Genomic DNA, 57,671 nt, shown 5'->3' with positions numbered 1-57,671 from the left:
ACATCGCCGACGCGACACTGATCGTCGGCCGCACGGAGGACGCCCGGACCGGCCGCCTCAAGCCCTGCCTGTTCATCGTCCCGCGCGACGCCCCCGGCTTCGGCCGCAGCGCCATACCGATGGAACTGGCGGCCCCGGAGAAGCAGTTCGAGCTGACCCTGGATCAGGTGCGGCTGCCCGCCGACGCCCTCGTCGGCGACGAGGACGCCGGACTCCTCCAGCTCTTCGCCGGGCTCAACCCCGAGCGCATCATGACCGCCGCGTTCGCCCTCGGCATGGGCCGCTACGCCCTGGACCGGGCCGTGGACTACGCCCGCACCCGACAGGTGTGGAAGGAGCCCATCGGCGCCCACCAGGCCATCGCCCACCCGCTCGCCCAGGCCCATATCGAACTGGAACTGGCCGGGCTGATGACGCGGAAGGCGGCGCACCTCTACGACGCGGGTGACGACATGGCCGCGGGGGAGGCCGCCAACATGGCCAAGTACGCGGCGGCCGAGGCCGCGGTGCACGCCGTCGACCAGGCCGTCCACACCCTCGGCGGCAACGGCCTCACCCAGGAGTACGGCCTCGCCTCGATGATCACCGCCGCCCGGGTCGCCAGGATCGCACCGGTCAGCCGCGAGATGATCCTCAACTTCGTCTCGCACCAGACCCTGGGCCTGCCCAAGTCGTACTGAGGCCCGCACAGACCGGCAGGCCGCCTGCCCGGCCGCCGCCCCACCCCTGAGCAGCGCCACCCCTCAAGGACGGCGAGTTGCCGGGCAGGCCACCCGTGCACGATCCTGCGGCGTGCACCGCGCGCCAGGGAAAGGAGCCCGAACCACCGATGACCGACGCACCCGCCACACCCCTGGTGGCGCGCTCCCACGAGCGCGGCATCACCACCCTCGCCCTGGACTCCCCGCACAACCGCAACGCGCTCTCCGCCCGGCTGATGGCCGAGCTGCACACGGCGCTGGCGGACGCCGCGGCCGACGACGCCACCCGCGCCGTCGTACTGACCCACACCGGGGGCACGTTCTGCGCCGGCGCCGATCTCACCGAGGCCACCTCGGGCGCGGCCACGGCGGGCCCGCTGGGCCTGGCCGCGCTGCTGCGCGCCATCGTGGAACTGCCCCGGCCCGTCGTCGCCCGCGTCACCGGACACGTGCGCGCCGGCGGCCTCGGGCTGCTCGGCGCCTGCGACATCGCCGCGGCGGGCCCGGACGCCACCTTCGCCTTCACCGAGGCCCGCCTCGGCCTCGCCCCCGCCGTGATCTCCCTGCCGCTGCTGCCGCGGCTCGACGCGCGCGCCGCGAGCCGCTACTACCTGACCGGCGAGAAGTTCGGCCCGGCGGAGGCGGCCAGGATCGGGCTGGTCACCCTCGCCGCCGAGGACGTCGACGCCGGGCTCGCCCCCGTACTGGAGGGCCTGCGCAAGGGCTCGCCCCAGGGCCTGGCCGAGTCGAAGAAGCTGGTCACCGCCGAGGTGCTCGGCGCCTTCGACCGCGACACCGAAGCGCTCGCCGAGCAGTCCGCGCGACTCTTCGGCTCCGCCGAGGCCCGCGAGGGCATGACCGCCTTCCTGGAGCGACGGGCCCCGTCATGGGCGCGCTGACCCCGGCCCGCGGCGCCCGCCCGCCCCAGCAGGAACGCAGCCGGGCGACCCGCCAGAAGCTGCTGGAGGCGGCCGTCTCCTGCCTGGCCGAGCGCGGCTGGAGCGGCAGCACGGTCTCGGTGGTCGCCGAGCGGGCGGGCGTCTCCCGGGGCGCCGCCCAGCACCACTTCCGCACCCGCGAGGACCTGTTCACGGCGGCCGTCGAGCATGTCGCGGAAAAGCGGCAGGGCGCCCTGAAGGCGGTCGCCCACAACCTGCCGCCCGCCGGGTCCGTCGCCCGCACCTGGATCATCGTCGAGGAGCTGGTCGGCCTGTACACGGGGCCGCTGTTCAAGGCCGCGCTGCACCTGTGGGTGGCCGCCTCCGACGAGGAGCAGCTGCGCGAACGGGTCACCGCCCTGGAGGCGCGGGTCGGCCGCGAGGCGCACCGCACGGCGGTGGCACTGCTGGACGCCGACGAGGCGGTGCCCGGCGTACGGGAGACCGTCCAGGGGCTGCTCGACATGGCCCGGGGCCTGGGCCTGGCCAACCTCCTGACGGACGACTCGGCCCGGCGCGACCGGGTCGTGGAGCAGTGGGCGAAAATCATCGACTCCGTACTGAACCCGCTGCGCTAGGCGCTGCGCTTTTCGCTGCGCTTTGCTGCTTCCCACGTTGTCGGCTGGCCCGCCGTGGGGGGGTCTCGCCGTTTCGCCTGCGGCGGGCTGGGTTCCGCTGCGCGGGGCGTTTACGGCAGCGGGTGCGGCCCTCCGGACTTCGTCCTGCGGTCCGCCCCCTCCCGTGGGTGGGGGAAAGGAGACCGGTGGGGCTGGACGTCAGCGTTCGTGTGCCGGTGGTCGACGGAGCAGGTCAGCCCCCACCGGCCCGTCTTCCCGCCCACTCACGGGAGGGGACAGACCGTAGGACGGAGTCCGTAGGGCTGTCACCGCACCCGACAAACCACCGCCCGCCGCAGGCGCAACGGCGACAAACCACCACGGCGGGACAGCCGACAATCAACCGCCCGCCGCGGGCGAAACGGCGAGAACCCCCACGGCGGGAAAGCCGAAAACGTGGGAAGCAAGCCAAGCGCAGCGGACCGGCGCACCGTGGAGCTCGGCGGCAGGCTCTGACCGCCGCCGCGCCCCACGGCCGGGCGGCTCAGCGTGCGATGTCGTCGTAGCCGGAGATCTCCTGCGGCCCGCGCGCGCCGGGGCCGACGTAGCGGGCGGAGGGGCGGACGAGCCGGCCGGTCCGCTTCTGCTCCAGGATGTGCGCGCTCCAGCCGGCCGTCCGCGCACAGGTGAACATGGAGGTGAACATGTGCGCCGGGACCTCGGCGAAGTCCAGGACGATGGCCGCCCAGAACTCGACGTTGGTGGCCAGCACCCGGTCCGGGCGGCGGTTGTGCAGCTCCTCCAGCGCGGCCTTCTCCAGCGCCTCGGCGACCTCGAAGCGGGGCGCGGCCAGTTCCCTGGCGGTGCGCCGCAGCACCCGCGCACGCGGGTCCTCCGCGCGGTAGACGCGGTGGCCGAAGCCCATCAGCCGCTCGCCCTTGTCCAGCGCCTTGCGGACGTAGGCGCCGGCGTCGCCGGTCCGCTCGATCTCCTCGATCATGCCCAGGACCCGCGAGGGCGCGCCGCCGTGCAGCGGACCGGACATCGCGCCGACCGCGCCGGAGAGCGCCGCCGCCACATCCGCTCCGGTGGAGGCGATGACCCGGGCGGTGAAGGTGGAGGCGTTCATGCCGTGTTCGGCGGCCGAGGTCCAGTAGGCGTCGACGGCCTTGACGTGCTTGGGGTCGGGCTCACCGCGCCAGCGCTTCATGAAGCGCTCCACGACGGTCTCCGCCTTGTCGATCTCCTTCTGCGGCACCATCGGCAGGCCCTGCCCGCGCGCCGACTGGGCGACGTAGGACAGCGCCATGACCGCCGCGCGGGCGAGGTTGTCGCGGGCGGTCGCCTCGTCGATGTCCAGCAGCGGTTTCAGGCCCCATACGGGCGCGAGCATGGCGAGCGCCGACTGCACGTCGACCCGGATGTCTCCGGAGTGCACCGGGATGGGGAACGGCTCGGCGGGCGGCAGACCGGGGTTGAACGCCCCGTCGACCAGCAGCCCCCAGACGTTCCCGAACGACACGTGCCCGACGAGGTCTTCGATGTCGACCCCGCGGTAGCGGAGCGCGCCGCCCTCCTTATCCGGTTCGGCGATCTCCGTCTCGAACGCGACGATTCCCTCGAGTCCGGGTACGAAGTCGGACATCAGGCGGCTCCTCAAGCTGGGGACGGCATACGGCCTGTGACCGGCTGCCGTGCGGTCGAGTCTGGTGTGCGGTGCCGACGCGGTTACGCGGTTGCGCGGGCAGCTCGCGGTCCGTACCGGTCACCCCGGTGATGCCCCGCCAGGGCGTGGGCCACGCGAGGGTCCTGCCCGCGGTGGGTCGGGGCCGCGGGCGGGCGGGGTCGGTGCGGTGCTCTTGCGGTCAGGCCGTGTGGTCAGGGCGCGTGGTGCGTCCCCTCGGGCCGGACGGAACACGATAGCTCCCCCTGTCCGGGGGCCACAGTGCGCCGAGCCATGATTTTGTCGGGTCCCCCACCTGCGGGGAAGCGTGAGATCCGGCACATCGGTCGATTGGTCGACGGGAGGGTTACGGCTGGTCGACGAGGGGCAGACTTCCGCCCCTCCCACCTGACCGCGCCCGCGGCGATGCTGCAAGATGAGGCCGTGCACCCAGCCGACGCGCCTCACGCCGAGACCCCCGATCCCTCCACCATGCGTGCGCACTACCGCGCCGAGGGACTCGCCGAGTCCGACCTCGCCGCCAGCCCTTACGACCAGTTCGCGCGCTGGTTCAAGGACGCGACGGTGGCCGGTCTGCACGAGCCGAACGCCATGGTCGTCTCGACGGCGGACGCCGCCGGCCGGCCGAGCTCGCGGACCGTGCTGCTCAAGGCGTTCGACGACCGCGGCTTTGTGTTCTTCACCAACTACCACAGCCGAAAAGGCCGTGAGCTGGCCGAAAACCCCCATATCTCCCTGGTGTTTCCCTGGCACCCGCTCTCCCGCCAGGTCGTGGTGACGGGCACCGCGGAGCGCATCGGCCGGGACGAGACCGCCGCCTACTTCCGCACCCGCCCGCACGGGTCCCAGCTGGGCGCCTGGGCCAGCGACCAGTCGGCCCCGGTCTCCTCGCGCGAGGAACTGGAGCGCGCCTACGAGGAATTGGCGGCCCGCTACCCCGAGGGTGAGCAGGTGCCCGCGCCGCCGCACTGGGGCGGCTACCGGATCGCCGCCGAAACGATCGAATTCTGGCAGGGCCGGCTGAACCGGCTCCACGACCGGCTCCGATACGTTCGCGAGACCGGGGCCGAGACCGAGGCCGGGGCGGACGCCGGAACCGAGGCCGGGGCGGACGCCGGAACCGAGGCCGGGGGCGAGACCTGGAGGGTCGAGCGCCTGGCGCCGTAAACGGGAGCCCGGAGTCGTGCGGGTCCCCGGCCCTTGAGCCGAACCCGAAATCGAACCCGAACCCGAAACCGCACCCGAAACCGGCCGCACACACGCGGGCGGCCCGCGCAAAACGCAGGCGACCCGCGGGCTGCTCCTCCGCGCTCGGTGGCGCGAAGGGCCGGTCGGACGAACCGACAGCCCGCGGGTCGGGTGACTGCTGGGAATTGGCCGGCTGCGCATCTGCAGTATGCGCTGGTCCGGCGCTGCACTTCGGTGAAGCGACGGGCCGCTAGCCCGCAGCCACCTCACGCGTCCGGTGCGAAATCATTGGCCGAACCACCTCCCTTCTCGTGTGCCCCACACATTAGGAAGCGCTCCGGCACCGCACAACCAAATTTTTCCGGGAGCAACGATTTCCGCGAATCGGCTGTGGGGTGTGTCACGTTCCAGTTGAATGTTCCCAGGTGGAGCACGTGCGGCCGCGTTCGTGAGGGGTGCCAGTGTCTGCATCGTCGGCTTCTTCCGGTCTGTCCGGATCCTCGGCCTCGGCGCGCTGCGCCGCCGACGAGACCGAGGACTCCGGCCTGCTCGCCGCGCTCCTGGACGGCATGGACGCCGCCCTGGTCGCCTTCTCGGCGGACGGCACGGTCACCCACTGGAACCACGAGGCCGAGCGCATCCTGGGCTGGGCCGCCGCGGAGGCCGTCGGCCGTACGGGTCTGACGGGCTGGGCCGTCCGCAAGGAGGACGCCGACGGCGTCGACGCCGCGCTCACGGCCGCGATGCGCTCCCCGGGCCGGCAGGTCCATGAGTTCGCCCTGCTGGCCAAGGACGGCCACCGCGTTCTGGTCCGCACCCAGTCCTCCGCCGTCCGCGGCCCCGGCGGCCGGGTCTCGGGCGCGTACTGCGCCTTCAGCGAGGTGCACACGCAGATCGACCTGGAGCGGTCCATCGCGCTCAGCGTGGCGCTCTTCGAGGACGCGTCGTGGGGTGTGGTGCTGGTCGACGCCGATCTGCGGCCCGCCGTCGTCAACGCGCACGCCGCCCGCATCCTGGGCGTGGGGCGGACGGCCCTGCTGGGGCGCCCGCTGGCCGAACTGCTGGCGCAGGGCGTCGAGGAACTGGAGTGCGCCCTGCAGCACGTCCTCGCCGAGGGCGCGCCGCCGGCCGCCGCCGAGCTGTGGGTGACGCTGCGCTCCGAGGAGGACGAACTGCCGCGCCGGTGCTGGCGCAGCGGCTTCGTCCGGCTGGCCTCGCCGCTGGCGGAGGAGCCGGTGCCGCTGGGCGTCGCCTGGCTCTTCCAGGACGTCACGGAGGCCAAGCGCACCGAACAGGAGAACTCCCTGCTGCGCTTCAGGGCCCATCAGCTCCACCGCGCCGGCCGGGCGGCCGCGGAGTGCCCGGACCCGGCCGAGGCCGCCGCGGTCCACCTCGACTTCGCGCTGGCGGGCTTCGCCGACCACGGCCTGGTCGACCTCGCCACGAAGCCCGCTCCGGCGCCGTACGGGGTGGTCTCCGGGGACGACACGTACGAGGCCCGTGAGGCGGACGACGGGGACGGCGGCTACGAGGGGGCGGGCGCGGCCTGCGCTCTGGTGCGGACGCTGTCCTCCCCGGCCGGTTCGCCCGGCCCCTCGGAGGCGTCCTCGGCGACCGGCATCCCCGTGCCGTATGTGCGGGGCCATCCGGCGTTCCAGGCGTACGAGCGCCGCGGCTCGGTGCGCAGCAGCGCCGGCTCCGCCCCGGCGGAGGGCTGGGCGGCGGCCCGTAACTGGCCGGACGGCACCGTGCACGGCCTGTGCGCGGTCCTGCGCAGCCGCGGCCGGACGCTCGGCGTCGTGACGTTCCTGCGCTCGCCCGCCCGCCGCCCCTTCGACCGCGCGGACGCGGACTACGCGGAAGAGGTAGCGGCCCGCATCGCCGCCTCCTTGGACCTGTCGGGCGCGTCGTCGACCTGACGGTCAGAGAGGGTGCCGCGCCGCCAGCGGCCACCTTGCCGGTGACGCGAGGGCTGCCGGTGACGCCGGGCCTGCCGGTCGCTCTGGGATCTACCGGTCGCTCTGGGGTTTGCCTGTGACGCTGGGGCCTGCCGGTCGCGCCGCACCCTGCCGGTCGCGCCGCACCCTGCCGGTCGCGCCGCACCCTGCCGGTGACGCGGAGGGCTGCCCGTCATGCTGGGGCCTGCCCGTCACGCCGGGGCCTGCCGGTCACCCTGCGGTCTGCCGGTCGCTCTGGGATCTACCGTTCGCGCCGGGGCCTGCCGGTCGCGCCGGAGCCTGCCGGTGACGCGGAGGCCTGCCCGTCACGCCGGCGCCCACCGGTCACCCTGTGGTCTGCCGGTCCGGACGGTCTGCCGGTCCCGCTGCGGGCCGCGGGGCGACCACCTGGCCTTGCGGGACCAGCACCCGTCTCCGCGGGAATGCCGCCCCGCCCTGCCACGTTATGGCCCCGCAGGGGGCCCTCGCGTCCCCTACGGGATGTGTTCGCCCACCCCCTAGGCGTCCCCCGCACCCCCACACCCGCCCCCGCACCCCCGCATCCCGACCCTCACTCCCGGTAGAAGATCCGGTCCGCGTACTCGCTCATCACCCGGGCGTTCCAGTCGTGCCCGCCGTCGACGTTGCCGGAGCGCAGCAGTGGCGGGTCGATGCCCCGCTCGGCGAGGGTGCCGGCGGCCGTCGCCACCACGGCCTGCATCATCGCGCTGGTGACCACCGTGGAGGCGGGGGCGAACGGCGCGTCGATGCCGGGCAGCGTCAGCTCCGCGTCGCCGACCGGGATCCGGCTGTCTAGGACGAGGTCGCAGTGGTCCTTGAGGAAGCTGCCGGAGGTGTGCCGCGACTTGGTCGCCTCCGCGTACGCCACCGACGTCACGCCGATGACCTTGATGCCCAGGGCCCGCGCGTTCATCGCCATCTCGACGGGCAGCGCGTTGCGCCCGGACAGCGAGATGATCACCAGTACGTCGCCCGGCCGCAGCGGGCTGGTGTCCAGGACGGCCGCGGCCAGCCCGTCGACCCGCTCCAGGGCGCTGCCGAGCGTCGCGGGCCGTACGTCGACACCGACGACGCCCGGCACGGACAACAGGTTCATGACCGCCAGACCGCCCGCGCGGTAGACCGTGTCCTGCGCGGGGAGCGAGGAGTGGCCGGCACCGAAGGAGAAGACGCGGCCGCCCGCCGCGACGGTGTCCGCGATCAGCCGCCCGGCGGCGGCGATCCGCCCGCCCTCCTCGTCACGGACCCGTTGCAGCAGGTCGATCGCGGCGTCGAAGTACTGTCCGGCCAGCCGGTCGCTCCGGTCGCTGTCAGCCATTGCCGCGGGCCCCTCTCGTCGGATCACGTCGGATCTCGTCGTATCTGATCAGTGGCGCGGATCACGTTGCGGTCTGGACCAGTGCCCTGTCAATACGGCCCGACGGGGGTCCGCTCCGCGGACGACGAGGCACCGTTGTCGGCGGGATGCGTCAGAATTGAGTCCAGGGCCACCGCACCACACATCAAGGGGCACGCATGTCCGGACTGATCGACACCACGGAGATGTATCTCCGCACCATCCTCGAGCTCGAAGAGGAAGGTGTGGTCCCCATGCGCGCCCGCATCGCGGAGCGGCTCGAACAGAGCGGCCCGACGGTGAGCCAGACGGTCGCGCGCATGGAGCGAGACGGGCTGCTGACGGTCGCGGGCGACCGGCATCTGGAGCTGACGGAGGAGGGCCGGCGGCTGGCGACCCGGGTGATGCGCAAGCACCGCCTCGCCGAGTGCCTGCTCGTCGACGTCATCGGGCTCGAATGGGAGCAGGTCCACGCCGAGGCGTGCCGCTGGGAGCATGTGATGAGCGAGGCGGTCGAGCGCCGCGTCGTGGAGCTGCTTCGGCATCCGACGGAGTCGCCCTACGGCAACCCCATCCCGGGCCTTGAGGAGCTGGGCGAGAAGGCCGAGGCCGATCCGTTCCTGGACGCGGGCATGGTGAGCCTGATGGATCTGGACGCCGGTGCCGACGGCAAGACGGCCGTGGTGCGCCGCATCGGTGAGCCGATCCAGGCGGACGCCCAGCTGATGTACACCCTCCGGCGGGCCGGCGTGCAGCCGGGCGCGGTGGTGAGCGTGACGGAGTCGCCGGCCGGTGTGCTGGTCGGCAGCAGCGGCGAGGCGGCCGAGCTGGACTCCGAGATCGCCTCGCACGTGTTCGTCGCCAAGCGCTGAGGCCGTGTGCTGACCGCGGCTTGCCGCGAGCGTTTTCTTTCTTTTCGCACTCTCTCCGAGTGCCCCTCATGAGCCCGCTGAGCTGCGCCGACGCGCCGCTGAGCGGGCTCGGTAAGTCCTTGCGCGTTGAACGGACTTGTGCGAATCCGTGCGATACGGCCGGTCTCGTGTCACGCTGACGCATGGCCATGCGTCGGCCTGTCCTTGCCAGGGAGGGGGCTCGGATGCATCCACTGAATCGGGAGACGGTCAGGGCCCCGGCGCTGCGAGCAGCCGGGGCCCTGCCTCCCCATGTCCCCCACCCAAGACCCGGAGCCCCGAGCTCTCAGGGTCTTCCCCCACGGGCCCCCTTCCCGGTAGGGCCCGCCTCCCGGCAGATGTCTCCCCGTGGTGAGCGCGGCCAATCCTTGAGCGAGGTCACTCGAACGAGGGGTGTTCTGCGCGGGAGCGGTGCGTTCGAATAGGGGTTCGATAGTGTGGAGCTGGCCAAGGGACGATTGGGGGTGCCAGGGCACATGGTGCGGCGCATCGATGTGACGGGGACCGGCGGCGTACGACTCGCCGCCTGGGAATTCACCGACCCGCCCAAGACCGGTGGCGGGCTGGAAGGCGGCGAGCACCGTCCGGGCGTGCTGCTGCTCCACGGCCTGATGGGGCGCGCCGCGCACTGGGCGGACACCGCCCGGCGGCTGAGTGCCCGTCACCGCCCGGTCGCCCTGGACCAGCGTGGCCACGGCCGCAGCGAGAAGCCCGCCGACGGGCCGTACGACCGTGAGGCGTATGTCGAGGACGCCATCGCGGCCGTCGAGCAGCTGGGGCTCGCCCCGGTCGCCCTGATCGGGCATGCCATGGGGGCCCTGACGGCGTGGCAGTTAGCGGCCCGGCGCCCGGATCTGGTCAGTGCACTGGTCATCTGCGACATGCGGGCGTCCGCGCTGGGGGCGGCCTCGCAGCGCGAGTGGACCGAGTGGTTCCGTTCCTGGCCGGTGCCGTTCGCCACGCTTGCGGACGTCCGCAAGTGGTTCGGTGAGGACGACCCGACCCTGGAGCGGCCGCGGCCGGCTCGTGGTGAGTTCTTCGCCGAGGTGATGGCCGAGCGTGCCGACGGGTGGCGGCCGGTCTTCTCCCGCCGGCAGATGCTCACCGCTCGTGAGACCTGGGTCCATGACGCCCATTGGGACGAGCTCGCCCAGGTGCCGTGCCCGGCCCTGGTCATCCGCGGCCTCGACGCCGAACTGGGCCGCGCCGAAGCCCAGGAGATGGTCCGTGTCCTCCCCAGGGGCGCCTACGCCGAAATCCCCGAGGCGGGCCATCTGCTTCCCTGGGAACAGCCCGACGCCTGGTGCGACGCCATCGAACCGTTCCTCCATACGGCGACGATGCCGAGCTGAGGGGTGCGGCGCGGGCGGCGCGGGGCGGGGGCGGTGCACGGCGGATGCCGGGCGCGCCCCGGGCCCTTCGACGGCTGCGGCACGGCGATATGACGACGAGTCGGCTGAGGTTGTTTCAGCCGACTGAGCGCTTCGCCCGCCTGAACGCTTCGGCTGCCCGAGCGGTTCGGTCGCCTGAACGCTTCGGTCGCCTGAGCGCTTCGGTCGCCCGGGTGGTTTGCTCGCCTGAGCGCTTCGGTCGCCCGGGTGGTTTGCTCGCCTGAGCGCTTCGGTCGCCCGGGTGGTTTGCTCGCCTGAGCGCCTGAGCGCCTGAGCGCCTGAGCGCCTGAGCGCCTGAGCGCCTGAGCCGCCTCGGCCGTCGCGGCCGGAGCCTTGGCCGTCAGTGCCGCGTGCGGCTGAAGTGCCCTTGGTCCTGCGTTCGGGTTAAGCCCTCAGTCCAGCGTGCGGGTGAAGTCGCCGCGCTGGACGCGGCCGGCGAGCGAGTCGTCCGCGCCGCTGAGCAGGGAGCCGTAGCCGGTGGCGGCCCAGAGGCTGTCCTCGGCGGGGACCTCGAAGTACGGGACGGGGCGGCCGTCCCGCCGGTCGGTGAGCACCTCCGGGGCGCGCCGGGCGCGTACGGCGCGCAGGCAGGTCTCGCAGGCGGCCACCCGCAGCTGCTCACGGCGGCCCAGGGGCCGCCAGGGTATGCGGCGGACGGCGGGCCCGTGCAGCGGGTGGAAGAAGCACAGCGGCAGCGTGACGGGGGCCTTGGAGAGCGCCGCGCGGCCCTCGGCGATCAGCGCGAATACCCCCGCCAGATCGACGGTTCCGCGCGCCCGGTCCAGGACCGTGCCGGCCGCGGCATAGGCGTCCAGGGCCCGTTCGAGGGCCGCCGGTTCCCCCTGCGCGGCCCGCGCCTCCTCGCCCAGCCGGACGACTTCCTCCGTCGCGCGGTCGCGCAGCCCGGCCTCGTCGGCCTTCCGCGCGGCGGCGAAGACCGAACGCGGCAGCGCGAACGGCGTCGAGAGGTCACGCAGCCGGGACCGCCGCCGCAGCAGCAGCCCCGCCGCGGCCAGCAGCAGCACCGGCCCGACGACGAGGGACAGGATCCGTAGGAGCGGGGACCCGTGCGCGCCCGACGGGGCTGCCTCCTTGTCCGCGCCGGCCGTCTTGTGCGGCGTGGGCGCCGAGGTGCCCAGGCTCTGGGCGGTGGCCTTCTCATACACCGCGTCGCCGTTGCCGGCCTTGATGATGCTGATCGCGCGGGCGATGCGCCGGGCCGGCCCCGCGCCCTTCATGTCGTCCTGGAAGAAGACCGCGGCGGCGGCGTGCGACGCCTGATGGGCGCCCTCGGGCCATTCGCGGGCGGAGATGTCGCCGGGAAGGTCCCCGAGCGTGATCAGGATCGACGGGCCGCCGCCCATCCGGTCGTGGACTACCTCGGCGAGCCGGTCCGGCTTGCCGCCCCAGCTGTCGCCCTCGACCAGCGGCACCAGCGCGACCCGGATCGGCAGGCCGGTCCGCTCGATCTGGTCGACCAGCTTGCGCTGCTGGTCGGCGTCGACGGCCGTGGAGAGGGACGGATCGACATGGACCGGCGAGCGGCGCAGCGCATCGGCGATCTTCTGCCCCGGGCTCTTTCCGCCCGGACCCTGGTCGGCGGCCGCACCGGGCGCCGCCGCGGCGAACAGCAGCGCCAAGGACGAGGCACCGAGGCCGAGTACGGTCCGCAGCCGGCGGGCCGCGGCGCGCCGGGGGCCGAGGCGGTGGGTGGGGTCAGTGCACACCGAAGTACTCCCGTACATCGCGGGTGAGTTGATCTATTCCGGCGCCGTCGCCGAGCGCGGCCAGCGGTCCGGGCAGAGTGGCGTACGGGGCGGACGACCCGCGTCCGGCACCGCCCGAGGAGCGCAGCCGCAGCACTGGGCCGGGCGTCGCCCGGCACGCCTCGCACACCGGCAGCGACCGGGCCCGGCCGCCTCCGTCCGACCGTATCTGTGCGCGCTTGGGGGCCGCGCCGTGCAGCGGGTTGCGATGGCAGGCGTGCTGTGCGGCGGACGGTTCCTCGATGGCGGTGCGGCCGGCGCGGGCCAGCACGACGGCGCAGGCGAGCGCGGTGGGGGTGGCGTCGGCGTCGATCCGGCTGTCGCTGTCGCCGTCGATCAGCAGGGCGGCGGCGTCCAGGCACTCCCATGCCCGGCGCCGGTCGTCCTCGGGCAGGGCGGCGGCCGGCTCCAGGGCGGCGGTGAGGGCGTCGAGTTCCTGCCGGGCGGTGCGCCGCAGCCACGACAGCGAGGGCTGGTGCGGTGCCTGGGCCGGGTCCTGGCCGCCGTTCGCCGCCCGCACCCGGCGGGCGGCCACGCGGACGGTGCCGCACCCCGCGGCCACCAGTCCGAAGAGCAGGCCGCCGGCGAAGGCGCCGACGAGCAGACCGGGTGCGAAGTCCCCGGCGAACAGGCCGGGCAGCGCCTGCTCCTCGGCGGGGTCGGCGGCCGACGGCGGGACATAGGGGGCGTTGCCCTTGCTGTCCTTGGGGGACTTGGCGAGGTACGTCAGCAGCCGGTCCAGGCGGCGGCCGAGCTCGGGGGCGGTGGATTCGGGGTACGACAGGTCGCGCGGGCGGTCGATGAGGTACATGTCGTTCACGCGGGTGCCGTAGTTGACGACCTCGATGCCGCCGGACACCGGCTCGACGAGCACGATGAGCAGGTCGCGGCGCAGCCGGTCGTGCAGCGACTTGGCCAGCAGTTCCTTGTCGCCACCGGACTCGTCGTCGCTGCTGCTGGGCACGGAGGCGATCACCACCGGAAGGTCCAGCGCGCGCAGCCGCTCGCGGAGGCGGTCGCGTTCGGCGATGTCCAGCGCGGGGGTGCTCTCCGGGTCGAGGTAGAGCGGGTCGCGGCGCAGCCCGTCGGCGACCCGGTCGAGACGCGCGCGCAGGTCGGCGGCCGTCGGGCGGGAGCCGTCGCCGCTGGTGGTGTCGTCGAAGACCTGCGACGCGGTGAAGGCGATCAGGCCGGCCAGCACCACGGCCCCCGCCAGCAGGGGCAGCGATCGCGCGCGCGGAACCGGCCCGGGACCGGCGGCCGACCGCCGGCCGGCGCCCCCTTGCTTCCCGGCGCCGCCCTTCTTCCCCGGGCGCGCCTTCGTGCCGGCGCCCGCCTTCGTCCCGCCGCGCGGCGCCGGTGCGCCCCCGGCCGCCGCACGGCGCACCCGCCGCCGGCGCAGCGCGTACAACGTGATCAGCAGCGCCGTCAGCGGGATGCCGGTGACCGCGGCACCGGTCACAAAGCTCTGGTTCTCGCGGTCGGTGCGGCTGATGTGCAGGGCGGGTGGTTCGTCCGACCCGTCCCCGTACTTGGCGCGTGCCTTCTCGGCGCGCTGATGCGCCTGCCCGGAGGTGGCCACCTCGACGAAGTGCCGGAAGACCTCGCGGGGGGTGGCGTCGTACGGCAGCTCGTACAGCGTCGCGGTGTCCGCGTCCTGGACACCCGGCAGGCTCACACCGTAGGTCTGCACCGCGTCCAGACCGGAGTCGGTCAGGGCGACATACAGGCCCTTGCGCCCCAGCCGGTCATGGACACCGGCGAGCAGGGCGTCGGCCTTCGATCCGTAGGCGGTGCTCGGCAGCACGATCACATACGTCGGCACGCCGAGCCGCCGGGCCTCGCGGGCGAACTCGGGCGCGGACGAGCGGGGGACGGCGAGCGGGAGCTGGTCGCTGATGTAGACCGGGCTCTTCCGCAACTGCTCGGCGAGGTACGCGGTCTGCGTGGGCTGGTCGGGCCCGGCCGGCGCCGCCTGTACGGCGCCGGCGCACAGCAGCACCGCCAGCCAGCCCGTCACCAGCACGATTCCGGCGCGCATCACCGCCCCCACCCCCGTCTGTCCCCCGTCGTCGCCACGACCCTCGCCGCTGTCGTCGCCACGACGCTACCCCCCCGCGCGCACCGGCCGGCGCGGCCTGTGGACAACCTCACGGCGCGGCCGCACCGGCCCGTTGGGCCCAGGGCGGGTCCGAGGAGCTCACCGGCTCACCCCTTGCTGACCGCCCCCAGGATCTCCGGCAGCCGACGGGCCACGCGGGGCGCCGCCACCCGCAGGCCCAGCTCGGCGATCACCGCGCCGTAGACCGCACCGACCGGCAGCAGGACCCACAGCAGCGCGTGCAGGTCCGCGACGTGCAGCCAGATCGTCAGCGCCAGCAGCGGCGAGCACAGCACCGCGCCCACCAGTACGCCGCCGAAGAGGCTGAACCACGCGATGGCGCCCTGCCCGGGAGCGACGTTCTTGTTGCCCTCCGAGGGGATCGAGTACGGGAAGAGCGCCGACGACAGCGCGCCGGTGGCCATCAGGGCGCCCAGCACGGCCAGCGAGAGCCCGTAGACCTCCAAGAAGTCCGACCACGGCCCGATGAGCGCGGCGGAGCCGACGACGACCAGCGTGACGTACGGGACGGCCACCAGTGCCAGCGCCAGCGCACGGGCCCGCAGCTCCTGATAGGCGTCCCGCGGCGTGGCGATCGTCGAGGCGACCATCCAGAACGCCGAGGTGTCCTGCCCGAACTGGTTGTACATCTGCATCCCGAGCAGCGCGGACGCCGAGAACGCGGTGTAGATGCTGCCGTTGCCCTGTACGGACGAGACGATCGGCACCAGCAGGCCGACGCCGATCGACGTCGCCCAGGACATCTTCGACTTGGGGTCGCGCCAGGCGTAGCGCAGCGTGCGGAGCATGACCGTGCCCGTACGGCCCTCCGGCAGCAGCCGCGCGAGCCCCCGCTCGCCCGTGCCGGAACGGCGCGCGCTGTCCTTCTCGACCGCCTGGAGGGTGGAGGAGTCCGGCGACGTCATCAGGGCGGTCAGGGTGCGCTGCCACCACCACAGCAGCAGCACCAGCGCCAGCGCCGCCAGCGCCAGCCCGGCCAGCGCCCGCCCGTACGCGCCGTTTCCGGCGTCCTCGACGGCGCTGACGGCCGAGGCCGGCGGCACCCAGCGCAGCACATCCCCCAGCGGCTCGAGTACGGACAGGCCGTCGGGCCGGCCCAGCCTCTGGGCGGCGATGTTGACGCCCTGCGCGCCGATCGCGATGAACAGACCGCTCAGGACGGCGAGATCGCGGCCGCGGCGGCTGGTCAGCAGCCGCACCGACGCCGTGGCGACCGCGCGCGCCAGCGAGACGCACACCAGCACCACCAGGGCGACCGCCACGACACCGACGACCGCGCCGACCGTTCCCTTGGCCACCGCGATCACCGCGCCGGTCACCAGCGCGAGGGTGACGACCGGGCCGATCCCGACGAGCGAGGCCACCAGCAGCGAGACGATCAGCGGGCGCGGCCGCAGCGGCAGCATGACCAGCCGGGTCGGGTCCAGGGTCTCGTCGGAGGCGGGGAAGAACAGCGGCATCACCGCCCAGCCCAGCGTGAGCAGGCCGGTCAGCAGCACGACCAGCGCTCCGACGTGGGCGTTGCCGCGCAGCGCGGTCAGCCCCAGCACGACGCCGGCGGCGAACAGCAGGCCGACGAGGACGGACCCGACGTACGCCAGCGTGCGCCCGGTCGACTGGCGCAGCCCGTTGCGCAGCAGCGACAGCTTCAGCCGTACGAAGACGGCGGTCGGGGACGGCGCGGCGGCCGGCCGCGCGGCCACCGCGGTGGATTCGGTGCTCATCGGGCGCGGCCACCGCCCAGCCAGTCCAGGCTCTGCCCGGCGGCGCGGTCGTTCGCGCCGACCAGTTCGAGGAAGGCGTCCTGAAGAGAGGGGGCCGCGCCGCGCACCTCGTCGAGCGGCCCGTCCGCGCGGATCCGCCCGGCGGCCATCACCGCGACCCAGTCGCACAGCGACTCGACCAGCTCCATCACATGGCTGGAGAAGATCACCGTCGCCCCGGAGGCGGTGTAGCGCTCCAGTACGCCGCGGATGGTCTGCGCCGACACCGGGTCGACGCCCTCGAAGGGCTCGTCGAGGAAGAGGATCTCGGGGTTGTGCAGCAGCGCCGCGGCCAGCCCGATCTTCTTGCGCATACCGGTGGAGTAGTCCACCACCAGCTTGTGCTGGGAGCCGGACAGGTCCAGGACGTCCAGCAGCTGGTCGGCCCGCTTGTCGACCTCGTCGCCCGGCAGGCCGCGCAACCGCCCTGTGTAGCCGAGCAGTTCGCGGCCCGAGAGGCGCTCGAAGAGCCGCAGGCCCTCCGGCAGCACACCGATCCGGGACTTGACGGCGACCGGGTCCTGCCAGACGTCGTGCCCGCCGATCTCGACCTGGCCGGAGTCCGGCCGCAGCAGGCCCGTCACCATGGACAGGGTGGTGGTCTTGCCCGCGCCGTTGGGGCCGACCAGTCCGATGAAGCGGCCGGCGGGCAGCGTCAGATCGATGCCGTTGACGGCGATCTGCTCGCCGAACCTCTTCCACAGCCCCTGGATACGCACTGCGGGCGGGCCGCCCGCGGCCCCCGCCGCGTCCGGCCCGCCCGCAGCGGCGGCCGATGTGTGCTGCGGCGGTGCCGTCGTGGCCCGCCCCTCGTGGTGTTCCGGCTCGTTGGCCACCGGTCCTGCCCTTCGACGTCCCCGCAGGGGCCGTCCTGACCCCCGTCCGACATCCCACGATACGAGCAGGTACCGACAGGCGGGCGCCGTGGGGCCGTGGGCGGCGGCGGAGCCGCCGGGGCGCGGGTCAGCGCGCCCGGACCGCCGCCGCGTCCTGGGCGCAGGCGTACGCGAGCGGGCTGATCAGCTCGTCCGCGTCCGGCAGCCAGCGGTTGGTGGCGGTGGGGCGGCGCGCCCACTGCACCGAGCCGTGCGCGCCCACCCGGGTCGGCGGGGCGGCGATGTACTCGCCCTCGCCGCGGCAGATCAGGTCGAGGCCGGCCGGTGCCCAGCCGATCTCCCGTACCCGGGCGGGGACCTTGACCGCGGCGCCGGGCAGGACGAGGAAGAGCATCCGGCGGTCCGGGGTGCGGGTGACCGGGCCGAGGGTCAGTCCCATCCGCTCCATACGGGCCAGCGCCAGGCAGCCGGCCGTCTCGGGCACGTCGAGCGCCTCGAACGCCCGGCCCGTCGGCAGCAGGATCGACGCCCGCGGCTGCTTGCTCCACATGCGGCGGACCGCCGTCGCGCTGCCGCTGGCCAGCCCGGCCCAGCCGGGCGCGGTGGGGTGCGCGCCGGGCGCGGCGCAGTCGCCGGCCTCGCACGAGCAGCGCAGCCGCTCGCCGTCGTGCTCCAGCCATGCGCCGGGGAACACGTCCCAATGCCGCTCTTCCGCGTAACGCACCGCAGTTTCGAGCAGCTGCTCGCCGCGCTGCTTGGGGATCTGCGAGGCTCCTGTGACTCCGATGGTCTCTTCCACGCATATGACAACTCTCCGTGTCACCAAGGGTTACGGCTGAATGGATGAGCTGCCCGGCGCATCGTTCTCGCACGTGGGGCGCATGGATGCACCGGTGGGGGCGCGTGTGCGGGTGGGGGCCGGTGAGCGGGTAGCCACCTGCGTGACGGGCGGAGAGGCCGCCCGGCGGCAGGCCGCGGTGCATGAGGGGGAGGCCCTGCACGGCGGTGCCGCTCTTTGCGCACGAGCGCCGCCGCGCCATTCCTCGATCGTCAAGAGCAGTCGCGTGACCCACGCGTGTGACCGGCTTCGGTGAACAGCGCTTCGCACGGGATGCCCGGAACCTTGCACAAACCGCTCATGAACCGGCATCCGCTGCAAAGCGTGTATCCATCAGATCCCGCCCATCACGCGTATCCGGGAACTCTCGGATATCCGGGATATTCGCGGGGCATCGATCACGGGGAACGGCGTTCGACGGCGAACGCGCAGCAGTAACCAGGGGGTACAAGCATGGCCGCCAGGCCACTCGTCGCGCGGCAGCCCAATGAGCGGCTGCAGGCGCTCATTCAGGAAGCCGCCTGCTCCAACGCGGGGCTCGCCCGCCGCGTCAACATGTGCGGCGCGGAACACGGTCTCGACCTGCGCTACGACAAGACCTCCGTGGCACGTTGGCTGCGCGGGCAGCAGCCGCGCGGCCGCGCCCCGGCCGTCATCGCGGAGGCACTGGGCCGCAAGCTGGGCCGCACGGTCACCATCGACGAGATCGGGATGGCCGACGGCAAGAACCTCGCGTCAGGGGTGGGGCTGCAGTTCTCGCCGACCGTCCTCGGGGCGATCGAGCAGGTCTGCGAGCTGTGGCGCAGCGATGTCGGCCGACGGGACTTCCTCAGCGGCTCCACGGTCGCGGCCTCGGCGCTGGTCGAGCCCAGCCGCGACTGGCTGATCACCGGTGCGGACACCCAGGTCGCCCGGAACGCCGGGGCCCGGGTCGGGGTTTCGGACGTCGAGGCGGTGCGCGCCATGACCACGGCGCTCAGCGAACTCGACCACCGCTTCGGCGCCGGGCACGTCCGTCCGGTCGTCGTGCACTACCTCAACAGTGTCGTCTCCGGGCTGCTGGCCGGTTCCTACCGGGAGTCCGTCGGGCGGGACCTGTTCGCCGCGGTGGCCCGGCTGACGGAGCTGGGCGGCTACATGGCCGTCGACACCGGCCAGCCCGGGCTCGCGCAGCGCTACTACATCCAGGCGCTGCGGCTGGCCCAGGCGGCCGGCGACCGCGGCTACGGCGGCTATGTGCTCGCCGCGAGCATGAGCCATCTCGCCGCCTCGCTCGGCAACCCCCGGGAGATCGCCCAACTGGCGCGCGCCGCGCAGGAAGGCGCACGCGGGCACGTCACACCGCGCACCGAGGCGATGTTCTGCGCGGCGGAGGCGCGCGGGCACGCCCTGATGGGCGACGGCAGGGCCTTCCAGGTGGTGGCGGGCCGGGCGGTCGCCGCGATGGAGCGCGCCCAGCAGGCCACCGACGCGGGCGACGACCCGGTGTGGATCGCGCACTTCGACCAGGCGTATCTGGCCGATGAACTCGCCCACTGCCACCGGGACCTGGGGCAGCCCGGGCCCGCCGGCCAGCGTGCCCAGGAGGCGCTGAACGGGCATCCGGAGGGCCGGGCGCGGCGCCGCGCCATCGGCATGCTGCTGCTGGCCGGCGCCCAGGTGCAGCAGCGCGAGGTCGAGCAGGCCTGTCATACGGGTACCCAGGCGGTGGAGCTGCTGAGCGGGCTGCGCTCGGACCGCGGCTCGGAGTATCTGGAGGACTTTCAGCTGCGTTTGGAGCCTTATCGGGACGAACCGGTCGTCAGGGAGTTCAGCGCGCGACTGGAGCTGCGGGCCGCCGCGGCGTGACGGGCCCGCGGCGGCGGGCGGACGATCTCGGGAGAGGGGGTGGATCCGCACGGTGACCAGGGGGCGTGGTCGAACGTCGCTGCGAACCGGTAGCGTGCAGCCGACGATTCCGTAGGTCTGCACGTTGGTAGGAGTCACGGTGACGCAGAGCGGACAGGGCCACGACCCGCAGAATTCTGCGGCCGGTCCCGCGCGAGAGGGCATTGTGCTGCCCGCCAACGGTGAGCCGTGGGTGCCCGACCAGCAGGCCGCGCCGCCGGCCGGCCAGCCCTGGGGCCAGCCCTGGGGCCCCGGTCAGCAGGCCGCCCCCGCCCCCGAGCCGTACGGGCAGCAGCCCGCCCAGGGGCAGGGGTACGGCCAGCAACAGGGGTACGGCCAGCAACAGGGCTACGCCCAGCCTCCGGCGCAGGCCCCCCAGGCCCCCATGCCGCAGCAGGCTCAGCCCCAGGGGGGCCAGGGCTTCCCGGCGCCGCCTCAGGGCCAGCCGTCGATGCCGCCCCTGCCGCCGGCCCAGCAGGCGCCCGGGCAGCAGGCCCCGCCGCTGCCGTACGGCCAGCCGGGCGGCCAGGCGCCTCAGGTCCCGTCCCAGCCCCAGGCTCCGTCGCAGCCCCAGGCCCCGTCCCAGCCCCAGCCGGGCCCCACGGGGGAGCTGGTGCGGGCGACCCCGCAGCAGGCCGCGCCGCTGCCGCCCGCCGCGGGCGACGCGGAGGCGACCACGCTGATACCCCCCTTCGACGCACGGTCCGGCGGACCGGGTGCCGCGCCGCTGCCGCCCGAGGCGACCGCGCGCCCCGAGACGCCCGACGAGTCCACCACGATGCTGCGCGCCATCAAGCCGCCGCAGGGCGGCCCCCAGGGCCGGCCGATGCCGCAGCCCCAGCCGATGCCCGGCGCCGCGGGCGACTCCGAGGCCACTCAGCTGATCGCCCCGGTGGGCGCCGGCACGCCGGCCCCGCCTCCGGGCGCGCCGTACGGCGTCCGCCCGGGCGCACCCGGCGACCGTGCCACGCCCGCCGAGTTCGACGGCCTGTTCCGCGACGGGCCGGGCGCCCAGCAGACGGGCGCGCCGGACTCCACCGCACAGCTGCCCCGCTTCGAGGACCCGGGCCGGCCGCCGTACGGCGGGCCGGGCCAGGGCTACGGCCAGCAGTTCCCGCCCGGTGGCGGCTATGACCAGCAGGCCGCCCCGTATGACGACGACGCCGACGGCGGGCGGCGGCGCCTCGCCCCGGCCGTGATCATCGGCCTCGTCGTGGTGGCGCTCGCCGGCGCCGGCCTCGGCGTCGGCTGGGCGCTGAGCGGCGGCGGTGACGACGACACCGCGAAGAAGCCCGGCCCCGGGAGCAGCGCGGCCAAGGACGCCGGCGCCAAGGACGAGCAGCCGAAGCCGACCACCGACCCGGCCGAGGCCCAGGCCAAGGGTCTGGACGCGTTGCTGGGCGACAGCAACAACAGCCGCGCGTCGGTGATCGGCGCCGTCAACAGCATCAAGTCCTGCGACAACCTCGCCGGCGCGGCGAAGGATCTGCGGGCCGCGGCCGGACAGCGAAACGACCTGGTCAAACGGCTGCAGCAGCTGCCCGTCGACAAGATCCCCAACCATGCGCAGCTGACCGCGGCGCTCACCAAGGCCTGGCAGTCCTCGGCCTCCGCGGACAACCACTACGCGGCCTGGGCGGGCCAGGTCGCCGGGAAGAAGGGCTGCCACAAGGGCAAGGCCCGGGTCACCAGGCAGACCGCACAGGGCAACGCCGCCAGCGGCCAGGCGACCGCGGCCAAGAAGCAGGCCGCGCAGATCTGGAACCCGCTCGCCCAGAAGTACGGCCTGACGGAGCGCCGCCCCGAGCAGCTCTGAGCGGCTGCCGGGGCGAGGGCCTGTTCCGATGGGCCGGGCCCGGGGCGTCCTTGCTCCCCGGGCGGCCGGTCAGTCGTCCGTCTGCCGCCGCTCCAGCGTCTTGGTGACGTTCACGAAGCCGCTCCGCTGGGCGATCAGTTCGCCGTTGCGGACGACCTGGTAGGTCACCATGGCGTTCACGATGCGCGGGAAGTCCTGGACGGCGAGCATGTCGTCCTCGCGCCAGCGCAGCTTGGGGGTCAGGCCGCCGGTGTCGACGGCGCGGTCGCCGCGGTCCAGCGTCGTCTGCAGTCCGCGCGAGGTGATGTCCTCGACGCCCTGGTCGTCGAGCTCCTCGATCAGGGCGCGCAGGACGGTGTAGGCGATCCAGGTCGTCTGGACGCCCTGGTCGGCGGGGTCGACGCGGTTGTCCTCGAAGGCGAAGTCGTTGATCACCTTGCGCATCGGATTCCAGCGGGGGTCGTCGGCGACCGGGTACCAGCCGGTGATGTCGGCGCCCTCCAGCGGCCCGGACATACCGCCCGTGCGGTTCAGCAGGGACTGGCCGACACTGCCGAGCACGGAGGCGACCCGGACCTTGGGGCTGTCCTCCTGGAGCCGGCGGAACGAGTCGAAGAACGCGTCCGTGTGGTCGCCGAGCGCGGCCGCCACACAGGCGCCCGGCGCCTCGCCGCCCGCCTCCGCCTTGCCGTAGACGGCCGGGTCCGCGCCCACCTGCTCAAGGGCCCGGGTGACCTCCGCCGAGTAGTCGGTGCCGTCCTCGGGGGCCTTGATGTCCTTGGCCGGCTTCCGGCTGCCGCTCTGCAGACCGGAGTTGAGCAGTGAGGGCATCTGGTCGCCCTGGATGGTGTCGGGGCGGACCAGGGCCACGTGCCGGCAGTCGCCCGCCAGCTGGCGGCCGTTGCCGGCGAGCAGGGAGGCCTGGCCGCCGTTGACGGGGTAGGACAGCGGGCTCTCGAACTCCTCGTCGGAGGCGCCGTAGCCGCCGATGAACGGGATCCCCTTGACCTCCAGCGGCGACATGATCTGGCGGCCGAACTGGCTGTAGGAACCGACGACGGCGATCGCGCCCTGGCTCACCGCCCGTTGGGCGCACTGCGCGGCGGCCACCGAGTCGTTGCGCTCGTTGCAGGTCAGCACCCGCAGACGGTGTCCCCTGATGCCGCCGCGGGAGTTGACCCAGCGGGCGTATGCCTGCGCCATGGCCGGCATCCCGGGCATATTGGTCGCCTTGGTGTCCTGGGGCGCCCAGGTCATCACCGTGATCGGCTCCTTCTCCCCGGAACCCCCCGATCCGGGGAGGGAGCCGCAACCGGAGAGTAACGACGCGATGGCCGCCGTACTTGCCACCACCGAAGCGATCGCGACCGCGGGAGCGTGGCGCAGGGGGCGGGAGGAGGAGCGTCGCCGTCCGGTCATGGCACCGCAGCCTTCCGTCCCGGCAGGAACGTCCGAGTGACGAAAGAGCAACGGCCGGTGACGTGGAGGTGAACTCCGGGGGGCCGCGGGAGATCAACAGCGAAGAACGTACGATCGAATACTGTGCAAGGTTCGGAGAAGTCTTCCCGTCGCGGCCGCCGCTCGACCACCATGGGCGGCATGCCACTCAACGACATGCCGTGGTGGCGCTGGCGCAGCAATGTGCGCTCCGCGCTGCACATGCTCTCCGACCCCGTGTTCCATCAGGAGACCTGGCTGGCCGGCCGGCCCGGATACGGGGATGTCACCGACGCCGTCTACCGGCTCGTCGAGGACACCTGGCTGGACAACTGGTCCGCCGACAAGTACATCGGCACGATCTTCCGCGACGCCCAGGAGGCCCAGCTGGTCGACGTCGCCGTTCTCCGGGTGCTGCGGATCATGCACCAGGTCGGCGCGGACGCCCCGGTGACCGCGTACATGGCGCACCAGGGCTGGCCGGAGGCCGTGCGGGCGGCCCGTGAGGCCCATGTGCGGCTGGCGGCGGCGGACGGCGAGGACCCCGACGCCGCGCCCCGCTCGCTGGAGGTGCTGGCCATCATGACCGGTCAGGCGGACGCCCCGGCCTGACCTGCTCCGCGGGTGTGCGACCCTATGAGGTCATGAGAGAGCGAAGCGAGCGAGTCATTGAAGGGTGCGCGTCGAGCGAATGCGAGACCGAGTGCAGCGAGGTTTCGGCATGAGCGAGTCGCAGCCCACCCAGTCCGGTCAGCACGGCCGGAACGATCAGTACGTCCTCACGCTGTCCTGCCCGGACAAGCAGGGGATCGTGCACGCCGTGTCCAGCTATCTCTTCATCACCGGCTGCAACATCGAGGACAGCCAGCAGTTCGGTGACCACGACACCGGACTGTTCTTCATGCGCGTGCACTTCAGCGCGGACACGTCGGTGAGCGTGGAGAAGCTGCGGGCCAGCTTCGCGGCGGTGGGCGACTCCTTCGGCATGGACTGGCAGATCCACCGGGCCGACGAGAAGATGCGGGTCGTGCTGATGGTGTCCAAGTTCGGGCACTGCCTCAACGACCTGCTCTTCCGCTCCCGGATCGGCGCGCTGCCGATCGAGATCGCGGCCGTGGTCTCCAACCACACGGACTTCGCCGAACTGGTCGGCTCGTACGACATCCCCTTCCACCACATTCCGGTCACCCGGGACACCAAGGCGCAGGCCGAGGCGCAGCTGCTGGAGCTGGTGCAGGCGGAGAACGTCGAGCTGGTGGTCCTCGCCCGCTACATGCAGGTGCTCTCCGACGATCTGTGCAAGGCGCTGTCCGGCCGGATCATCAACATCCACCACTCCTTCCTGCCGAGCTTCAAGGGCGCCAAGCCGTACCACCAGGCCCACGCCCGCGGCGTGAAGCTCATCGGTGCCACCGCGCACTACGTCACCGCGGACCTCGACGAGGGCCCGATCATCGAGCAGGAGGTCGAGCGCGTCGGCCACGAGGTCACGCCGGACCAGCTCGTGGCGATCGGCCGGGACGTGGAGTGCCAGGCGCTGGCGCGGGCCGTGAAGTGGCACAGCGAGCGCCGGGTGCTGCTGAACGGCAGCCGCACGGTCGTCTTCGCGTAACAGCCGGAATACCCTCCGCGCCGGAATACCCTGCGCGCCGGAATACCCTCCGCACCGCTCACGTTGTGGCCCCGAGGGGGCGCTCGGACCCCCTACGGGACACGTTCGACCGCCCCTTACGGGCACCGCCCCTTACGGGCAACCCGCCCCTACCGGCGAGCCCCAGGGCCTGTCCGATGGGGCAGGCCCTAGAGGCGGGACAGCGACGCGGTGGCGAACAGGACGTCGCGGATCGCGTCGCGTTCGCCGTACTGGCCCGCGGCGGCCTCCTCGGGGGAGATGTGACCGGCGGCCAGCTGGCAGAACTCGTCGCTGTCCAGGGCGATGTGCGCGACGGTGTGGTCCGGTGTGCCGAGGGCGGCCGGCGAGTCCAGCGCTATGTACCAGTGCCCGCCGCCGTTGCCCTCGACCTCCAGATGGAGCGTCCGGCCCGGGGCGCCCGCCTCGACCAGCCGCTGCGGCGGCGATGCGAGCCCGGCCCGGCGGCGGTCGGCCAGTGCGCTGGGCAGCAGCCGGGCGGCGAGGTCGACCATGCGGTGCAGATGCCCGGCGGCCGGGGGCTCGTACGGATAGTCCACCGCCTCGGCGATGTCGCCGGCGTGCACCCAGCACTCGAAGGCGCGGTCCAGGAACGCGTCGCGCAGCGCGAGCTGGAAGTCGCCGTAGGGCACGGCGAGTTCGGCGACCTTGCCGCCGGCGAACGACACCTGCCTCATCAGCGAGTAGCTCTGGTCGCGCCACGGTCCGTGGGTGGCCAGCGGGCTCTGGGCCGTGTCGGCGGCCCGCCAGAACGTCTCCGTGCGGATGAGGGGGTTCGGGGCGCCCGGCGGGGCGGCGGTGCCGAGCGGGTCGGGCAGGCCGAGCGCCGTCGCGACCAGGCCGTCCACCGCCATCAGATGCCCCATGACACCGGCCACGGTGGTCTGCCGCTCCACGGGCCGCTCGCCCTCGAACCAGCGCAGCCGCACCGGGGCGCGCCACTCCGCCTCGCCCATGTCGCGCAGCAGCGCGTCCAGTTTGGCGGTCTCCGCGTCATACGGCACCGCCCACTCGGGCACCGGGATACGGGCCGGCCGGCGGCCCAGGCAGCCCTCCAGAACCCGGGAGCGCAGCAGCGGATCCAGGTCGAGGCTGTCGGCCGGATGCAGCAGTCCGACGGCGTCACGCAGCCGCAGCGCCTCGTCCGCGCAGGAGGCGCAGTCGGTCAGATGCGCCTCCACGGCGGCGGTCTCCTCGGGGGAGCAGGCCGCCAGTGCCCAGGCGCCGAGCAGGGACTTCAGTACGCGGTGCGGCGGGGCGGGCGCCGGTGTGGGGAGCGGGGCGGGTGCGAGGGCGGGGTCGGTCACGGGCTCGGCTTCCGGTTCGCGCGGGGCGTTCGCGCGCGGGGAGTCTTGGCGGGGGACGGCGCCCGCGCCGGGATCGCCTGCCGGATCGCCGGCGGGTGCGGCGGGCGGGTCCGGGAGTGGGCCGCGGTCCTCGGCGGCGGCGCGCGGTCCTGGTATCCGCGGCCGTTCACCGGGGCCGCCGGGCAGTTCGCGGCCGTCCCACTCGCCGGGGCCGTTCACAGTGCCCGTCCGCGGCCCGGGCCGGGCGGTGAAGTGGAGCCGGGGCCGCTGTGCCGGGCGTGCGGCGACTGCGGCAGGCGGGGTGCGGCGGACGTGGCGCGTACCGCGCTCGACGCGTAGGTGGTGCGGTGGGCGGGCGGCAGGACCTGGTGGTTGTGGGCGGTGGACAGCAACTGCAGGCCCAGGCGCAGCCGGCGGCGCGCCTCGTCCTCGGTGACTCCGAGGTCGGCTGCGGTCTGGCGGTAGTCGCGGCGCTGGAAGTACGCCAGCTCCAGCGCCGCGCGCAGCGGCGCGGGCATGGACGTGACGATGTAGTCGGCGCGGGCCGCCGTGGAGGCCTCGCGGATCTTCTGCTCTATCTCGGCGGGCGCGGGGGCGTCCTCGCCGCCGTCGCGCGCCGAGGCGGCCTCGGTCTGGCGCAGCCGTGCCACGGCCTGATGGCGGGTGATGCCGGCGACCCAGGAGCGCAGCGGGCCCTGCTTGGGGTCGTAGGTGTCCGGGTGTTCCCAGATGTAGCCGAAGACTTCGCGGGTGATGCGGTCGGCCGCGTCCTCGTCGTCCAGGACGCGGTAGGCGAGGCTGTGCACGAGCGAGGCGAAGCGGTCGTAGAGCTCACCGAGCGCGGCCGCCTCGCCGCGGGCGAGCCGCTGCTGCATCCGCCTGTCCCACCGCGGTGGCGCGTCGTGTCCCATCGGACCCCCATCCCTGCCCGTCGCCTGCAGGCTCACACCTCAGTCGTCACTCCTGCACACCTCTTGCCCAGATCTGTGTGCACGGTCACAGATTTCGCCGTGTCATCGAATGTAATGCGCGGGTCCGACAATGCACGCTCCTTTGCGGCAAACCGAACCCTGAAGGGGACGCGGGTGGTAAAAGCTGACGGCCGGAGCCCTTGCCGGGCGGGGGCCGATGCGTCCGGCGGCGGCCGCCGCCCGGCGTGGCGCGACGCTGGTGCCGGTGCGGGAATCCGCTCGATCGGGGAGCGTTCACGCTCGTATGAGGTGATCTGTTATCCGGGTGTGATCAGGTGGCGGCGAATCGCCCCCGTCTCCTGGGCATAGCCTTGGGTGGCAACGGCTTGTTGCGCCGCGGACGCGCCAAGGATTCGTCAGTGTTTCAGGGCATCGAGGCCGGGCAGTCGAGCCGGGGAAGGATGAGTTTCGGACGCAACCGGACACATCCAGTCCGAAAGCGAGCGAAAGGCTTCGAGCGCGTGTCGTTGAAGGTGGCAGAGGACGCACAGGGCCCCTGGGCCGTACTCCAGGTCTCCGGTGAGATGGACCTGGTCACGTCGCCTGCGGTGCGCCAGCATGTGCACGATGCGGTGGCGGAGGGCCGGAGATCGCTCGTACTCGATCTCTCCGAGGTCCGGTTCTGCGATTCCAGCGGCGTCGGCGTGCTGATCGCCGCCCGCCGGCTGATGCGCTCCTGCCAGGGGCGGCTGCGGCTGATCCTGCCCGCGCAGGGCGCCGTCGACGGCTCGCACGTCAACCGGGTGCTCGCCGCGCTCGGCGTCCGCCGGCTCTTCGAGGTCTACCCGGACCTGCACACGGCCGTCGACGAGGCCGCCGCACCGCTCTCCGCCTGACGCGACCGGGCCGCCCGCTCCACCCGGTCCCGCAGCGCCCGTGCACCACGCCACTCCCCGCCCGGCTCACCCCGCCGCGAAGGGGAACTCCGCCCGTACGACGAAGCCGCCGTCGGAGGTGTGGCGCGCCTCCAGCGTCCCGCCCAGACTCTGCGCCCGCTCGCGCAGCCCCACCAGGCCGTGGCCGCCCCCCGGAAGCGCGGGGACCGTCGCCGTCGCGTCCGGCGGCCCGTTGCGGATCTCCACCCGCAGCCCCGGCGCCGTACGGGCCGCGTCCGCCCCGGCCTCCCCGTCCGCCTCGCCCGAGGCGCCGCGCCCCCCGCCGACGGCCTCCACGGGATCGACCCGCACCCGCACCCGCGCCCCCGGCGCATGCTTGCGCACGTTGGTCAGCGCCTCCTGAACCGTACGGAAGGCGGCCCGCTCCACGGTCTTCGCGCCGCTCGCCCCGGCCACCACACCGCCCTCGTACGTCACGTCCAGCGCGCTCATCTCGATCAGCCGCGGCAGCTCCTCCAGGTCGGGCTGCGGCGCCAGACCGTGCGCCTCGGCCGCCACACCGCCGTCCGCGCGCAGCACGCCGACCATGTGCCGCAGCTCCTCCAGCGTCCGCACGGACAGCTCCCGGATCGTCCGGGCCCCCGCGCGCGCCGCCTCGTCCTCCGTACTGACCTGCACCGCCCCCGCCTGCAGGCTGATCAGGCTGACCTGGTGGGCCACCACGTCGTGCATCTCCCGGGCGAGCCGGGCCCGTTCGGTGGTCTTGACCCGGTCCGCCAGCAGCCGGTCCTCGCGGCGCAGGCTGCGGGTCAGGTCCTCGACGCGGGAGGCGAGTTCCCGGCGGGTGCGCACCAGCAGGCCCAGGACGATCGGCGTGGCCGAGGTGACGCAGGCGTCGATCAGCACCAGGGTGTTCTCGCGGTACGCGGTGAGCTCGAAGTCGGAGATCGGATACGGGAAGAAGTGCGCGGCGATCAGCAGCACCGCGCAGATCCCGAGCCGCGCCCGGCCGGGCCGCCGGGCGGACAGCGTGTAGAGCGCGATCATCGGCGCGAACCAGATGTAGCCGATGTACAGGCCGGGAAGGGTGACCAGGAAGACCGGCAGCGGGAAGCGGTGGCGCAGCAGCAGGGCCGCCGCGGCCACCACCGACACGCCCAGCTCCAGGGCCAGTTCCAGGCCGTTGACCAGCACCGCGTCGGCGATCGCCAGCAGGACCGGCACCACCACCAGAGCGATCGGGCGCGCCCGCCGCCCCCACGTCCCCCGCGACAGCGCCCGCCAGGCCGCCGTCCCCCGGGCGAGCAGCCGCCCGCCGCCCGCCGCGCTCACCACGCCCCCCGGGGTGCGCCGCTGACCAGGCCCGCGCGGTCGGCGACGATCGCCGCCTGGATGCGGTTGATCCCGCCCAATTTGCCCAGCAGGGCCCGTACATGGTCCTTGACCGTACTGGGGGCCAGCCCCATCCGGTCGGCTATCTGGGCGTTGCCCAGCCCCTCGCCGAGCAGGGCGAGCACCTGCGACTCCCGCGGCGTCAGTCCGCTGACCGCCCGTGCCGCGGCGGCCTGGTCCTCGGCGGTCAGATAGCCGCCGATCACCGCCCGCGTCACCCCCGGATCCAGCACGCTCCCACCCGCCGCCAGGGTGTGTACGGCCCGCACCAGTTGTTCCGGGTCGGAGTCCTTGAGCAGGAAGCCGGCCGCGCCCTCGCGCAGCGCCGCGGTCAGGTACTCCTGGGCGTCGAAGGTGGTCAGCATCGCCACGGCCGGCGGGTTCGGGGCGGCGCGCAGCCGGCGCAGTACGGTCAGCCCGTCGACGTCCGGCATCCGGATGTCGAGCAGTACGACCTCGGCCGCGCAGCGCAGCACGGTCTCCACGGCCTCCGCTCCTCCGCAGTCCGCGACCATCTCGATGTCCGGGGCGGTGCCCAGGATCATCCGCAGTCCGGATCTGACCAGCCGCTCGTCGTCCACCACAGCGACACGGATCACCGGCCGCCCCTTTCTGATTCCTGCTGCTCCACACCCATCCGAGTCCGCGGAACCGCCCGGCGCTGCGCGACTCCGTACCCCACCCGCGCGGGCCCGCCCTTCGACGGACCCTCACCCCCGCCGAGCGGCGGGGGTGAGCCCGCGACCTCGGGAGGATGCCATGAGGAGCCCCCCACAGGCAGAGTGGTCCACATGCTGCACCACTGAAGAGGCCACAAGCCCAGGACGCGTTGCAGTTCACATCGGCGGCCGCCGCGACCCCCACACGCGGCGGCCGTCTTTGGCGTGCGGGGGCGGTTCGGAGGGGGATCTCCCCCGCACCGCCCAAATGCCCGCCCAAGGCCGGCGTACGGCCCCCGGGCCCCGCCGGCCCCTCTTCCCCCACGGGCCTTAGAAGCGCCCCGTCCGCGCCGTGCGTAAGCCCTCCGCGAGCACCCCGCCGTACGGACCGAAGCCGCGGCCGGTCGCCAGCACCACCACCGACGTCATGGCCGCCAGTCCGTAGGCCGTGGTCGCCATGGACAGCGCCCCCTCGGTCGTCTCGAAGGACCGGTTGAAGAAGTCGGTCACGGTCAGCCAGACCACCGTCCGCACGGTCAGATACAGCTCGACCGCCGCGAACAGCAGCAGTGCCCCGCGCACGTCGCGCCGCCCGCGCAGGGCCAGTGCCCCGAGGACCAGCAGCGTGATCACCGAGGCGATGGTGGTGAACTCGGTGGACGCCGCCAGATCCAGCGTGCCCAGGACGGAGCCGTCGACCGCGCCGCGCAGATAGTGCGCCACGTCCGTTCCACTGCTCGTCAGGGCCCGCACGGTCCAGCCGAGCCGGGCCAGGCCCATGAACAGCAGCAGGACGCCGCAGATGCGCGAGGAGCGGCGCCAGGACGCCCCGAGGCCGGTGCGCCGGCGCTCGCCGGTCCGTCCCTCCGCGGCCGGGAGCAGTACCGCCAGCACGACCAGCGCCACCACCAGCCCCAGCCCGCGGGTGGCCAGCGCCCAGCCGCCCAGCTCGTCGTGGGCGTACTGGGTGCGGTAGCCGGCGTCGAACAGGCCCACGGCCTCCCGCAGGGAGACGGCGAGCAGCAGCGCGGCGGACAGCAGCGCGGCGGAGCGCGCCACCCGCCGCCGCGCCAGCGCCAGCCCCGCGGTCACCGCGAACACGACCGTGAAGGACCACTCGTAGGGGCCGAGCACCTGGGACATGGGCGAGGCGCCCGGGTTGAACAGCCCCTCCAGGAAGTCGAAGACGGTGCCGTCGCCCTGGGCGATGCCGTAGACGATCCAGGCGAGCAGCGTGCCGGCGTAGAGCGCCAGGCACAGTCCGGTCGCGAGGTAGGCGCCGCGGTGCTCGGGGGCGGCCCGTCCGGGGTCGGTGCCCGGTCGGACGTCCACCGTTCCGCCGTCCTGCATCACCATGGCCGACCCCCGCTCCGCCTCTCGCAGCCGCCGCACCGGCCCGTCCCGTACGGATGCCTCACTGTGTCAAGGACGGTGACGGAGCCGGTGGAGGTTCCACCCCGTGTGTCGGAGGGGGTGATTCGTGCCTTCAGCGCACCTGGTGCGTCGTTGCCGCGATGAAGTCCCGTATGCCCTGGCGGGTGGTGGCCCGCAGGTCCGTGAGGGCCTCCCGGTCGCCGACCCGGTGCAGTTCGGTCACCGCCGCCATCACCCGCTCGGCGCGGTCGAGTATCCGCGGGTCGTCGGTCACCATCTGCGCCCGGAACATGGCTTCTTGGGCCGTGGAGCGGGACTTGTACACCTCCTCGCGCAGCTGCGGGGAGTCCTCGTCGCAGGGGTCGTCCTCGTGGAGCACGAACCAGCGGTGGACCAGGACCCGGCGGTAGTCCAGCAACGCCCCCGCGTAGGCGCAGTACGCGTCGATGCGCTCCTGGCGCAGTCGCTCCGCGCGGGCGAACCGCTCGCTGCGGTCGGCCGCCCGGCCCTGGAAGAGGTGGGTGATGCCGGAACCCAGCAGGGTGCCGACGACGGCCACGACGCTTGCGACGACTGCCTCCATGCGAGCAGTGGACCACAGCGGTCCAGGTCAGCGGCAGGGTGCGGTCCGTGAGGCCGACTGCGTGGGTGCCGCCCCCCTGGGGCGGGTGGCGGTGCGGCAAGATGGAGCCATGGGGATCTTCGGGGGCGAGGGCCGACTGATCGGTGGCCGGTACCGCCTGGGAATACGGCTGGGCCGCGGCGGCATGGGCACGGTCTGGCGGGCCACCGACGAATTGCTCGGGCGTCAAGTCGCGGTCAAAGAACTGCACTTGGACGAGGAGACGGACGGGCCCGAGGCCCGGGTGCAGCGCGAGCGGGCGATGCGTGAGGCCCGGACCGTCGCCCAGATCAAGCACCCCAATGTGATCGTCGTCCATGACGTCGTCGAGCAGGACGGCCGGCCGTGGATCGTGATGGAGCTGGTGGAGGGCGCGTCGCTGGCCGACCGGTTGCACAGCGGCGGACCGGTCGCCCCGCGTGAGGCGGCGCGGATCGCCGTGGCGCTGCTGGGTGCGCTGCGCGCCGCGCACACCCGCGGGGTGCTGCACCGCGACATCAAGCCCGCCAACGTCCTGATGGAGTCGGGCAGCGGCCGGGTGGTGCTCACCGACTTCGGCATCGCCCAGGTTCCCGGCGTCGCCACGCTGACCGACGCGGGCGGCTTCGTCGGCTCGCCCGAGTACACCGCGCCGGAGCGGATGGCCGGGCGCGGCGCCGGCCCCGAGGCCGACCTGTGGTCGCTCGGTGTGCTGCTGTGCGCCGCCCTCAGCGGCCAGTCGCCCTTCCAGCGCGACTCGCTGGGCGGGGTACTGCACGCCGTCGTGTACGACGAGATCGAACTCCCCGAATCCGCCCGCCCGTTGCAGACCGTCGTCGGCGGCCTGCTGGAGCGCGATCCGGAGCGCCGGCTGGGCGTGGCCGAGACGGAGCAGCTGCTGCGCGGCTATCTGCAGTCGGGCCGCGTCCCCGGACGCGGGGCGGGCGGACTGGGGGGCTTCGGGCCCGGTCGCGGCCCCGGGGCCGTGGCCGCCGGCCCCCTCGCGGCCCCGCCGCCCGGACCGGGAGCGCACGCCGCCTCCTACGACGGCCCCGACGGCGGGCTCGCCGGCCAGCACCCGCCCAGTGAGGATCCCCTGGGCCTCGGTGCGACGCCCCGCTCCTCGCCCGGTTCCGGCCCGGGCCGTACGCCGGCCGGTGCCGGACCGCCCGCCGGCCGTACGGGCGGCCGCACGCCGGGCATGCCGATCCGCGACGCGCTCGACGAGCGGGCGCTGGCCGCCGCCGCCCGCCCGCACACCGGACGCACCCGCACCGCGCTGCTCCTCGCGCTCGCGGTGGTGGTGATCGGCGGCGCCGGCGCGGGCATCACGGCCCTGCTGATGAACCAGGCCGGCACCGACGACGACGGCGGTGGCCGGGCCGGCCGCCCCGGCCACTCCCAGCAGGCCTCGCACGACGAGCCCACGAAGAAGCCCGGCACGCCGAGGCCCACCGCCCCGGTCACCTCCGCGCCCTCGTCCGGCACCGCCGAGCGGATCCCCGCCGGATACAGCCTGGTCCGCGACCCGGTCGGCTTCGCGCTCGCCGTCCCGGACGGCTTCACCCGCTCCTACGAGAACGACCGGGTCTACTACTACTCCCAGGGCAAGCGGTTCCGGATCGGCGTCCAGCTCCAGCGGCGGGTGCCGCAGGGGCCGATCGGCGCGATGCGCACGGCGGACGCGCGGGGCCCCGCCGACTACCGCGGCTACCGCCAGGGCCAGGTCACCGAGACCACCCACAACGGCCTGCAGGCCGGGCTGTGGGAGTTCGTCTGGGACGGCAGCGCGGCGGACGGCGGCTCGCGCTACACCTACGACCTCAGCTGGGACGAGGGCGGGAAGATGATCGACGTCTGGATCTCCTCGCCGGTCGCCTCGCGCACGGAGGCCAAACGCCACTTCGACACCGCGATCGACGCGTTCCGGCTGACCGGAGCCTAGAGGGCGCAAAAGGTCCCGCCGGCTGCGGACGCGATGCCGAGGCTCCCGGTCGTCCCAGACCAGCGCCCTTGTGGCCAGCAAACACTGGCGCGATTGTGGGCGCCGCGTGAAAACCTATTACTGCCGGGTACACAAAGCGTCCGAGGAGGAATACGCTCGCCCGCATGACGGACTCGCAGGACACCGGAACATCCCCCGCGCTCGGCTCCGCTCGCGCGGGAGGGACCCCCATCTCCGCCGCCGTCGGGGCACCCGCCGAAGCTCCCACCGCCGGCGGGGGAGGCAACCCCGTCGCGCCGGCTCCGGCCGGCGCCCGCACCGCCGCGGACGTGGTCACCCCCGAGGTCGCCGCCCGGCTCACCCGCGCGGTGGTCGGCAGCGGGCGCACGGCCAACCACACCCCGTTCACCGGCGAGAAGCTGGCCGACCTGCCCGAGTCCACCCCCGAGGACGTCGCCACCGCCTTCGAGCGCGCCCGCGCCGCCCAGGAGCGCTGGGCCAAGGTCCCCCTCAAGCAGCGCGCCGCGGTCCTGCTGCGCTTCCACGACCTGGTGCTGCGCCGCCAGGCCGAGGTGCTCGACCTGATCCAGCTGGAGACCGGCAAGGCGCGGCTGCACGCCCACGAGGAGGTGCAGGCGGTCGCCGTCGCCGCCCGCCACTACGGCCGCAAGGGCCCCGCCTACCTCAGGCCCAAGGGCCACACCGGAGTCGTACCGACCCTCACCAAGGTCACCGAACTCCGCCAGCCCCGCGGCGTCGTCGGGCAGATAGCCCCCTGGAACTACCCCTTCGAACTCTCCGTCGGCGACGCCCTGCCGGCCTTCGTCGCGGGCAACGCCGTGGTGATGAAGCCCGACACGGAGACCGCGCTGACCGCGCTGTGGGCCCGTGAGCAGCTCATCGAGGCCGGGCTGCCGGAGGACGTCTGGCAGGTCGTGATCGGCGAGGGCCCGGTGGTCGGCCCCGCCGTCGTCGAGCACGCCGACTACGTGTCGTTCACCGGCTCGACCCGGACCGGCCGCGAGGTCGCCCAGGGCGCCGCCGCCCGCCTGGTCGGCGTCTCCCTCGAACTCGGCGGCAAGAACGCCATGCTGGTGCTGAAGGACGCCGATGTGGACAAGGCCGCCGCCGGCGCCGTGCGCGGCTGCTTCTCCTCCGCCGGCCAGCTGTGCATCTCCATCGAGCGCCTGTACGTCCACGAGTCCGTCGCCGACGACTTCCTGGAGCGCTTCGCCGCCCGCACCAAGGCGATGCGGCTGGGCAACTCCCTGGCGTACGGCGCCGACATGGGCTCGCTGGTCGGTGAGCGCCAGCTGGAGACCGTCACCCGCCATGTCGAGGAGGCCGTCGCCAAGGGCGCCGTGCTGGTCGCCGGCGGCCGCCCCCGCCCCGACATCGGCCCGCTCTTCTACGAGCCGACCATCCTCGACGGCGTCCAGGCCCCGATGGCCGTCTGCGGCGAGGAGACCTTCGGCCCGGTCGTCTCCGTCTACCGCTTCAGCGACGAGGACGAGGCGGTGGCGCTCGCCAACGCCACGCCGTACGGCCTCAATTCCAGCGTCTGGTCCAAGGACGGCCGGCGCGGCCGCGCGGTCGCCGCCCGGCTGCGCACCGGCACGGTCAACGTCAACGAGTCGTACGCCGCCGGCTACGGCAGCGTCCAGTCCCCGATGGGCGGCATGGGCGACTCCGGCCTGGGCCGGCGCCACGGGTCCGAGGGCATCCTCAAGTACACCGAGGCCCAGACCGTCGCCCACCAGAGGCTGATGCCGCTGGCGCCGTCCTTCGGGATGACCGACGAGAAGTACGCCCGGTTCATGACCCGCAGCCTGCGCGCGATGAAGGCGCTGCGCCTGAGGTGAACGGCCCGCGGTAGCCCAGCCACCCTCCCGCACCCTCGGCTCCGCCCGGTCGGGCGGGAGGTTCCCCCATCGACTTGCAGGGAGAGCCAGTGCCCCAGGAGAACTCTGCCCGGAACGAGAGCAAGGCGTCCGAGGCGTCCGACGGCTACGACTACGACGTGCTCGTCGTCGGCTCCGGCTTCGGCGGTTCGGTGTCGGCCCTGCGGCTGACCGAGAAGGGCTACCGGGTCGGCGTCCTGGAGGCCGGCCGCCGCTTCACCCGCGAGACGCTTCCGAAGAACTCCTGGGACCTGAAGAAGTACCTGTGGGCGCCGGCGCTCGGCCTGTACGGCATCCAGCGCATCCACCTCCTGGGCAAGGTGATGGTCCTGGCGGGCGCCGGGGTCGGCGGCGGTTCGCTCAACTACGCCAACACCCTCTACGTCCCGCCGAAGGCGTTCTTCGACGACCCCCAGTGGAAGGGCATCACCGACTGGCAGGCGGAGCTGAAGCCGTACTACGACCAGGCCCAGCGGATGCTGGGCGTGCGGCTCAACCCGACGATGACGCCGTCCGACGTCCATCTGAAGGCGACCGCGCAGGCGATGGGCGTCGGCGACTCCTTCCACATGGCGCCGGTCGGGGTGTTCTTCGGGGACGGCCGGGACGCGACGGGGGAGGCGAGGGCCGAGCCCGGCGCGGAGGTCGCCGACCCCTACTTCGGCGGCGCCGGTCCGTCCCGCAGGGCGTGCACCGAGTGCGGCGAGTGCATGACGGGCTGCCGGCACGGCGCGAAGAACACCCTCAACGAGAACTACCTCTACCTCGCCGAGCGGGCCGGGGCCGTCATCCACCCGATGACCTCGGTCGTCGCCGTCACCGAGGACTCCCGTGGCGGCTTCGCCGTCAAGACGCTGCCGACGGACAACAAGAAGAAGGGCGCGGCGAAGACGCTCACCGCCCGCCGGGTCGTCCTCGCGGCCGGCACCTACGGCACGCAGACCCTGCTGCACCGCATGAAGGACAGCGGGCTGCTGCCGTACCTCTCGAGCCGGCTCGGCGCGCTCACCCGCACCAACTCCGAGGCGCTGGTGGGCGCGCAGACCGACGACCGCCGCTACCGGCGGCGGCACGGCGCGGCGAAGGCCGACTTCACCCGGGGCGTGGCGATCACCTCGTCGATCCACCCCGACGACAACACCCACATCGAGCCGGTCCGCTACGGCAAGGGCTCCAACTCGATGGGGGGACTGACGATCCTCCAGGTCCCCTACCGGCCCGCCGGGCGGGTCGCGGGCTGGCTGGGCAACATGGCCCGCCACCCCGTCCTCGCGCTGCGCTCGCTGTCCAACCGCCGCTGGTCGGAGCGGACCATCATCGGCCTGGTGATGCAGTCCCTGGACAACTCCCTGACGACGTACCGGAAGCCGAAGGGCCTGGGCAAGGGCCTGCTCACCGCGCGCCAGGGGCACGGCGCCCCGAACCCCAACCAGATACCCGAGGCCACCCGGGCCGCGACGCTGCTGGCCGAGGAGATCAACGGCTTCGCGGGCTCCAACGTCGGGGAGCTGATGGGCACCCCGCTCACCGCGCACTTCCTCGGCGGCTGCCCGATCGGCGACTCGGCGGACTCCGGCGTCATCGACCCCTACCACCGCCTCTACGGCCATCCGGGCATCTCGGTCGTCGACGGCGCGGCGGTCTCCGCCAACCTCGGTGTCAACCCGTCCCTGACCATCACCGCGCAGGCCGAACGCGCGATGTCCCTGTGGCCCAACAAGGGCGAGGCGGACCCGCGCCCCGCGCCGGGCCGGGCCTACCAGCGGCTGGCCCCCGTCGAGCCGCTCCGCCCCGCCGTTCCCGCCAAGGCCTTCGGCGCGCTGGACCTGCCGTTCCTGGCCGTGCCCGCGGTGCCGCCGAAGAAGTCCCCGACGTGAGCGACGCCGCCGACGACGAGGGGCCGCACCCGATCGCCGGGTGCGGCCCCTCGCGTCCGCTACCGCCGCTGCTTACGCGGCCGCGGCGCCGGAGGTCTTGCGACGGCGGACGGCGAAGACCGCGCCCGCGCCGACGGCCATGGCGACCCCGCCGACCAGGGCGATGGTCGGCAGGGCGGAGGAGGAGCCGGTCTCGGCGAGCTTGCCGGTGACCGGGAGGTCCTTCAGGTCGCCCTGCGGGGCGGGCTTGTTGCCCTCGTGCTTGCCCGGCTTGCTCTTGGCCGGCGGCACGCTGCCCGGCTTGCTGCCCGCGACCAGGACGTCGAAGTCGTACTGCGAGACGTCCGAGAAGCCGCAGACGTCGTCCTCGTTGTGGTACGCGCCGATGGTGAACGCGAAGCCGTAGCTGCCCGGGGTCTTGGCGTCGACCTTCAGGCGCAGCTTGGCGTCGGCGTACTCACCGGGCTTGAGGCCCTCGACGGAGGCGAAGTAGCCGTCCTCGTCGGTGATGGACTCCCAGGTGCGCGAGTCCTCGTCGTACCACTGCACGGTCAGCAGCTTGGAGACGTCGTCGATGGTGTCGGTGCTGATGGCGCCCAGCGCGACATACGCGTCGACCGACTTCATCGCCTTGTCGGAGGTGTTGGTGGCCCGGAAGGTGAAGTTCTTCCAGCCGGAGCCGGCCACGACCTTGCTGGGCAGGCCGCGCAGCTCGGTGCTGATCGCGGTCTCCTCCGACTGCTTGGCGCAGGTCGGGTCCTCGTCGGGGTCCTCGGTCGGCTTGGCGGTGGGCTTGGCCGAGGTGGACGGCTCGGGGGAGCCGGTGGGCTTGGTGTCGCCGCTCGGGCTGGCCGGGGCGGTCGGCTCGACCTCGTCGCCGGTGCCGGTCTCCGTACCGGTCTCGGTGCCGTCGCCGGTCGTGGTGTCCTCGCTCGGCGCGGTCTCCTCGCCGGCGGCCGGGGTCTCCGGCTGCGTGGTGGGGGCCTCGGGCTGGTCCGAGCCGCCCGGTGTCGGCTCGGCGCTCACGCTGGTCTCGGTGTCGGCACCGGTCGCGAACGCGGCGGGGGCCGCCATCAGGGCGGCGGGGGCTATGACAGCCGTCGTGGCGGCGGCCGTCAAGGCACGGCGAAGCTTCATCGAGAAGACCTCTCGGGGTCCAAAGTGCCCTCGATGGGCACAAGTTGGTGGCGGGCCGTCGCGGTGGGGCGCGGGATGGCCGTGCGATTGCACGTACATGACCGGCCATGGCCAAAAAAGGTTGTTCGCTTGAACGAGATTTTCGCCGTGACGCCGATCACATGTCTCACAGCCGTCTCACAGGAAACACACAGCCGCCGCACGGGCCGGCCCGGCGGCACTCGCGCGCCCTGCCCGCGCCCGCATAGCGAAGGGCCCCGGATACCATCCGCGAGGGGGGTGCGGACGGCCACGGGGCCCTTGGCTTTCGGTGCCGGCGTCAGGGCAGCGCCGGCACCGACGGGCGGCGCTGGGGGGGGGGGTAGCGCCGCTGGCTCATAAGTGGTGCTTGATGGTGCGCGTCCCCGGTGGTCGGACCAGTGGCGGTGCACAGGTCCGTACTTACCGGGAGCGGTAGGTCGTTCGTCAAGCATCGTCCTGGATACGCCTCACCTGGCGCAACCGTTTCGACCGGATGCGGTCGGTCCCGGGCGTCCCCAGGACCGACCACCCCATCGGATGTGACCGGGCTGCTGTCCCCTGCTGACCGGCCACGGCTCCGGAACGAGGTCCCACGACGCGGACCGCGGCAAGCGGCCGGTGTCTCATCGTTCCGGTCTTCCGCCCGTGGGGCGGCGTCTACGCGTAGTCCTGCAGGCCGCGCCTGGCTGGCGTGGCACCGGGAACAACGAAGCCCCGCGGCGGCCGGTCACGCGCCGTACGGGTGAGTCGGCAACCGAACTCAGATCCGGCAGCTGCGCCGGGCGCGCGCTCCCTTGCCATGCGCCCGCCCATACTCCACTCGCCCGCCGAAACCTACCGAACACCGATCAAAACCGGCCACCTGGACCGACGGCGTGAACCGGCCACGGAGCCGACGGCGTGAACCGGCCACCGGGCCGCCCGGAGCGGCCCTGGCGCCGGCCCCCCCCCCGGAGCGGGCGCACCCGGCCCGGCGCGCCCCCGGCCGGCGCACCTCAGATCTGGCCCCGGGACAGCTCCAGCAGGGTCATCGCCAGCGCCGTGCCCGGCTTGCCGAGCTGATCGCGGTAGTGGGCGAGGATCTCCATCTCGCGGGTGAGGTTCACCCGCCGCCCGCCGGAGGTGATCCGCTCGCGCTGGATGACGGCCGAGACGGCCATGCGCTCCTGCACGAGGCCGATGATCCGGCCGTCGAGGTCGTCGATCCGGCGCCGGGCGTCGGTGATGATCCCGGCCGCCTCGGGGGTGCGCGCACCGGTGTCGGGGGCGGCGGGGGCGGTGGCGGCGGTCTGGGGGCTCATGTCCGTGTCTCCTGGGGTGAGTGGCCCCGGGGCCGACGACCGGTCCGGACAGACGCAGACGCCCCGGACCTTGTCGGCCCGGGGCGCCTGGGAAGTTTGCTCGTCAGTGGATCAAGCAGCACGACCATGGCAGCCGGACGGGCCGGTGCCATAGGTAAAGACGAAGGTCAGCTGCTTGGACATGGCGCTCAGTATGAGCCCGTTAGAATCGAAAGTCCAACCCCGCTCCACACCGCCGGAAGGCCGCCGAAGTGCCCACAGCGCCCCCTGCCGCTGCCCCGGACGTCGTCCTCGTAGTCGACTTCGGCGCACAGTACGCCCAGCTCATTGCCCGCCGCGTCCGTGAGGCCCGGGTCTACAGCGAGATCGTGCCGTCCACCATGCCGGTGGCCGAGATGCTCGCCAAGAACCCCAAGGCGATCATCCTCTCCGGCGGCCCGTCCTCGGTCTACGCCGAAGACGCCCCCTCCCTCGACCGTGCGCTCTTCGAGGCCGGCGTGCCGGTCTTCGGCATGTGCTACGGCTTCCAGCTCATGGCCACCACCCTCGGCGGCACCGTCGACAACACCGGCGCCCGTGAGTACGGCCGTACCCCGCTGACCGTCTCCCGCACGGCCTCCACCCTCTTCGAGGGCACCCCCGCCGAGCAGTCGGTGTGGATGTCCCACGGCGACGCCTGCTCCGCCGCCCCCGAGGGCTTCACGGTCACCGCGTCCACGGACGTGGTGCCGGTCGCCGCCTTCGAGAACGACGAGAAGCGGCTCTACGGCGTCCAGTACCACCCCGAGGTGATGCACTCCACGCACGGCCAGCAGGTCCTGGAGCACTTCCTCTACCGCGGCGCGGGCATCGAGCCGAACTGGACCACCCACAGCGTGGTCGAGGAGCAGGTCGCCGCGATCCGTGCGCAGGTCGGCACCAAGCGCGCGATCTGCGGGCTGTCCGGCGGCGTGGACTCCGCGGTCGCCGCCGCCCTCGTCCAGAAGGCCATCGGCGACCAGCTGACCTGCGTCTACGTCGACCACGGCCTGATGCGCAAGGGCGAGTCCGAACAGGTCGAGAAGGACTTCGTGGCCGCCACCGGCGTCCAGCTGAAGGTCGTCGAGGCCGAGGAGCGCTTCTTGAACGCGCTGGCCGGGGTCAGCGAGCCCGAGCAGAAGCGGAAGATCATCGGCCGGGAGTTCATCCGGGTCTTCGAGCAGGCCCAGGCCGAGCTGGTCGCCGAGGCCGGCGCCGAGGGCGAGGAAGTCGCGTTCCTGGTCCAGGGCACGCTCTACCCGGACATCGTCGAGTCCGGCGGCGGCGCGGGCACCGCCAACATCAAGTCGCACCACAACGTCGGCGGGCTCCCCGACGACATCGAGTTCGAGCTCGTCGAGCCGCTGCGCAAGCTGTTCAAGGACGAGGTCCGGATGGTCGGCACCGAGCTCGGCCTGCCCGACGAGATCGTCCACCGCCAGCCGTTCCCCGGCCCCGGCCTGGGCATCCGCATCGTCGGCGAGGTCACCAGGGACCGCCTGGACCTGCTGCGCGAGGCCGACGCCATCGCCCGCGAGGAGCTGACCGCGGCCGGCCTGGACCGCGAGATCTGGCAGTGCCCGGTGGTCCTGCTCGCCGACGTCCGCTCGGTCGGCGTTCAGGGCGACGGCCGCACGTACGGCCACCCGATCGTGCTGCGCCCGGTCTCCTCCGAGGACGCCATGACCGCGGACTGGACCCGTATGCCCTACGAGGTCCTGGCCCGCATCTCCACCCGCATCACCAACGAGGTCCCGGACGTCAACCGCGTGGTGCTGGACGTGACCAGCAAGCCGCCGGGCACCATCGAGTGGGAGTGACCTCCCCTGTGACCTCCCGGTGATCCACCGCTGATCTCCGCCGGGTCGCCGATCCCGCCGCCGCTCGATCATCCGAGCGGCGGCGTCGTCGTTCCCACGGGTACGTCGACGCCGCCCGGACCGCCCCCTCGCGTCCCGTGGGTGCGTCGGCTCAGTCCCGTACGGCCGCCGCCAGCCGCTCCAGTGTCCTGGCCATCGCCGGGCCCATCCGCCGCGGGTAGCCGGGCAGCTCGACGACGAGGCGGGGGAGGCGGGCGCGGGACCAGTCGTAGGTGTGGGTGACCCGGGTGGCGCCCCCGGACGCGGCGTCCTCCGACGGCGTCAGCTCGTAGCGCCAGCGCTGTCCGCCGACCAGCCGGCGGCCGCGGAGCTCGCCCCAGGTCTCCCAGGCGATCAGCCGGTCCTGGTCGTACTCCACCACGGCGTTCACCGACCGGTACGCGATCCGCCCCTGCACCATCCCCATGCTGAACCGGTCGCCGGGACCCAGCGGCGAGGGGCCCTCGGGCCGGCCGCGCAGCATGCCCGAACCGTCCAGCTCGGCATGGCGTGCCGGGTCCCTGAGGACGGCGAAGATCTGCTGCGGTGTGGCGTTGATGTCCTGGCTGACCGATATCGCCCTCATGGCGCGCCCCTCTGGTGCCGTTCCCGGTGCTCAATGCTGCGGTACGTGCTGCTCTCATGATGCCGCCGGCCGCCAACCGGGCCCGCCGCGGCCCTGGTTACCTGCGGTACCGGAGGGTAGCTTCCGCATCGCGCACCAAGAGCCGCATGTGCCAGGAGGAGAACCGTGATGCCCGAGCCCACCCCCATACCCACCGACCAGCTGCACTTCGCCATGCCGCCGACGCACGGGACCGTCGAGGCCGAACGGCGCCACCGCAAGGAGCGCCTCGTGGCGGCGCTGCGGCTCTTCGGGCGCTTCGGATTCGAAGAGGGCGTCGCGGGCCATATCACCGCGCGCGACCCGGAGTTCACCGACTGCTTCTGGGTCAACCCGTTCGGGATGTCGTTCAAGCTCATCACGGTCGGCGACCTGATCCTGGTGAACGCGGAGGGCAAGGTCGTCGAGGGCCGCCACCACGTCAACCAGGCCGCGTTCGCGATCCATTCGCAGGTCCACCAGGCCCGCCCCGACGTGGTCGCCGCGGCCCACAGCCACTCCACGTACGGCAGGGCGCTGTCCGCGCTCGGCGAGCTGCTGGAGCCGATCACCCAGGACGTCTGCGCCTTCTACGAGGACCACGCGCTCTTCGACGACTACACGGGCGTGGTGGTCGACGAGGAGGAGGGCCGCCGGATCGCGACCGCCCTCGGGCCGCACAAGGCCGTGATCCTGCGCAACCACGGGCTGCTGACGGTCGGCGACTCGGTGGACGCGGCGGCGTGGTGGTTCATCACGATGGAGCGCTCGTGCCAGGTCCAGCTGACGGCGAAGGCCGCCGGCAAGCCCGTCCCGATCGAGCACCACAACGCCGTCCACACCCGCGAGCAGCTGGGCAACGACCTGGTGGCCTGGATCAACTACCAGCCGCTCTACCAGCAGATCGTGCGCAGCGAACCGGATCTGTTCGACTGAACCGGATCCCGGTGACCGGACCGGAACCCTTCGACCAGCCGGACGCTGCTGGGGCCCGGCCCGGCCCGCCCGTTCCGCGGGGCGGGCCGGTGCCCCGCGGAACGGCCGGAAGAGGGGAGCGGTCACAGATGGGGGAAGAGGTCCAAGAACGGTTCGGCGCTCGCGGAGATGCCCCGGCTGAACGGTGAGTCGAAGTCCCAGACGAGGAACAGCAGGAAGGCGATCAGCGCGCTGAAGAGCGCCGCCATCAGCAACTCCCGCCCCGAGCGCCGGATCTGCAGGGTGAACATCACCCCGATGGAGATGGCGCCGCCGATCACCAGGCCGAACCACACCACCCCCGGCAGCGTGGAGTCGGCGGCGTCCGCGCGGGCGGAACGCGCCCCGTCGGCCACCGCGACCTGGTCGACGAGCGGCTGGTAGGACTGCCCTTCGAAGTCGTTGGCCGGGTGGTAGTCGGTGACATCGGCCCGCACCTTCGTCAGCAGCTCGGTGCCGCGCTCGGTCAGCTGCCCCTGATCGGACATGACCGGCCACTCCTTGTGCACGACATGGGACACATAGGCGTCGACGTCCGAGCGGATCCGGTCCCGCACCGGCCCGGGGTAGGCCCGGGCCCGCGCGCTGACCTCGTGCAGGGCCTGCGCCTCGGTCCGTACGGTGTCCTCGGCCGCGCTCCTGGCCTCCCAGACGCCGGCGATGGCCAGGCCCAGCACGATCGCGTACACCACCCCCACCATCATCGTCAGGTACTCGATCACATCGGGTGTCTCGGTCGGATCGTCGTCCTCGGCGATCCGGCGCTCCTTGAGGACGGTGATGATCAGTACGACGCCGCAGACCGCGGCCATGGCGATGCCCAGCACCAGCCATTGCGACATGGGGACCTCCTACGAGGAACGGCGTCCGGCGGAACCGGACGAGGAGCTCGAACGGGGACGGAGGGCGGCGCCGGCCAGCACGGCCGGGGCGGTGACCAGCAGGGTCGTGGTCACGATGGAGCGCCCTTCGCGCGGGGGGCGGGACGTGCGCGCATAGCTGCGGGGCAGCGCGGGCGCGGACGGCGCCGGACCGCGAAGGAGCTTGGGCGCGGGCGGCGGCGGAGCGGGGCGGGCGCGGGGCGGGGGCGGTGGTGGTGGGGGCGGTGACGGTGTCGGCCGCGGTGGCGGCGCGGGCGGCGGTGGCGCCGGTCTGGGAGAGCGCTGACGGGGGGTGGGCGTGGGTTTGGGCGTGGGCGTGGGCGTGGGTTTCGGTGGGTGGGTCGCCTCGGTGCACGGGAAGTGCCAGCCGTGCGGCATGGGAAAGCCGGTCGGTACGTCCACGGGTGGCGCGGTCCCGGCGAAGGCGCAGTTGTCGCCGGTGGGCCGCCGGGGCTGCCGGTCATGGGCGGTCGCCGGTGGTGCGGCCGCGAAGAGCGCGGTGAGCCCGGTCAGGAGGAGGAACGAGAGGAGGGCGAGGAGGGCGGAGCACGCGACGAGGGGGGTGGCGGCCGGGAGCCCGGCCCTTCGGCGGGCGGTGCCGCCGAGTCGGCCCCGTCCGCGGCGCCGTTCGGCGCGGCGGTGCTGTCCCTGGTGCGGACCCTGAGATCCGTGTATTTGGCACACGGCGAGAGCTTGCGCCGGGCGTGGGCGGCTCAGCCGTCGCCGTGCCCCGGTTCGCCCGAACGGGGGAAGCACCGGGTTTGTGCGGTCGGCAGGCGGTCAGGTGTGCGGATACCCGCCGGGCGTCAACGCGCCGATGCGCCCCGCCCCCCGCCGCCAGCTGGACGTTTGGTGTCCACCCCGGCCGTATGAGGCACAATTCCCCTTCACATGCGGCAAGTTGGTGGCGAGCGGTGGCAGGGCGGTAGCGGACGTGTCGGTTGAGACGGCGGGCAGGACGGCCGGAGCGGGCGGGCCGGAGGGTGGCGCGGAGCGCGCCGACGGCGGTGAGTGCCGCTGCGGGCGGTGCCCGCACGGCGCCCGTGAGGGGCACCAGCGGGCGGTCGCCGCGTTCGTCGCGCTGCGCGAGGACTTCGCCGCCGGACGCGGCGTGCCGTCCGGGCTCGCGCGCTCCGCCGGTGCGGCCCGGCAGTGGGTGTCCGACGAACTGACCCTCTCCGCGAGGGAGTTGGCAAGGCGCGGCGCTGCCGAGGGGGTCAGCTGGCTGGCCGCCGTACGGTGGCGGACCCTGCTGGTGGTCTGGAGCGCGGTGGTGGCCCTGCTGCTCGGGCAGGCGCTGACCGCCATCGGCGGCAGCTGGACGGCGGGCCGTACGGCGGGGCTGGTCGCGGCCGTCGTCCTGGCGCTGGGGCTGACGCTGGCGGCCCTGCGGCACGGTGCGCACGGCGGGGCGCTGGCACCGCTGATCGGCGAGGACGGCCGGCTGTCGACCTCGCGGACGGTCGCCGCGGGGTGGGCGGGCGTGGTGCTCTACGCCGTGGCGACGGCGGCCGTACGCCTGGCCGCCGCGGCCCCGGGCGAGCGGCGCCGCCTGCTCCAGGGCTTGGCACTGGACCGCTGCGGAGCGCTGCTGGCGGCGCTCGCCCTCGGGTGCGGGGTGGCCGTGCTGGCGTACGGGGTGGTCGCCGCGCGGGTGCGCTCGGGGCGGCTGCAGAAGGTCCCCGCGGAGCGGCCGCGCGTCGGTGATCTGCTGACCGACGACGCGGGGCGGGGCAGCTTCCTGGACGTGCAGTACGTCCTGGTCAACGCGGCGGTGGCGGTGCTCGCGCTGGTGCGGCTGGCCGACCGGCCCGGGCAGCTGCCGCGGCTGCCCTGGGCCCTGGTGGTCCTGGTGGCCCTCTCCGGGGCGACGTATCTCATGGGGAAGCTGGTGGCCGGCGGCCGTCCGGTGATCCTCTCGGTCGTCCGCTCCCGTGAGCTCGGCGACCTCGCGGCGCCCGTCCGTACCGGCGACGACATCGAGATCCGCGGCGCCGGCTTCGTCCCCCCGGGCGCCACGACGCCCGACCGGCTCGCCCGCACCGTCGTGCGGATCGGCGGGGTCCATGTCCCGGTCCCGCTGGTGCCGGTGCCGGGCGGTTTCGCCAACCCGACGGACGGGGTGCTGACGGTTCCGGTACCGGTCGATGTGGAACCGGGCCGGGTGCAGGTCCGGGTGATCACGGCGGCGGGAGTGGAGTCGAACGGCTTTCCGCTCGACGTCCTGGACTGAGGGGCGGGTCCGCAGAGAGGAGGGTCCACGGAGGGGCGGGTCCACAGTCGGCTGTGGGCTGTGGGTCGTGAGCGGTGAGCCGTGGCCGTCGGCGGATCGGCGTCGGCCGTCAGCCGTCGGTCGGCAGTCGTCGTGCGGGGCCGTACGGGAGGCCGTGTGGGGGCCATGTGTGAGCCGTGCGTGGCGATTCTGTGTGCTTCCGTCGCCCGAAGTGCATCGGTTGGTTGAACCTCTCGCGGTCATCCGTACGTATCTCCCCGTGAGGCGCGGGCGCGGGCACAATCGTCTGCTCCCGGCGGTAACGGAGAGGCGGACGTCATGGTGCATGCACATCGCACGGTCGGTGCCGACTTGGCAGGAGCGGGTGTCGAAGGGGTCGGCGCCGGGCTGCGCGCGCGGCTGGCGCGTCATGCGCTGCTGCCGCTGCGCGTCTTTCTGGGCGTCACCTTCGTCTACGCGGGGGTGGACAAGCTCATGGACCCGGCGTTCCTGGCGGCCGGGGGCGAGGGGTCGCTCGGCGCGCTGCTGGACCAGGTCCACGACGCGGCGGCGCTTCCGCAGCTGGTCGAGCTCGCGCAGAAGAGCCCGGTGGTCTTCGGATACGCCATCGCCGCCGGTGAACTGGCGGTGGGCCTGGGTACGCTCGCGGGACTGCTGGGGCGGCTGGCGGCGTTCGGCGGCGCGCTGATCTCCTTGACGCTCTGGCTCACCGTGAGCTGGTCGACCACGCCGTACTACTACGGCAGCGACCTCGCCTATCTGATGGCCTGGCTCCCCCTCCTGCTGGCCGGCACGCCGAGGTTCTCCCTGGACGCGGCGTGGGAGAACCGCCGTAAGCGGCACGGGGCGCAGCTGTTCGGCTAGGGCCGGCCGCCTGTCCGACGGGTCGGGCGGGACTCCGCGGCCACCTCCTAGGGCTTGTCTGATAATTGATCTTGTGGCAGGTCGAGGTGAGTTGACGGACGCGGCGTGGGAGCGAATAGAGCACCTGCTGCCGCGTGTGGATGGGCGTGGCCGTCCGTGGCGTGATCACCGGCAGGTGGTCAATGGGGTGCTGTGGCGGTTGCGGACCGGGGCTCCGTGGCGTGACCTGTCTGAGGGGTACGGGCCGTGGCAGACGGTCTACGAGAGGTTTGCCCGCTGGGAGGCGGACGGGACTTGGGCAAAGCTGCTGGAGCATGTCCAGGTCCGCGACGACGCGGTGGGGCGGGTGGAGTGGACCGTCGCGGGCGACTCCACGATCAACCGCGCCCATCAGCACGCGGCCGGTGCCCGCAAAAGGGGGTCGCGGACGGGGACGAACTGGAAGATCCTGGCTGGTCGCAGGCGGGCCAGGCCCTCGGGCGGTCCCGGGGCGGGATGACCACCAAAGTCCATCTGGCCGTCGACGGCCGGGGCTTGCCACTGTCGATTGTGCTCACGCCCGGCAATGTCAACGACGCCACGGCGTTCGGTCAGGTCCTCGACGGGATCCGCGTCCCGCGTGCCGTAACCGGCCGGCCGCGCACGACACCAGAGCGCGTGCTCGGTGACAGGGCCTACTCCAGCAGGGCTATCCGCCACCTGCTGCGGCGCCGGGGCATCGCCGCCACGATCCCTGAGCGCCGCGACCAAGCCGCAAACCGCGGACGACGACGCGGAACCCTCGGCGGCCGGCCACCCGCCTTCGACAGAACCGTCTATCGCGACCGCAACGTGGTGGAACGGTGCTTCGCCCGTCTGAAGCAGTTCCGTGCCATCGCCACGAGGTTCGACAAGCTCGCCGTCCGCTACCGCGCCGGACTCGTCCTGGCCTCCTTGATCCTCTGGCTCCGCGAACCGGCTCGATGATCATTTGTCCCGCACGGCCAACGCTGGCTCGCGCACCATGAACACGTCCACCGGATCTTCGGACTCGCATGTGAATCCGTGCCGCTCGTACAGCCGCCGGGCCCGACTTCCTTGCAGCACGTTCAACCGGATCAGGGTGCCCTCGCGGTCACACCGCTCCAGCAGCCCACGCAGCACGGCAGTACCGATGCCGCTGCCCTGCAGGTGGGGAGCCAGGTAAAAGTGCTCCAGCCAGTGGGCGTCCTCGGCGGGCCGCAGCGACACACAGCCGGCGAACAGACCACCTACCTCGATCACCCAGGTGTGCGCCGGAGTGAACCCGTCCCGCAGCCGCTGCCGCACTCGCTGCTCGTCGTACCGCCCGAGCCGCTCCAGATCCGCCCGCAGCACCACGGCCCGCAGCTCGGCCACCGGCTCGACGTCCGCCATCGAAGCCAGCCGAATCTCCCAGTCCCCCATGATCGCCAGGCTACCGCGCCAAGATTTTCCCGCTCTCGTTGATGCCCTGGCTGCGCAACTCGGCTGTCTGATCAATTGTCAGACAGGCCCTAGGGTGCTTCCGGCCCGTCGGCGGGGCGGGTGCGGCGGCGGGCCGTCGCCCAGAGGGCGGCGGTGATGCCGGCGAGGAGCAGGCCCGCGGGGAGGGCGAGGAAGAGCCAGGGGCCGGGTGCGTGCCATATGCCGAGGGCGTCGAGGCCGTATGCGGTGCCGAGGGTGAGGGCCGTGAGGCCGGAGATCAGGCGGCCCGGCTCGAAGGGGTGGCGCATCATCAGGGGGCTCCCTGGCGGGTGGGGGCGGTCGGCTCGTCGGGTGCGGTCGGCGCGGTCGGCTGGGTGGGGGCCGGGGCGGGGCGTTGGACGGCGACCTGGCCGGCCCCGAGGTCGAGGTCGAGGTCGAGGGTGCCGCGCGGCTTCTCGCCCTTCTTGAGGCCGTCGGCGGGCAGGGTGATGGTCCGCTCCTCGCCGCCCGCGGAGAGGTCCACGTCATGGGGCGATTCGCCGGGCAGCTGGATGTCGCCGAGGCCGAGCGAGATACGGAGGCGGGTCGTGACGCCCCGCGGCAGCGTCACCTGGAGCCGGCCGGCGCCCACTTCCGCGCTGGTGCGGACCGTACGGCCGTCCTTGAGGGGCAGCTCCGACAGGTCCAGCAGGCCCTCGCCGGAGCCGACTTCGTAGTGCGGGCTGACGGCGGCGAGGGTGGTGGGGGTCCAGGTGCGGCGCTGCCAGTCGGCGGTGATGTTGTCGGGCAGCGCCGTCGCGCCCGCCAGCAGCACGGCCGTCACGACCACCAGGAACACCGTGCCGCCACCCGTGCGGCCGAGCCAGGCGCTGAGGGCGAGCCCCAGGCCCAAGACGACCAGTGCGGCGGCCAGTCCCGCCTGGAGTGACGGTGCGAGGGTCTCGTGCCGGGAGACGGACAGGGCGGTGACGGCCCCCGCGCCCAGCGCGAGAAGGAACGTCCAGCCGCCGATCGGGCGGCCGTTGCGGCGCGTCCCGAGCGGCGAGCCGATGGGGTGGGCGCCGTGCGGTGGCACGGCCGGGCCGGGCGGGCGGCCCGCACCCGACCAGGCGCCCTGCCGGTGCGGCGCGGTGGGCGCGGCGGCGCCGTGCGCACCGCGGTAGCTGATGTCGAGAGGGAGGGGGGTGTGCTCGGGGCCCCACAGATAGCCCTGGCCGGCCGTGTCCTTGGCGTGCGGGGCGCGCCACCACGAGGGGCTGGTGGGCGTGGGGGGCGCGGTGGTCTCCGGCGGGGCGTCGGCGACCGCCTGGGCCGTGGCGGCGTCCATCGACTCCGGGCCCTGGGCCTGCGCCTGGCGGCGCCGTCGGGACCAGTAGGCGGAGCCGGCCACGGCCAGCGTCAGCATGATGGCGAAGGACATCATGCTGCCCTTGGCGAGGGTCGTCAGAAACAGCCCGCAGCCGACCAGCGCGAAGAGCAGGGCGGTCAGCGCCGAGCCCTCGACACGGCCTGAGAGCAGCCGGCGCCCCTCGTTCTCGTCCTCGCCGTCGAGGGGGATGAGCAGCCAGGCGAAGCCGTAGGCGATCAGCCCGAGGCCGCCGACGGCGAGCACGGCGAGCACGATCCGGAAGATCACCGGGTCGAGGTCCCACTGCCGCCCCAGCCCGCCGCACACGCCGCCGATGACCTTGTGTCGCCGGCTGCGGCGCAGCGGGGCGACCGGCGGGGTGGGGTCGGCGGGGCCGGGGGGCGCCGGCTCCGCGGCGGGGGCTGCTTCGTTCATGGAGCCATGGTGACAAGATCGCCGCGGCTCCGGCATCCGTGGGAACCCTGGCGGATCCCTGAGATCCGCCGCCGGCACCCCCGACATGCCCCAGGGGGGTCCCGAAACCCCTCGCGGGTTCGCATATGCCCCGGGCGCCCGGCGCCGGACGGAAGACAGCTGCGGACGCGCGGTGGCCGGAGGGCTGTTCGCCGACGTCGGAGACTATCGTTGCGCCCTGGATACGTACGGGTTTCCGGAGGGGCGTGCGGTGGCGGAGGCGGCGTCGGTGGACGAGGGGCGACTGGTCGCCGGGCGGTATCGCCTGGTTGAACGGATAGGCCAGGGCGGTATGGGCACCGTCTGGCGGGCCCGGGACGAAGTCCTCGGGCGCCAGGTCGCGGTCAAGCGTCTGCACGTCTCGCCGCAGTTGGAGCCCGACGAGCTGGCGACCCGCCATGAACGCACCACCCGGGAGGCGCAGGCCGCGGCCCGCATCAACCACCCCAACGTGGTGGGGGTGCACGACGTCGTGGACGACGCCGGCTCGCCCTGCATCGTCATGGAGTACGTCCCCTCCACCACGCTGGGCGACGCCATCAAGGAGGCCGCCCGGGACGGGGGTTCGGTCACGCCGCGCGAGGCCGCGCGGATCGGGCGCGGCATGATCGCGGCGCTGCGTGCCGCACACTCCGCCGGTGTGCTGCACCGTGACGTCAAGCCGGGCAACGTGCTGCTCGGTGAAGACGGCCGGGTCGTGCTCACCGACTTCGGCATCGCGGTCGCCACCGGCACCTCGACGCTCACCAAGACCGGCGAGCTGGTCGGCTCCATCGACTACTTGGCGCCCGAGCGGGTCAAGGGCGGCACACCGGGCCCCGCCTCGGACCTATGGGCGCTGGGGGCGACGCTCTATCAGGCGGTCGAGGGGCGGCCCCCGTTCCGGAAGAACACCGCGGTCGAGACGGCGTACGCGATCGCCATGGACCCGTTCGAACCGCCGCGCAACGGCGGCACGCTGACCCCGCTGATCGAGGCGCTGCTCGCCAAGGAGCCGACGGACCGTCCGACGGCCGAGGTCGTCGAACAGGCGCTGCGGGCCGCCGAGGGCGACGTGGAGACGGCCCTGATGGGCTGGCCGACGCTCGCGCTGGGGACGGTCGGCCGCGACGACGCGGGGCGGGCCGCGACGGACCCGCGGACGGAGGCACCGACACGTCCGGTGCGGCCCACCGGCGGTGCGGCCCCTTCGGACGGCCGAGCCGTGGCCCGTACGGCCCAGGGGCAGGACGCAGGTGCCGGCGGCGCCGTGACCGGGCCGGTGGCCGTCCCGGACGGCGGCATCGTCGGGCGGTCCGACGACGGCCGTACGGAGTGGCTGTCCGGCGGCGTGAGACCCCGAAAGCGGCGCGGCGCCCGCGTCGTCGCCTGGAGCGTCGTGGGCGTACTCGCGGTCGGCGGTGGCGCGAGCACGGCCTGGTTCGTGCTGCACCGCGACGACTCCGGCCCGTCCAAGGAGGCGGGCGACAAGGGCGCGCCGGTGCAGCCGAGCGTCCCGGACAACAGCATCGGACCGCCGCCGCCCCTGCCCGACGGCTACCGCAAGGTCACCGAGTCCGCGCTCGGCGTCAGTTTCCCGGTGCCCGGCGACTGGAAGCGGAAGGTCAACGACGGCGGCCGGCAGATCGTCTACGCCTCCGAGGCCGAGCGCGCCCAGCTCACCCTCAGCGTCCTGGACTTCTCCTCCGCGGATCAGGTGCAGCACTTCAAGGCCGTCGAGGCCGCCTTCAAGCAGCAGTACCCCGTGTACTCCCGGCTGCGGATGCAGGACACCGTCTTCCAGGGCGATCCCGCCGCGATCTGGGAGTTCACCTTCGGGGGCCGGGCCCGCACCTTCCGCGGCATCGACCTCGGCTTCGGCCGCGAGGGCGGCAAGGAGTACGCGATCTACGTGTCCGCACCGGATGCCGACTGGGCGAAGTACGAGAGGGTCTTCTCGGCCGTGAAGGACGGTTTCCGCAGGAGCGACCCGCAGAGCTGACCCGCTGCGGGCCGCCCCGACCTGCCCCGACCCGCTCCGTGAAACGTCAGGGACGGGTTCAGGGTCGCCCCTGATGCCGCGGGCCGCCGCGGCGTGTGACGATCGGGCACATGACCACCGCACCACCCCGCGCCGAGACGGCCTACGCCCCGGCGCCGGACCCCGACGACCCACCCGTGCGCAAGCTCTACCGCAGCGCCGACGGGCGGCTGCTCGGCGGTGTCGCGCGCGGTCTGGCGGGGCATCTGGGGCTGCCGGTCTCCTGGGTGCGGGTGGTGTTCGTGGCGCTGTTCATGGCCGACGGCATGGGCGCCCTGCTCTACGCCGCGTTCTGGTTCTTCGTCCCGCTGGGCGTCGGCGGGGTGGAACACCGCCCCCACGCCCCGGGCGACGAGAAGCGCCGGCTGCTGCGGCACAAGCCCGACAAGGGCCAGGTCTTCGCGCTGATCGCGCTGCTGATCGGCGCCGCCGTCATCGCCTCCAGGTTCCAGCTCGGCCAGGCCAACGGCTATCTGTGGCCGGTGCTGCTGATCGGCGCCGGTGTCGCCCTGGTGTGGCGCCAGGCGGACAACGCCCGCCGCGCCCAGTGGCTGGAGCTCGGCCGCCGCAAGGCCCTGCTGCCGGTGCTGCGCGGCGCGGCCGGGGTGCTGCTGGTCGGCGTCGGGGTGACGGGCATCGTCGTGCTGCAGGGCTCGGTGCGGCACCTGGGCTCGGTGCTGCAGGCGGCGCTCGCCGTCGTCGTCGGCATCGCGCTGCTGGCGGGCCCCTATCTCGTACGGATGATGCAGGAGCTCTCCGAGGAGCGACTGATGCGAATCCGCGCCCAGGAGCGCGCCGAGGTGGCCGCCCATGTCCATGACTCCGTCCTGCACACCCTCACCCTGATCCAGCGCAACGCCGACGATCCCAGGGAGGTGGCGCGCCTGGCCCGCGCCCAGGAGCGCGAACTGCGCGCCTGGCTCTACAAACCCGAGGGCCGCGGCAAGGAGGAGGACGAGGAGCCGGCCACCCTGGCGGAGGCGGTCCGCAAGGCCGCCGCCGAGGTGGAGGACGACCACGGCGTCCCCATCGAGGTCGTGGTCGTCGGCGACTGCCCGCTGGACGACGCGCTGGGCGCCCAGATGCAGGCCGCACGCGAGGCGATGGTCAACGCCGCCAAGTACGGCGGCGAGGGCGGTGCGGTGCAGGTGTTCGCCGAGGTCGAGGGCCGTACGGTCTTCGTCTCGGTGCGCGACCGCGGCCCCGGCTTCGATCTGGACGCGGTCCCCGCCGACCGCATGGGCGTGCGGGAGTCCATCATCGGCCGGATGGAGCGCAACGGCGGCACGGCCCGGCTGCGCTCCGCCCCCGAGGGCGGCACGGTCGTCGAGCTGGAGATGGAGCGCGCCGCGACGGAGCGTGAGGGATGACGGGGACGACCGGGCCGCGCCAGGGGCCCGGCCGGCCGCCGGCGGAGCCGGGCGGGCCGCGGCCGGTTGCGGCGGCGCCGGCCGGGGCGCGGGATGATGACGGGGCAGACACCAACGGACGGGCGGAAGACATGACCAGCGAGGACGCACAGCAGGGCGGGACCGGCGGCGAGGCGGCCGAGGGCCGGACTGTACGGGTCGTACTCGTCGACGACCACCGGATGTTCCGTACGGGCGTCCAGGCCGAGATCGGCGAGACCGAGCGCACCGGCGTCGAGGTGGTCGGCGAGGCCGCCGACGTCGACCAGGCGATCACGGTCATCACCGCCACCCGCCCCGAGGTCGTCCTCCTGGACGTCCACCTCCCCGGTGGCGGCGGCGTCGAGGTGCTGCGCCGCTGCGCCGCGATGTCGGCCGACGCCGAGCGCCCGGTCCGCTTCCTCGCGCTCTCCGTCTCCGACGCGGCCGAGGACGTCATCGGCGTCATCCGCGGCGGTGCCCGCGGCTATGTCACCAAGACGATCACGGGCACGGACCTGGTCAACGCGATCTTCCGGGTGGCCGACGGCGACGCGGTCTTCTCCCCGCGGCTGGCCGGCTTCGTGCTGGACGCCTTCGCCTCGACCGACGCCCCGCCGATCGACGAGGACCTGGACCGCCTCACCCAGCGTGAGCGCGAGGTCCTGCGGCTGATCGCCCGCGGCTATGCGTACAAGGAGGTCGGCAAGCAGCTGTTCATCTCGGTGAAGACCGTCGAGTCGCATGTCTCGGCGGTCCTGCGCAAGCTGCAGCTGTCCAACCGCCATGAGCTGACCCGCTGGGCGGCGGCCCGGCGCCTGGTCTGACGCCCTGACCTGCGGCTTGGCCGGTGGCGGGGGTCAGGCCGCCGGCGGCCGCACGGCGAGGGCCCAGGACATACGGGGCGCAGGCGCAGGCGTGCGGGAAGGGGTAAAGAAGGACCTAAGCCGGGCAACCAGGACCACGCGGATCGCCATCTAAGGGCGCGGAGAGGCTCACTGCCGAAGGCGGGGCCCGAACCATCCCCACGTCCTTCGCGTAAGTCGTCCTGGAAGCGAGATCCCGATGAGCCTGACGGGCACGCCCTTCTTCCTCACCTCGGTCGCGCTGCTGATCGTCGCCGTCGTGCTGCCGCTCGCCCTGTGGGGCCGAATAGCCGGGCCGGCCCTGGTACGCGGCCTCGCCCGGCTGCTGATGCTGGTGTTCGCCCAGGTCACGGCCATCACCCTGGTCTTCGTCCTGGTCAACAACGCCAACAACCTCTACGACACCTGGGGCGATCTGCTCGGCACCGACAGCCATGTCGCGGTCGCCAAGGACCTCGGCCCCGACGGCATGGGCGGCAAGCAGATCAAGAACGAGCCCAAGCAGCTCCAGCGGTTCCGCCCGGGCGACGACCCGCGGATGGGGGCGGGCGTGCAGATGACCGACCTCGAGGGCCGCATCTCGGGCGTGCGGGGCGAGGTGTACGTATGGCTGCCGCCGCAGTACGACGACCCCGCCTACAAGAACACCAAGTTCCCGGTGGTCGAGCTGCTGCCCGGCTACCCCGGCTCGTCGAAGGCCTGGTTCGGGTCCCTGCACGTGGCCGAGCAGCTCAGGCCGCTGATGCAGCGCGGCGAGGTCAAGCCGTTCATCCTGGTCGCGCCGCGCACCAACCTCCTCACCGGCGCCGACACCGGCTGCGTCAACATCCCCGGCAAGGTCAACGCCGACAGCTGGCTGACCGTCGACGTCCGCAAGATGGTCGTCGACAACTTCCGGGTGGGCGACAAGCCCGACTCCTGGGCCCTGGCCGGCTACTCGGCGGGCGCCCACTGCGCCACCAAGCTCGCCCTGGCCCACCCCGACCGCTACCGCGCCGCGATCGCGATGTCCGGCTACAACGACCCGGCCCTGGAGCCCGACTCCCTGGCCGGCAAGGACCCCCAGCTGCGGATCACGTCGAACCCGATCCACCTCCTGAAGTCCGCCAACGCCGCCGGCCGGCCGCCCCGTACGGCGCTGTACGTCTCGGGCGCCGCGGGCGACGGCTACCAGGCGGGCATCGGCCTGCGCCAGCTGGCGAAGCTGCCGACCACGGTGACCGTGCGGCAGATCGCGGCGAACGCGGGTGGCCACACCACGGCGGTCTGGCGCCAGCAGGTGCCGGAGATCTTCCGGTGGCTGGGCACCCAGCTGAAGCCCTGACCCCTCCACCGGAGACCCCGGGCCGGCCCGGCTTCCCCGCGCCGGCCCGGCGGCCCTACGCCGGCCGGGTGGCCCCCGCGAACGGCATCTGGTCGATCGGCGCGATGCGTACCGGGGCGCCCGGATGGGGCGCGTGGATCATCTTGCCGTCGCCGATGTACAGGCCCACATGGCTGATGCCGGTGTAGAAGAACACCAGGTCGCCGGGGGCGAGTTGGGAGCGGTCGACGCGGGGGCCGGAGTTGATCTGGGTGTAGGTGGTGCGCGGGAGCGAGACGCCGCCGGACTCCCAGGCGGCCTGGGTCAGGCCCGAGCAGTCGTAGGCGGAGGGGCCCGTGGCGCCCCAGACGTACGGTTTGCCGAGGGCGGAGTAGGCGAAGGAGACGGCGCGGGCGGCCCGGGAGTCGGGGGCCGGCGCGGCCGCCGAGCCGGCCGGGATCCCGCCGAGCAGGCCGTCACCGCGGCCCGTTCCCCGGTCCGCGCGGCCGCCGCCCCGGGAGCCGTCCGCGCCCGCCATCCGGCGCCGCTGCTCCGCGGTCAGCCGGTCCAGCAACTGCTCGGCGGCGTCCAGTTTGCGGACGATGGTGACCCGGTGCTTCTTCAGCCTGGTCTCGGTGGACACCAGCCGCTGCGCGGTGTCCTCGGCCCGCTGCCGGACCTGCCGCACGCTGCCGAGCCGGCGCGCGTAACCGGCCACCGCGGCCGCCTGATGACTGCCCGCGCGCTCCAGCACCGCGGCGCCGTCCAGATAGCGCTGCGGGTCCTCGGAGAGCAGCAGCGAGACGGTCGGGTCCATACCGCCGGAGCGGTACTGGGACGCGGCCACGGCGCCCAGTTCCGCGCGGGCGGTGTTCAGCTTCCGGGTCCGGCGGGCGGCCTCGTCCTGCAGTCTGCTCAGCTCCTCGCGTGCGGTGTCGGCGGCTTCCTTGGCGCCGTTGTAGCTCTGTGTGGCCACCTCTGCCTCCTGGTACAGCGCGTCGACCCGGTCCTTGACCTGGTCGGGGGTGGGGGAGGGGGCCGCCTGGCCGGTGCCGTCGAAGGCGGTGGCGGTGGCGGCGCCCGCGAGGGCGAGGGTGGCGGCCGTACGGACGGTGCGCGCGCTGCGCGAACCGCCCGTGAGCGCGGCGAGCGGATGCTGCCTGGGCTTGCGGTGCGAGGCCACGGTGGCCGTCACTTCCTTCCCTTCGGGCCGTGGGGGGGGGGGGGGGGGGGGGGGGGGGGGGGGGGGGGGGGGGGGGGGAAGAAGGGGGGGGGGGGGGGGGGGAGGGGGAGGGGCACCGGGGGGGGGGA

General features: G+C 73.4%; 46 protein-coding genes (1 of these 46 running past the window's edge). 24 read left to right on the top strand and 22 right to left on the bottom strand.

The annotated features are described in order from the left end of the window. From AC0680_RS34810 to AC0680_RS34800, 3 genes are all read left to right on the top strand, one after another. Positions 1-680, top strand: the 3' portion of a protein-coding gene (locus AC0680_RS34810) for an acyl-CoA dehydrogenase family protein (protein WP_478636914.1). The gene continues 487 nt to the left of window position 1, outside the view; 680 of the gene's 1,167 nt are visible here — the last part of the coding sequence; its start codon lies beyond the left edge, outside the window; it ends in the stop codon at positions 678-680. Positions 681-829: 149 nt separating this feature from the next. Continuing rightward, complete coding sequence (locus tag AC0680_RS34805) at positions 830-1,600, top strand: enoyl-CoA hydratase family protein (protein ID WP_478636913.1); 771 nt, start codon at positions 830-832, stop codon at positions 1,598-1,600. Next, positions 1,588-2,217, top strand: coding sequence for a TetR/AcrR family transcriptional regulator (locus AC0680_RS34800; RefSeq protein WP_478636911.1), 630 nt, complete (start codon positions 1,588-1,590; stop codon positions 2,215-2,217). The genes AC0680_RS34805 and AC0680_RS34800 overlap by 13 nt, the downstream gene beginning before the upstream one ends. Before the next feature lie 523 nt (positions 2,218-2,740). Here AC0680_RS34800 and AC0680_RS34795 read toward each other — a convergent pair. Then, a complete protein-coding gene (locus tag AC0680_RS34795; RefSeq protein ID WP_393499445.1) occupies positions 2,741-3,841 on the bottom strand; it encodes a citrate synthase 2 in 1,101 nt (366 codons plus the stop codon). 510 nt (positions 3,842-4,351) lie between these two features. Here AC0680_RS34795 and pdxH point away from each other — a divergent pair. Continuing rightward, positions 4,352-5,047, top strand: a complete 696-nt coding sequence (pdxH, locus tag AC0680_RS34790) for a pyridoxamine 5'-phosphate oxidase (RefSeq protein ID WP_478636936.1) — start codon at positions 4,352-4,354, stop codon at positions 5,045-5,047. A gap of 482 nt (positions 5,048-5,529) precedes the next feature. Further along, complete coding sequence (locus AC0680_RS34785) at positions 5,530-6,987, top strand: PAS domain-containing protein (protein WP_478636909.1); 1,458 nt, start codon at positions 5,530-5,532, stop codon at positions 6,985-6,987. Positions 6,988-7,576: 589 nt separating this feature from the next. Here AC0680_RS34785 and AC0680_RS34780 read toward each other — a convergent pair. Then, positions 7,577-8,344: an SIS domain-containing protein gene (locus AC0680_RS34780; protein WP_478636907.1), complete on the bottom strand. Its 768-nt coding sequence runs from the start codon at positions 8,342-8,344 to the stop codon at positions 7,577-7,579. 197 nt (positions 8,345-8,541) lie between these two features. Between AC0680_RS34780 and AC0680_RS34775 the strand changes: the two genes are divergently transcribed. Beyond that, positions 8,542-9,234: an iron-dependent transcriptional repressor DtxR gene (locus tag AC0680_RS34775; protein ID WP_238574840.1), complete on the top strand. Its 693-nt coding sequence runs from the start codon at positions 8,542-8,544 to the stop codon at positions 9,232-9,234. Positions 9,235-9,749: 515 nt separating this feature from the next. Then, positions 9,750-10,625 carry an alpha/beta fold hydrolase gene (locus AC0680_RS34770; protein ID WP_478636904.1) on the top strand — a complete coding sequence of 292 codons (876 nt, stop codon included), beginning with the start codon at positions 9,750-9,752 and terminating at the stop codon, positions 10,623-10,625. A 431-nt stretch (positions 10,626-11,056) separates the two neighbouring features. Here the strand turns inward: AC0680_RS34770 and AC0680_RS34765 are convergent, their stop codons facing one another. The 5 genes from AC0680_RS34765 to AC0680_RS34745 form a co-directional block, all read right to left on the bottom strand. Next, positions 11,057-12,409, bottom strand: coding sequence for a hypothetical protein (locus tag AC0680_RS34765; protein ID WP_478636903.1), 1,353 nt, complete (start codon positions 12,407-12,409; stop codon positions 11,057-11,059). Then, positions 12,381-14,471, bottom strand: a complete 2,091-nt coding sequence (locus AC0680_RS34760; RefSeq protein WP_478636902.1) for a hypothetical protein — start codon at positions 14,469-14,471, stop codon at positions 12,381-12,383. The genes AC0680_RS34765 and AC0680_RS34760 overlap by 29 nt, the downstream gene beginning before the upstream one ends. A gap of 167 nt (positions 14,472-14,638) precedes the next feature. Further along, on the bottom strand, positions 14,639-16,276 hold the full coding sequence (locus tag AC0680_RS34755; RefSeq protein ID WP_478636900.1) for a transporter: 1,638 nt from the start codon (positions 16,274-16,276) through the stop codon (positions 14,639-14,641). Then, a complete protein-coding gene (locus tag AC0680_RS34750; protein ID WP_478636898.1) occupies positions 16,273-17,151 on the bottom strand; it encodes an ABC transporter ATP-binding protein in 879 nt (292 codons plus the stop codon). The genes AC0680_RS34755 and AC0680_RS34750 overlap by 4 nt, the downstream gene beginning before the upstream one ends. Positions 17,152-17,278: 127 nt before the next feature. Continuing rightward, positions 17,279-17,950, bottom strand: coding sequence for a bifunctional DNA primase/polymerase (locus AC0680_RS34745; RefSeq protein WP_384425146.1), 672 nt, complete (start codon positions 17,948-17,950; stop codon positions 17,279-17,281). A gap of 492 nt (positions 17,951-18,442) precedes the next feature. On the opposite strand from AC0680_RS34745, the gene AC0680_RS34740 reads away from it, so the two are divergent. Both AC0680_RS34740 and AC0680_RS34735 read left to right on the top strand, forming a co-directional pair. Further along, on the top strand, positions 18,443-19,837 hold the full coding sequence (locus AC0680_RS34740) for a transcriptional regulator (RefSeq protein ID WP_478636895.1): 1,395 nt from the start codon (positions 18,443-18,445) through the stop codon (positions 19,835-19,837). Positions 19,838-19,976: 139 nt separating this feature from the next. Then, positions 19,977-21,692, top strand: coding sequence for a hypothetical protein (locus tag AC0680_RS34735; protein WP_478636893.1), 1,716 nt, complete (start codon positions 19,977-19,979; stop codon positions 21,690-21,692). 69 nt (positions 21,693-21,761) lie between these two features. On the opposite strand, the gene AC0680_RS34730 is transcribed toward AC0680_RS34735, so the two are convergent. Continuing rightward, a complete protein-coding gene (locus AC0680_RS34730; protein ID WP_478636891.1) occupies positions 21,762-23,111 on the bottom strand; it encodes an ABC transporter substrate-binding protein in 1,350 nt (449 codons plus the stop codon). A gap of 171 nt (positions 23,112-23,282) precedes the next feature. Between AC0680_RS34730 and AC0680_RS34725 the strand changes: the two genes are divergently transcribed. Together AC0680_RS34725 and purU are read left to right on the top strand one after the other, a co-directional pair. Then, on the top strand, positions 23,283-23,741 hold the full coding sequence (locus AC0680_RS34725) for an SCO4402 family protein (protein ID WP_384425153.1): 459 nt from the start codon (positions 23,283-23,285) through the stop codon (positions 23,739-23,741). 109 nt (positions 23,742-23,850) lie between these two features. Beyond that, the gene (gene purU, locus AC0680_RS34720; RefSeq protein WP_478636889.1) at positions 23,851-24,741 is read left to right on the top strand and encodes a formyltetrahydrofolate deformylase; all 891 of its coding nucleotides are present in this window, start codon (positions 23,851-23,853) and stop codon (positions 24,739-24,741) included. Between the two features lie 188 nt (positions 24,742-24,929). On the opposite strand, the gene AC0680_RS34715 is transcribed toward purU, so the two are convergent. Both AC0680_RS34715 and AC0680_RS34710 read right to left on the bottom strand, forming a co-directional pair. After that, a complete protein-coding gene (locus AC0680_RS34715; protein ID WP_478636887.1) occupies positions 24,930-26,306 on the bottom strand; it encodes a zf-HC2 domain-containing protein in 1,377 nt (458 codons plus the stop codon). After that, a complete protein-coding gene (locus AC0680_RS34710; protein WP_478636885.1) occupies positions 26,303-26,998 on the bottom strand; it encodes an RNA polymerase sigma factor in 696 nt (231 codons plus the stop codon). The genes AC0680_RS34715 and AC0680_RS34710 overlap by 4 nt, the downstream gene beginning before the upstream one ends. Before the next feature lie 521 nt (positions 26,999-27,519). Between AC0680_RS34710 and AC0680_RS34705 the strand changes: the two genes are divergently transcribed. Continuing rightward, positions 27,520-27,894, top strand: coding sequence for an STAS domain-containing protein (locus AC0680_RS34705; protein WP_384425161.1), 375 nt, complete (start codon positions 27,520-27,522; stop codon positions 27,892-27,894). Positions 27,895-27,960: 66 nt separating this feature from the next. On the opposite strand, the gene AC0680_RS34700 is transcribed toward AC0680_RS34705, so the two are convergent. The 4 genes from AC0680_RS34700 to AC0680_RS34685 all read right to left on the bottom strand — a co-directional run bounded on the left by AC0680_RS34700 (position 27,961) and on the right by AC0680_RS34685 (position 31,902). Then, entirely contained in the window at positions 27,961-29,226 is a 1,266-nt protein-coding gene (locus AC0680_RS34700) for a sensor histidine kinase (protein ID WP_478636934.1), read from the bottom strand. Then, positions 29,223-29,885 (bottom strand): response regulator, encoded by a 663-nt coding sequence (locus tag AC0680_RS34695; RefSeq protein WP_478636883.1) that lies wholly within the window; start codon positions 29,883-29,885, stop codon positions 29,223-29,225. Before AC0680_RS34695 ends, AC0680_RS34700 begins: the two co-directional genes overlap by 4 nt. Before the next feature lie 390 nt (positions 29,886-30,275). After that, the gene (locus tag AC0680_RS34690) at positions 30,276-31,301 is read right to left on the bottom strand and encodes a hypothetical protein (RefSeq protein ID WP_478636881.1); all 1,026 of its coding nucleotides are present in this window, start codon (positions 31,299-31,301) and stop codon (positions 30,276-30,278) included. A 130-nt stretch (positions 31,302-31,431) separates the two neighbouring features. After that, complete coding sequence (locus AC0680_RS34685) at positions 31,432-31,902, bottom strand: hypothetical protein (RefSeq protein ID WP_478636880.1); 471 nt, start codon at positions 31,900-31,902, stop codon at positions 31,432-31,434. A 109-nt stretch (positions 31,903-32,011) separates the two neighbouring features. On the opposite strand from AC0680_RS34685, the gene AC0680_RS34680 reads away from it, so the two are divergent. The 3 genes from AC0680_RS34680 (at position 32,012) to AC0680_RS34670 (ending at position 37,643) form a co-directional block, all read left to right on the top strand. Continuing rightward, on the top strand, positions 32,012-33,865 hold the full coding sequence (locus tag AC0680_RS34680; RefSeq protein ID WP_478636878.1) for a serine/threonine-protein kinase: 1,854 nt from the start codon (positions 32,012-32,014) through the stop codon (positions 33,863-33,865). Positions 33,866-34,029: 164 nt separating this feature from the next. Further along, positions 34,030-35,727 carry a succinic semialdehyde dehydrogenase gene (locus tag AC0680_RS34675; RefSeq protein ID WP_478636876.1) on the top strand — a complete coding sequence of 566 codons (1,698 nt, stop codon included), beginning with the start codon at positions 34,030-34,032 and terminating at the stop codon, positions 35,725-35,727. A gap of 89 nt (positions 35,728-35,816) precedes the next feature. Continuing rightward, a complete protein-coding gene (locus tag AC0680_RS34670; protein WP_478636875.1) occupies positions 35,817-37,643 on the top strand; it encodes a GMC oxidoreductase in 1,827 nt (608 codons plus the stop codon). Positions 37,644-37,715: 72 nt separating this feature from the next. On the opposite strand, the gene AC0680_RS34665 is transcribed toward AC0680_RS34670, so the two are convergent. Beyond that, positions 37,716-38,780, bottom strand: coding sequence for an LAETG motif-containing sortase-dependent surface protein (locus AC0680_RS34665; protein ID WP_478636873.1), 1,065 nt, complete (start codon positions 38,778-38,780; stop codon positions 37,716-37,718). Positions 38,781-39,796: 1,016 nt separating this feature from the next. Then, entirely contained in the window at positions 39,797-40,102 is a 306-nt protein-coding gene (locus tag AC0680_RS34660; protein ID WP_468981882.1) for a chorismate mutase, read from the bottom strand. A gap of 251 nt (positions 40,103-40,353) precedes the next feature. Between AC0680_RS34660 and guaA the strand changes: the two genes are divergently transcribed. Continuing rightward, positions 40,354-41,940 (top strand): glutamine-hydrolyzing GMP synthase, encoded by a 1,587-nt coding sequence (gene guaA / locus AC0680_RS34655; protein WP_478636871.1) that lies wholly within the window; start codon positions 40,354-40,356, stop codon positions 41,938-41,940. 151 nt (positions 41,941-42,091) lie between these two features. Here guaA and AC0680_RS34650 read toward each other — a convergent pair whose 3' ends face one another. Further along, on the bottom strand, positions 42,092-42,565 hold the full coding sequence (locus AC0680_RS34650) for an SRPBCC family protein (protein ID WP_478636869.1): 474 nt from the start codon (positions 42,563-42,565) through the stop codon (positions 42,092-42,094). Between the two features lie 168 nt (positions 42,566-42,733). On the opposite strand from AC0680_RS34650, the gene AC0680_RS34645 reads away from it, so the two are divergent. Continuing rightward, on the top strand, positions 42,734-43,519 hold the full coding sequence (locus AC0680_RS34645) for a class II aldolase/adducin family protein (protein WP_468981890.1): 786 nt from the start codon (positions 42,734-42,736) through the stop codon (positions 43,517-43,519). 122 nt (positions 43,520-43,641) lie between these two features. Here the strand turns inward: AC0680_RS34645 and AC0680_RS34640 are convergent, their stop codons facing one another. Beyond that, entirely contained in the window at positions 43,642-44,400 is a 759-nt protein-coding gene (locus tag AC0680_RS34640) for a bestrophin-like domain (RefSeq protein ID WP_478636867.1), read from the bottom strand. Between the two features lie 973 nt (positions 44,401-45,373). On the opposite strand from AC0680_RS34640, the gene AC0680_RS34635 reads away from it, so the two are divergent. The 3 genes from AC0680_RS34635 (at position 45,374) to AC0680_RS34625 (ending at position 48,502) form a co-directional block, all read left to right on the top strand. Continuing rightward, entirely contained in the window at positions 45,374-46,672 is a 1,299-nt protein-coding gene (locus tag AC0680_RS34635; protein WP_478636865.1) for a hypothetical protein, read from the top strand. 318 nt (positions 46,673-46,990) lie between these two features. Then, positions 46,991-47,536, top strand: coding sequence for a TQO small subunit DoxD (locus tag AC0680_RS34630; protein ID WP_478636863.1), 546 nt, complete (start codon positions 46,991-46,993; stop codon positions 47,534-47,536). 73 nt (positions 47,537-47,609) lie between these two features. Beyond that, positions 47,610-48,502, top strand: a protein-coding gene (locus AC0680_RS34625) for an IS5 family transposase (RefSeq protein ID WP_478636861.1) whose coding sequence is annotated in 2 segments (ribosomal slippage) — positions 47,610-47,964 and positions 47,964-48,502 — 894 coding nt in all. Because the reading frame shifts where the segments join, the coding sequence is not laid out codon by codon here. On the opposite strand, the gene AC0680_RS34620 is transcribed toward AC0680_RS34625, so the two are convergent. The 3 genes from AC0680_RS34620 to AC0680_RS34610 all read right to left on the bottom strand — a co-directional run bounded on the left by AC0680_RS34620 (position 48,503) and on the right by AC0680_RS34610 (position 50,744). Continuing rightward, complete coding sequence (locus AC0680_RS34620) at positions 48,503-48,961, bottom strand: GNAT family N-acetyltransferase (protein WP_478636859.1); 459 nt, start codon at positions 48,959-48,961, stop codon at positions 48,503-48,505. A gap of 89 nt (positions 48,962-49,050) precedes the next feature. Beyond that, entirely contained in the window at positions 49,051-49,272 is a 222-nt protein-coding gene (locus AC0680_RS34615; protein ID WP_478636857.1) for a hypothetical protein, read from the bottom strand. After that, positions 49,272-50,744: a PspC domain-containing protein gene (locus tag AC0680_RS34610; protein WP_478636855.1), complete on the bottom strand. Its 1,473-nt coding sequence runs from the start codon at positions 50,742-50,744 to the stop codon at positions 49,272-49,274. The genes AC0680_RS34615 and AC0680_RS34610 overlap by 1 nt, the downstream gene beginning before the upstream one ends. 250 nt (positions 50,745-50,994) lie before the next feature. On the opposite strand from AC0680_RS34610, the gene AC0680_RS34605 reads away from it, so the two are divergent. The 4 genes from AC0680_RS34605 to AC0680_RS34590 all read left to right on the top strand — a co-directional run bounded on the left by AC0680_RS34605 (position 50,995) and on the right by AC0680_RS34590 (position 56,381). Beyond that, positions 50,995-52,764 (top strand): serine/threonine-protein kinase, encoded by a 1,770-nt coding sequence (locus tag AC0680_RS34605; RefSeq protein WP_478636853.1) that lies wholly within the window; start codon positions 50,995-50,997, stop codon positions 52,762-52,764. Between the two features lie 110 nt (positions 52,765-52,874). After that, a complete protein-coding gene (locus AC0680_RS34600; RefSeq protein WP_478636851.1) occupies positions 52,875-54,173 on the top strand; it encodes a PspC domain-containing protein in 1,299 nt (432 codons plus the stop codon). A 131-nt stretch (positions 54,174-54,304) separates the two neighbouring features. Continuing rightward, positions 54,305-55,018, top strand: a complete 714-nt coding sequence (locus AC0680_RS34595; protein WP_478636849.1) for a LuxR C-terminal-related transcriptional regulator — start codon at positions 54,305-54,307, stop codon at positions 55,016-55,018. 238 nt (positions 55,019-55,256) lie between these two features. Next, a complete protein-coding gene (locus tag AC0680_RS34590; protein WP_478636848.1) occupies positions 55,257-56,381 on the top strand; it encodes an alpha/beta hydrolase in 1,125 nt (374 codons plus the stop codon). 55 nt (positions 56,382-56,436) lie between these two features. Here AC0680_RS34590 and AC0680_RS34585 read toward each other — a convergent pair whose 3' ends face one another. Next, positions 56,437-57,555: a C40 family peptidase gene (locus AC0680_RS34585; RefSeq protein WP_478636846.1), complete on the bottom strand. Its 1,119-nt coding sequence runs from the start codon at positions 57,553-57,555 to the stop codon at positions 56,437-56,439. Between the last annotated feature and the right edge of the window lie 116 nt (positions 57,556-57,671).

It is taken from the genome of Streptomyces sp. NPDC043738 (genome assembly GCF_056436545.1).
Note: the sequence above shows the minus strand (reverse complement) of the source record. Positions and strands in the feature narration are given on the sequence as shown.

Bases quoted from the DNA above. Each gene is read 5' to 3' on its own strand.
- AC0680_RS34690 (WP_478636881.1), bottom strand. From the start codon at position 31,301: ATGGTGATGCAGGACGGCGGAACGGTGGACGTCCGACCGGGCACCGAC.
- AC0680_RS34755 (WP_478636900.1), bottom strand. From the start codon at position 16,276: ATGAGCACCGAATCCACCGCGGTGGCCGCGCGGCCGGCCGCCGCGCCG.
- AC0680_RS34685 (WP_478636880.1), bottom strand. From the start codon at position 31,902: ATGGAGGCAGTCGTCGCAAGCGTCGTGGCCGTCGTCGGCACCCTGCTG.
- AC0680_RS34740 (WP_478636895.1), top strand. From the start codon at position 18,443: ATGGCCGCCAGGCCACTCGTCGCGCGGCAGCCCAATGAGCGGCTGCAG.
- AC0680_RS34610 (WP_478636855.1), bottom strand. From the start codon at position 50,744: ATGAACGAAGCAGCCCCCGCCGCGGAGCCGGCGCCCCCCGGCCCCGCC.
- AC0680_RS34665 (WP_478636873.1), bottom strand. From the start codon at position 38,780: ATGAAGCTTCGCCGTGCCTTGACGGCCGCCGCCACGACGGCTGTCATA.
- AC0680_RS34730 (WP_478636891.1), bottom strand. From the start codon at position 23,111: ATGACCGGACGGCGACGCTCCTCCTCCCGCCCCCTGCGCCACGCTCCC.
- AC0680_RS34620 (WP_478636859.1), bottom strand. From the start codon at position 48,961: ATGGGGGACTGGGAGATTCGGCTGGCTTCGATGGCGGACGTCGAGCCG.
- AC0680_RS34775 (WP_238574840.1), top strand. From the start codon at position 8,542: ATGTCCGGACTGATCGACACCACGGAGATGTATCTCCGCACCATCCTC.
- AC0680_RS34630 (WP_478636863.1), top strand. From the start codon at position 46,991: ATGGTGCATGCACATCGCACGGTCGGTGCCGACTTGGCAGGAGCGGGT.
- AC0680_RS34800 (WP_478636911.1), top strand. From the start codon at position 1,588: ATGGGCGCGCTGACCCCGGCCCGCGGCGCCCGCCCGCCCCAGCAGGAA.
- AC0680_RS34675 (WP_478636876.1), top strand. From the start codon at position 34,030: ATGACGGACTCGCAGGACACCGGAACATCCCCCGCGCTCGGCTCCGCT.
- AC0680_RS34600 (WP_478636851.1), top strand. From the start codon at position 52,875: ATGACCACCGCACCACCCCGCGCCGAGACGGCCTACGCCCCGGCGCCG.
- AC0680_RS34650 (WP_478636869.1), bottom strand. From the start codon at position 42,565: ATGAGGGCGATATCGGTCAGCCAGGACATCAACGCCACACCGCAGCAG.
- AC0680_RS34765 (WP_478636903.1), bottom strand. From the start codon at position 12,409: ATGTACGGGAGTACTTCGGTGTGCACTGACCCCACCCACCGCCTCGGC.
- AC0680_RS34595 (WP_478636849.1), top strand. From the start codon at position 54,305: ATGACCAGCGAGGACGCACAGCAGGGCGGGACCGGCGGCGAGGCGGCC.
- pdxH (WP_478636936.1), top strand. From the start codon at position 4,352: ATGCGTGCGCACTACCGCGCCGAGGGACTCGCCGAGTCCGACCTCGCC.
- AC0680_RS34770 (WP_478636904.1), top strand. From the start codon at position 9,750: ATGGTGCGGCGCATCGATGTGACGGGGACCGGCGGCGTACGACTCGCC.
- AC0680_RS34645 (WP_468981890.1), top strand. From the start codon at position 42,734: ATGCCCGAGCCCACCCCCATACCCACCGACCAGCTGCACTTCGCCATG.
- AC0680_RS34680 (WP_478636878.1), top strand. From the start codon at position 32,012: ATGGGGATCTTCGGGGGCGAGGGCCGACTGATCGGTGGCCGGTACCGC.
- purU (WP_478636889.1), top strand. From the start codon at position 23,851: ATGAGCGAGTCGCAGCCCACCCAGTCCGGTCAGCACGGCCGGAACGAT.
- AC0680_RS34710 (WP_478636885.1), bottom strand. From the start codon at position 26,998: ATGGGACACGACGCGCCACCGCGGTGGGACAGGCGGATGCAGCAGCGG.
- AC0680_RS34725 (WP_384425153.1), top strand. From the start codon at position 23,283: ATGGGCGGCATGCCACTCAACGACATGCCGTGGTGGCGCTGGCGCAGC.
- AC0680_RS34795 (WP_393499445.1), bottom strand. From the start codon at position 3,841: ATGTCCGACTTCGTACCCGGACTCGAGGGAATCGTCGCGTTCGAGACG.
- AC0680_RS34590 (WP_478636848.1), top strand. From the start codon at position 55,257: ATGAGCCTGACGGGCACGCCCTTCTTCCTCACCTCGGTCGCGCTGCTG.
- AC0680_RS34780 (WP_478636907.1), bottom strand. From the start codon at position 8,344: ATGGCTGACAGCGACCGGAGCGACCGGCTGGCCGGACAGTACTTCGAC.
- AC0680_RS34640 (WP_478636867.1), bottom strand. From the start codon at position 44,400: ATGTCGCAATGGCTGGTGCTGGGCATCGCCATGGCCGCGGTCTGCGGC.
- AC0680_RS34805 (WP_478636913.1), top strand. From the start codon at position 830: ATGACCGACGCACCCGCCACACCCCTGGTGGCGCGCTCCCACGAGCGC.
- AC0680_RS34760 (WP_478636902.1), bottom strand. From the start codon at position 14,471: ATGCGCGCCGGAATCGTGCTGGTGACGGGCTGGCTGGCGGTGCTGCTG.
- AC0680_RS34615 (WP_478636857.1), bottom strand. From the start codon at position 49,272: ATGATGCGCCACCCCTTCGAGCCGGGCCGCCTGATCTCCGGCCTCACG.
- AC0680_RS34660 (WP_468981882.1), bottom strand. From the start codon at position 40,102: ATGAGCCCCCAGACCGCCGCCACCGCCCCCGCCGCCCCCGACACCGGT.